Here is a 51,418-nt window from a genome sequence, read left to right as displayed (position 1 = left end):
TTGGTAGTGTTAACAGGCCCTAGGTAAACCCGATTGCGGGACAATGGCGCAAACAGACTGGGGGATATCCGCGTGGGCGCTTAGCGTAGTGCCTCTCGATCAATCCGATTTTCAGGGAGCGCAACATGGGTGCCTCAAGCAACGATAAACAGGGTCTTCAGGAAATCAGTTTTGCTGCCGCGCAAGCGCAGGGGAAAGTATCCGGTGATGATGCGCTGGCCATTTTTGATGCGCTGGAGCCGGTGGACACCGACTTCATGCTGGGTGCCTGGAAAGGGGAAGGGTTTGAGACCGGCCACCCCATGGACGGCATGCTGGAACGATGCCACTGGCACGGCAAGCGTTTTGAGACTACCGAGCATGTGCACCCGCTGGTGTTCCGTAAACGCAACGGTGATCTGGCCAGCGTAAAACCGCTGTTGGCCATGCCGGGGCTTGGTCTTCTGGACAAGCTGCCGATGCTCAAGTCGGAAGCCGCCGGCAGCGTCTTTCAGGTACTGATCCCGCTGCTGACCGGACAGAAATCCGCTGCCCGCTTGCGCATGACCACCTACCGTGGCAAGCCGAGTGCCACCATGGTGTATGACAACCTGCCGATCAATGATGTCTTCCGTAAAGTGGATGATGACACCGTGTTGGGTGTCATGGATCTCAAGGGCATGAAGACGCCATTTTTCTTTGTGTTGCGTCGGGATAAATAACGCCTGGCGCTGACTCTCCTGGTTGTTATTGTGGGAGCGTGCCCGCACGCTCCCGCTGGAGCCAGTCTGAACACATTGCTGATGCTCTCTACCGGTACGGTCTTATCAAACAAGTCGTGAAAAATCTGGCACACTTCCCTGATCTTTTTCTGGGGACGCCGGATGGAACAGTGGGCACCACAATATTCTCGCGGTGAGCGGTTAAAGCTTCTGGCTTTTCACGGCGCCTGGGCGCTGCCGTTGTTACTGCTCACCCAGTTTGTTTTCTTTCCCTGGTTCGAAACCTTCGTGGAGACTGCGCCGTGCCGCCGAGCAGGACCGTTCAGTGCCATGGAAATGCTGATTTATGGGATCTTTGTGGGCTTGCCCGGCAGTTTTGTTTTAGTGGTGCTGGCGATTGAAGGTCGGCACAGCCTGCGGGTATGGCTGCTGGCCCAGCATCCGTTGCCGGATGAGAAAGTCTTCAAGCCAACCCGTTATGTGTACGGTCGCCGCGCTCGCCTGCGACCGTTGTTGTTTCTGTTAGTCATTCTGATGGTCACCGGCCTGACGATTCAGGGTGTGTTCTGGGCGGGGGAATTTCTGGATCGATTGGGACCGGAGCAAGGCTGTTCTGCTCCCTTGCTCGGTAACGGAGCCCCGTAGGCGGCCAGCTTGCCGGGGCGAAAATAATAGATTCAAGTTTCGAAAAGCGAGTTTCGAAAAGCAAACACCCCTAATCTCGTGTCTGGCAGCCGTTTTTGGATTTTCGAAACTCGTTACTCGTCACTCGCTTCTGGAATCCATACCTCGCCAAGGCTCGGATCGCCCCGGCAAGCTGGGCTCCTGCGGGGCTTTGTAGGAAGTTGGGAGCGAATGGTGGAGATCGGCCCTTTGCTCTGTGCATGTTGCGTGACGCGTCGCTAAAAAATCACTTCCATGATGCGGCGCATCATGCCGTAGGGGAGGAGGCGGCTGTAGAAGGTGGCGAGCCAGTTGAGGGTGCCGGGGACCACTTCCCGGGTGCCTCGTCTGAGCCCTTTCAGTGCAGCGCAGACCACGTGCTCGCTCTTGCCAGTCATGAAACAGGCGATCCAGTTACGCTGGTGGCCGGCCACCTCGAAGAAGGCGGTTTCGGTGGCACCGGGGGAGACCACGGTGACACGAATACCATCCGGCGCGAGCTCGCCATTCAGGGCATAGCCGAGGGCGCGCACATAGTATTTGCACGCGCTGTAGGCGGCATAGCCGGGGATGGCCATGTGCCCGGCTACCGAGGCCACCAGCAGGATGTAGCCTTCACCACGATCTTTCATGTCGGCGGCATAGTGATGGGTCAGGTGTGACAGGGCATTCATGTCCAGTTGCATCATGCCGTGCAGGTCATCCCACTGTTGCGTCAGGTACGGTGCCTGCAGGCCGAGCCCGGCATTGTTGATCAGGATGTCCACCTTGAGGCCGGCATCGGCAATGCGCGCGATCAGGGATTCCCGTGAGGCTTCGTTTACCAGATCGCAGGCGAAGACATGGATATCCACACAGACACCTTTTGCGGCACACTCGGCGGCCAGTTCCTGCTTGAGCGCTTCAAGGCGATCCACGCGGCGGGCAGTCAGGATCAGGTTGGCACCGGCGGCGCACAGCTGGCGGGCATAGTCCATGCCCATGCCGGAGGATGCTCCGGTGATCAATGCGGTCTTGCCGGAAAAATTGCTCATACCCTTCATCTTCCCTCGTTTCATTTGGATAAGATCCACCTGCAAAAACGTCGTTGGCAACTGCGGACGATTTGCCGCAGGTCGCAACGTGCCGGCCTGCCCTTTGCTACCATCCCCCGTGACTTCACGGGGAAAGGGAAATGCCATGACACCAATGCAATGGGCGCTGACCGGCGTATTACTGATTACAGTGCCGTTTGGACTCAGCATGCTTGGCAGTGGCATTGCCGCGCTCAAGGGCACCCGGCTGGACGCTGGCGCGGCGGATCCGTGCTATGTGTTTGGCGTCGATATCAGCGGTCTGCTCTACAACCTGTTCATGTGTTACTGGCTGGTGATCTTCTCCGCTCCCATCGCCATGGGTTGTTGGATCTGGGCTGCGATTCAGGCGTGGTGGTAAGCGCCACCCTGCCCTTCGTTATCCCTTGAGACGGTCCGCCAACAACGAGGCATTACGAGCGCTGACGCCGTAAATACTCAGCTGTGGATTGGCTCCCACACTGGTGGGAAACACCGAGCCGTCCATGACATAGAGCCCGTCCAGATACTTGTAGCTACCATCACTGTTGACCACGCAACGGCTATCGTCCGCGCCCATGGCCAGGCCGCCCATCACATGAGCACAACCGATGCCGGTGGCCACGGGAACATAGTCCAGCGCTGCCAGCTTGAGTTGTGCTTCTTGCCAGTTGTTGTAGTAGTCCGCCTGGCTGTGACTGGGGCGGACTTTTTTAGCCCCGGAGGCAAAGAACATTTCCACCATGCTCAAGTGGGCACGCCGGGTGCCTTCCAGCACGTAGTCATTAATCGGGTAATCCAGTACCGGCTCGCCGTTGTCGCGCAGTTCCACCGCCCCGCCCTGGCTTTGTTCATGAAAGCCGTCGCGGATCATGGCGATGGAGCCGCCCATGTTGGGCAACTGCAGAATTTCGTCCCAGGCCTGTTGGCCAAACCCGGCCACAAAGGCGCCGACCATGCCGGGATGCAGGGCCATCATTTCCATCTTGTAGCCTGCTTGCCCGGCGATGCCGTCCCGGTGGCTGAACTCATCGCAGTAGATGCTTTGCGGCGCGCCGTAATAGGGGGCGATTTCCTTGTCGAAAATGCCGAAGGCAAAGCTGGTGGGGTGGGTGAAGGTGCGCTTGCCGACCCGTTCGTGGGGGTCCGGCACGTTGGAGCGCAACAACAGGGCCGGGCTCTGGATGGAGCCACCGGAGACAATCACTGTGGGTGCTTTCAGCGTCAGTGTGGCACCGGTAGCAATCTTGTTGTCGTCCAGGGTCTTGATGCGTACCCCGGTAATTTTTTCGCCCTCGATAATCAGGGTGTCCGCCTGGGCGCTGTGCAGCAGGGTGGCGCCGGCATCAAGGGCGGCGGGAATGGTGGTCACCAGCATGGATTGTTTGGCATTGGTGGGGCAGCCCATGCCGCAGTAACCCAGGTTCCAGCAACCGCTCACGTTGCGGGGAATGGCATCGGATTGCCAGCCCAGCGACTGGCAGGCTTCCAGCATGATCTGGTTATTGCGATTGTGGGCCACCCACTTCATGACCTTCAGGCGCTGTTCGATCTGTGCAAACCAGGGGGCCATGGTGTTTTCATCCATACCCTGTACACCAAACTCGTCACGCCAGAAGTCCAGGGTTTGCGGCGGGGTGCGGAACGAACTGGTCCAGTTCACCACCGTGGTGCCGCCGACCGCCCGCCCCTGCATGATGGACATGGTGCCGTCCTTGGTGGCGCGCATGCCGCCTTCCTGATAGAGGTCGTGATAAGCCTCGGCCTCGTTCAGGTTGAATTCATCAGAGCTCTTCAACCGGGCCGCTTCCACCAGGATCACCTTGAAGCCTTTCTGGCTGAGGATCTCGGCGCTGACACCGCCACCGGCACCGCTGCCAATAATCACCACGTCGGCTTCCAGGGTGCGGTCACTGAGTTCCTGACGGCCATCGATCACCTCCCAGCCGTTGGCCTTTGGGTCTTTCCAGGGATCCTTGGACTGGACTTTCAGGGTGCTGAGATCCTGCATGGTGTTTCCTTATCGAGCGCGTGGTTTGTACTGTCAGGCGAAGGGGAAAAGGGGTCAGGAGATGACCCGTTGTGGTGGCCCGGGGTAGCCCGTGGTCAGACCGGCCTGCGGCTGGGCAAACCAGGCGAACATCAGCGGCTGCACCAGCCCTTTCCAGGCCATGCGGGAGAGGGTGCGATCCAGCGTGAACCAGCCCTGCAGGGTGTGTGTCAGGGTCTTGCTGTCCTGTTCGTTGAAGTGTGCCCAGGTGCCGGTAATGAACCAGCGGGCGGCACCCAGCTGCATCAGATCGAACAGCTGAAACAGGGTGGCGCGGGTACCGGGCATGGCGCCGTCCAGCACCTTGTCATAGGCCTTCAGTGCGGTGTCTGCAGATGCAGCGGACTTTTTCAGCGCCTGGGCCAGCACCACGCCGGTAAGCGGTAGCAACAGATCCACATCCTTCTGGCGCAGGTGCAGGTAGCCCTCCGCCGGGCCATCGTTGCTGGAGCAGCCGCTCAGCAGTGCCAGGCTGGAGCCGGTGGCGAGTAGCGCACAGCCAAACAAACCGGTCTTGAGAAAGTCGCGTCGATGCATGTCCAGAGCCATGGCATGAATCCGTCGTTATTCATGGGAATCGTCTGGATGCAATATGGCGGAGTCGGGCATGAAGCAAAATGAGGGATTTGTCTCATTGGGTGAGATTATGACATTGACTTGCGGCTGCCTGCCTGTTCAAGAAGCGACGAGTCTTGCCAGACGGTGCGCTACATTGCCACTATGGCAAGGGTGATCAGAAAAGGATGACAGGGAGAAGTTATGCGAGCATGGATGCCGGTTTTCTTGTTGGTGTCATCGTCTGTTTTTGCGGAGTCATTGGGGCATCTTGAGGGGCAAAGCAAGGATGGCACCAGGTTTCACCTGTCCCTTGAGAGCATCAACAGCACCGTCCTGTCCCACGACAGCAACTATTCCAGGTTGCATACGTTTACCGACCAGCCCTGTGTGTTTCTCATGGGGGATAACTCGATGCTGGCGTGCACGGGCCTGCCGGGAACATTCCTGAACGGGACGTTGTACCGGCAGGCCGGTGAGCCGGATGCCAATAGCCAAGCGGTTCAGCTGGAATGCGAGCAGGGCTGTTCCGACCTGGTTCCACTGACGATGCGGTATATGCCCGATCAATGCTGAGCGCAGTGGCGCCACTCCCTGCGGAGGGCGCCGTCACTCTCATGCCATCAGCTTTTCTGCCAATCGGGTGGCATTGCGGGCGCTCATGCCATAGATGGTCAGCTGCGGGTTGACCCCGAGGCTGGTGGGGAATACTGAGCCATCAATCACATACAGCCCGCTGAGGTGCTTGTAACTGCCATCGCTATTCACGGTACAGCGGCTGTCATCCTGGCCCATGGTCAGACCGCCCATGACATGGGCGCTGCCCAGACCGGTGATGGTCGGTGCGTATTCCAGATTCTCTACACCGGCACGGGCTTCTTTCCAGTTCTTGTAGTACGGCGCATGGGCATGGCCAGGGCGGACTTCTTTTGCCCCCGCCGCAAACTGCATTTCCAGCATGGTCAGGTGGGCCCGTTTGGTCCCTTCCAGCAGATATTCGTTGACCGGGTAATCCAGCAGAGGCTCGCCGTTGTCGCGGAGCTCTACTTTGCCGCCCTGGCTGTCTTCATGGAAACCATCGCGCAGAAGCGCAATGGAGCCCGCCAGGTTCGGCAGGCGCTTGGCCTGATCAAAAGCACTGGCGCCATAGCCACCCACCAGTGCGGTGTTGAGACCGGGATGCATGGGCATCATTTCCAGCTTGAAGCCGGCCGGGCCGTCCACCCCTTCCTTGAACACAAACTCGTCGGAGTACATTGACTGGGGAGCGCCGTAGTAAGGCGCGATTTCTTTGTCGAAGATGCCATAGGCAAAGTTGGTCGGGTGCAGGAAGGTACGGGTGCCTACCAGGCCATGGGGGTCCGGGGCGTTGGAGCGCATCAGCAGGGCCGGGCTCTGCATGCTGCCGCCAGACGTGATCACGGCACGGGCCTTGAGGGTAAGGCTGGCACCGGTGGGGGTCTTGTCGTCCTTTAGCGGACGGGCATTCACTCCGGTCACCTTGTCACCTTCGATGATCAGGGTGTCGGCCTGCACACTGTGAATCAGGGTGGCGCCACTGCTGAGTGCACCTGGCAGGGTGGTCACCAGCATGGATTGCTTGGCATTGGTGGGGCAGCCCATGCCGCAATAGCCGATATTCCAGCAGCCGCTCACGTTGCGGGGAATGACCTCGGTGTGCCAGCCGAGCGCATCGCAGCCGCGCTTGAGCACATCGTTGTTGGCGTTGGGGGGCATCAGCCATTTTTCGATATTGAGGCGCTTTTCCATTGCCGCAAACCAGGGGTCCAGTTCTTTGCGGCTGAGGCCTTCCACGGCGTACTGATCACGCCAGAAATTCAGGGTCTCATGGGGCGTACGGAAAGAGCTGGTCCAGTTCACCACCGTGGTACCGCCCACTGCCCTGCCTTGCAGGATGGTCATGCCGGCGTCCTTGGTGGCCCGCATGGCGCCTTCCTGATACAGGTCGCGATAGGCTTCGCCCTCGTCCATGTTGAACTGGTCAGAGGTTTTCAGCTTGGCGGCTTCCAGCACGATCACCTTGAGGCCTCGCTGGCTGAGAATTTCTGCGCTTACTCCACCGCCAGCACCACTGCCGACGATGATGACATCCGCTTCCAGGGTGCGGTTGTCAGTAATGGTGCGGCCGTCGATCACGTCCCAGCCGTTATCCGTGGGGTTTTTCCACGGGTCTTGTACCTTGATCTGCAGCGTTGTCAGGTCCTGCATGACAATTCCTTGTTCTTGTTGGGGGCGCGTCAGCGAGTCAGGCCGTCACATGCATGGGAGGGCCGGGGTAACCGGTGCTCTTGGCGGCGGCGGGTTTGACATACCAGGCCATGAACATGGGCTGGGTCAGGCCTTTGAAGGCCATGCGGGCAATGCCATTTGTCTTGGCTGACCAGTCTGCCAGGGTCTGTTGCAGTTGTTCTTCGCTTTGTTCCGCGAAGTGGGCCCAGCTGCCAGTCAGGAACCAGCGAGCTGCACCGAGCTGCATCAGATCGAGTAGCTGGAAAAGGGTGTCGCGGGTGCCGGGCATGGCCCCTTCAAGCAGGTCGTCGTAGGCCTTCATGCCGTCGGCGGCGGTTGCGCCTGCAGCGGTCAGAGCTGGACCGAGAACTGCGCCCACTAGCGGGGTCAGCAATTCCACGTCCTGTTGACGGAAATAACGGTAGCCCTCAGCGGGGCCTTCGGTGTTGCTGGAGCAGCCGGTCAGCAGCGCCAGGCTGGAACCGGTAGCCAGTAAGGCACTGCCTGCCGCACCCAGCTTGAGAAAGCCGCGTCGGTTAATTCCCTGATCCATAGGGTGTCCTTTTCTTGTTTTGTCTGTGTAGCCAACCTGCCGCCTGCGAAAGGCAGGGCGTCCCGTCACCGGCCGCCGGGTAGCAGCGGTGACGGGTGGGTCTTACTTGATCATATGTTTTTGAATCAGTTTGTGCATGCCGCGGCCATAGGGGGGCAGGATAAAGCGGGTCGCATTGAACTTGCCCTTCTTGTAGATGCCCTTGGCTTTGGACAGGGTTTTGAAGCCCTCGGGGCCATGGTAAGCACCCATGCCGGAATCACCGATACCGCCGAACGGAATGTCATCCACACCCACATGGGAAATGGTGTCGTTGATGCACACACCACCAGAGTGGGTGTTCTTCAGGACATGGTCGCCGTTAGTGCTGTTCCAGTCGAAGTAGTAAAGGGCCAGCGGACGCGGGCGTTCATTCACGTACTCGATGGCGTCGTCCAGAGTTTTGTAGGGCACCACAATCATCAGCGGCCCGAAGATCTCGTCCTTGGCAATCTGCATGTCGTCGGTGACATTCAGCACCAGGGTATGCGGGATCTTCTGGCTGTTGCTGAAGTCCTCATTGGCCGGGTTGATCTCGATCACCTCGGCGCCCTTCTCGCGGGCATCCTTGAGATAGCCGAGCAGACGCTGCTGCTGGCGACCGTTGACGATGGCGGTGAAGTCCGGGTTGTTGAGCATGGTCGGATAGGACTGGGTCACCTGGGCACGCCAGGCCTCCACGAATTCCTGCACCCGGTTTTCCGGGCAGAGGATGTAATCCGGGGCCACACAGGTTTGGCCGGAGTTCAGACACTTGCCGAAGGCGATGCGCTCGCAGGCATCCTTCATCGGGAAGTCCTGACCAATGATGCAGGGGCTCTTGCCGCCCAGCTCCAGGGTTACCGGGGTCAGGTTATCAGCAGCGGCGCGCATGATGTGACGGCCGACGGCAGTGGAGCCGGTGAACAGGAGGTGGTCAAACGGCAGCTGGGAGAAGGCTTGGCCCACTTCCACCTCACCATTGAAGATGGCGACCTGGTCTTCCGGGAAGGTTTCGCCAATCAGTTTTTCCAGCAGCGCACCGGCTTTCGGGGTGGCTTCACTCATCTTCACCATCACCCGGTTACCGGCGGCCAGTGCGGTGATGATCGGCACTACGGCCAGCTGGATCGGGTAGTTCCAGGGCACAATAACACCCACCACGCCCAGCGGCTGGTATTCCACCCAGGTCTTGCCGGGCCAGCTCAGGGCGCTGACGCTGCGCTTGCTGGGCTTCATCCACTTGCGCAGTTTCTTGGTGGTGTATTTGAGGCCTTCCAGGGTGATCAGGATTTCCGCCAGTCGGGTTTCGTCGGCGGCGCGGTTGGTGAAGTCCTCATTGATCACCTGAACCCAGTCATCCGCATGGTTTGCCAGCAGGGGGCGAAGACGGTTGATCAGCTCGATGCGCTGCTCTGCCGTTGGGTAAGGGTGCTGGCGGAACGCGGCTTTCTGAGCGGCAAAAATACGCTGCATGCGCTCGATTTCGGTATTGCTTTGATGTAGCTCTTTCACTTCGGCGACCATGGTCCTCGCCTCCCGAGTCTGTTTGTTGTGTAAGATAGCGGCTGGCAGGCACGCGAGTGCACTGCTCATAAATTAGCCTTGATAGTGATTTTTAGAGTAATTACTCTAGGAGTCAACACGGCGTATCAAAAACACAACAGTTGTCTCAAAATGACCAGCACCAAGCAGAAGATTCTCGACACCAGCCTGGCCCTGTTCAACAAGCAGGGAGAGCGCAATGTGACCACCAATCACATTGCCGAGGCCATGGGTATCAGCCCGGGAAACCTCTATTACCATTTCCGTAATAAGGGGGTGATTGTGGCGGCCCTGTTCGAGCGCTATCAGCAGAATCTGCTGACCCTGCTGGAGGAGCCCCAAGGCCCGCTGACATGGAAGGTGAAGGTCTATTACTTTGAGGGGCTGCTGGCCTCCATGTGGCAGTACCGCTTCTTTCACCGCGACCTGTCCCACCTGCTGAATGCGGATGCGACACTGGCAGCGGCTTATCGCCTGTTTGTGGAGCGCGTGGTGGAGCGTGGCACCATCATCTACAGTGAATTGCGCAGCAGTGGCATCCTGGAAATGAGTGATGATCAGCTGGAAGGGTTACTGGTTAACACCTGGGTGTTGATGTCGTCCTGGGCGCCGCTGGTCCATGCCTTGCGCCCGGATGCGGCTGATAACGAGGTGCTGGATGAAAGCCTGATGCGCCATGGCATCTATCAGATTATCTGTCTGGAAGAACCTTTTGTGCGTGGTGAAGCCCTGGATCACCTGGAAGAAATGAAGGCCCGCTATCGCTCACCGGACAGCAGCCCTACCCTGCTGTTGGTCCAGCAGACGGCTGCCGCAGCGGTGAAGACGGGCTGACTCCCACGTTCACGTCACCGCTGGAGAAAGGCGAGCAGCACTCGCTCAGGGTGCAGACCTACCGAAACCCATACCCCTGCACAAATGCCAGCAAACGCTGTTCCAGCCAGTAGCGGTTGTCTGCGTCCCCGATGAAACCCACGTGGCCGCCATGGCGGCTGACTTCCAGTGTCACCGCCGGCCCCAATTCCTGATGGCGTGGCAGGGTGGCCGGGGTCATGAACGGATCATCCAGATTCTGCAGGATCAAGGTGGGGGTGCGAACCTGCAGTAATCGCGGCCCGGCGGAGCATTCCGCATAGTAGTGGCTGGCACCGCGAAAACCGTACAGGGGCGCGATGATCTGGTCGTCATAGCGCCAGAACGAGCGGATGCCGGTCATGTCCAGTCGATAAAGGCGTTTGGCCTCGGGAGGGTTGACCTGATCCAGGTGTCGCTTCTTGCTGGCAAAGTTTTCCAGTAGCGCCTTGATCAGATGTTGGCGATACATCCGCGACAGGCCACGATCCAGGCGGTTGGCGCAAATATCCAGCCGCAGGGGTGAACACACGGTGGCGACGCCACTCAGACGGCCACTGTCCCGGTGAGCCAACCAGTTGAGCAGGCGGCTGCCGCCCAGGGAAACGCCAATGGCGAGTCGGTGGCCGGTGGGGTCTTGATGAAAGACATGCTCAATCACCGCGTCCACGTCGTCGGTTTCCCCGGCGTGATAACACAGTGCGGTGTCGTTGGGTTGTTTGGCGCCACGGCTGTTGATGGCCACGGAACGGATGCCGGCATCGGCAAAGGTTTTCTGGAAACCACGCATGTAATGAGAGTCGCTGCAGCCGGACAGGCCATGCAACAGGATCACGGTTAACTGGCCGGGGCGCCGATCCGGTCCCGCCCAGTCCAGCTGCAGGTAATCGCCGTCCGGGAGTTCCAGACGCTCTTGCTGGCGTTGCACCTCAGGCAGTTTGCGTCCCAGCGGTCCCCACAGGGTTTGCAGGTGAGGGTTGCGCAACCAGAGGGGTGCACGAAAAGAAGAATGAAGGATTTCACCCATGGCGGTTTTCCACAGCAAGATTCTCGGAAGGCGTTAACGCCTGGCTATGGTAGCCTTTTGCTTTTGTTGCGACATCCCGGATTGATTGGAGCAAGCATGTCTCGCCGTTTTTTTGATGATCAGGAATTTCAGTCCGACCAGCTAGTGGAACTGGGTGCGGCCGCCAGCCACCATATTGGCAAGGTGCTGCGTATGGCAGAAGGCGATGCCATTGAGGTCTTTAACGGTCGCGGTGGGGAATGGCAGGCGCGTATTGACACGATCACCAAGAAGTCGGTCACTGTGGAGTTGCTGGCCTTTAACGAAGCTAACCGCACCCCGCCGCTGTCCGTCACCGTGGCCTTGCCCATGATCAAGGGCGATCGCATGGATTACGCGATCCAGAAGGCCACCGAAATGGGGGCGGCAAAGATCGTGGTGCTGGATACGGAACGCTGTGAGGTGCGCCTGAAAGGCGAGCGTGCCGACAAGAAGCTGGGCCAATGGCAGGCCATTGCCATCAGTGCCTGCGAGCAGTGCGGGCTGAACATTCCTCCCACCGTTTGCGGGGTGGAAAATCTGAAAAGCTGGTTGGGCAGTGCGTTGCCAGCAGGCAAGCTGATTGCCCATCCCGGTGAAAAGGCGTTCGATCCAGCGGTGCTGACCCGGGGCGAATCGCTGGTGTTGCTGACTGGCCCTGAAGGGGGGTTCTCGGAGGAAGAGCTGGCGATGGCACAGGAGGCCGGATTTACTCCGTTCGCGTTGGGTGAGCGTGTGCTGCGTGCAGAAACGGCACCCGTAGCATTGCTGGCGGCACTGTGGGCCTGGCTGGGATGAAGACGCAGCTCGGTTTTTCGGTTGCTGCGGTAGCCACTTTTTTTGCGGCCATGTTCTGGTTGTCTAAAGGCTACACTTTCTTTCCTTTCCTGCTCTTCGCATTTGCCCTGCTGAGTCTGGTGACCCTGATCCTGTATGGGGTGGACAAGCGCGCTGCCCGCCTGGAGAAACAACGAACCCCGGAAAAGCACCTGCATCTTCTGGCGTTGCTGGGTGGTTGGCCTGGCGCGCTGGTGGCTCGTCCGTTGTTTCGTCATAAAACCCGCAAGCAGCCATTCACTACGATTTTCTGGTGTACGGTGCTGATCGGTATCGCCATGATGATGACATTGCTGATTAGCGAGCCTGCGGCCCCTTACCGGGATTGGTTGGATGTAGAAGCGCTGCAGTGGCGAACTGGATTGCAGCAATGGTTCGATAACCGTATTTAAACAGGGAAGAAAAATAGCATGCGATTACCGGATAACGTGGAACAGGTGCTGCGCCAGGAAAGCAAGATCGCGGCGATCAAGTTGTTGCGTGAGGAACACAATCTGGGTCTTCGCGAAGCCAAGGAATGGGTGGAAAACCATCTGGCAGAAACGTCACCGCCAAAAGCGGCGCCGGCCGCATCGGGGAAAAGTGTATCGCGTCAGGATTCCACAGGAGCCAGACAGAGTCGTTCCTTGCCGCTGGGCAGAATGTTGTTGGCCGTGATTGTGGTCGCAGGGGCCTGTCTGGGCTATGCCGTTGCCACGGGTATGTTGTAACCCTTACCAAGAGGAGAGTATGTGATGCTGGTATCTACCCCGATTCTTGCTCCACTGGTGGTGTTGGTGGCCTGGTCCATGGTGATGTGGCTATGGATGTATCTGACCCGCCTGCCGGCCATGAAAGCGGCCAACATGAAACCCGACCCGCAGGCGCCCAGTGGCCAGCAGATGAATACTCTCCCCGCCCAGGTGCGCTGGAAGGCGGACAACTACAATCATCTGATGGAACAGCCCACGGTGTTCTATGCCATCGTGCTGGCACTGGCGCTGCTGGGACAGGGTGACGGTATCAATCTGACGCTTGCCTGGGCCTATGTGGGTATCCGCATTGTGCATTCATTGCTGCAGGCGCTGGTGAACAAGATCGAGGTGCGGTTCGTCTTGTTCTTTCTCTCTTCACTGGCCCTTATCGGGCTCACCATTAACGCGCTGCGTACGGTTTTCTGAGTATGGCATTCGATCACCAGCTGGCGGAACGGGTTCGAGAGTGCCTGCATCGTGTGGCAGGTGCATTGCCGGATGAAAAGCGCATGTTTGGCGGTTTGTGCTTCATGATTGCCGGCAACATGTGCTGCGGTATTCTGGGCGATGATCTTATCGCCCGTGTTGGCCCCGGCGCATATTCTGCGTTGTTGGCGGAACCGGGCGCGGCGGAAATGGATTTTACCGGCCGGCCCATGAAGGGCATGATCATGGTGGATGCGGCGGTGCTGGCCGAAGAGGATGCCCTGCAACAATGGCTATCCCGGTGTCTGGATTTCGTCATGACATTGCCACCCAAATAACAGAACAGCACGTTTCGGAGTCAGCATGCAAACCATCGGCATCGTAATTTATGACGAAGCAGAAGTGCTGGATTTCGCAGGTCCCTTTGAAGTGTTTTCCACTGCCGCTCGGCTTTGCTCTACCAAACCCTGGTCGGTGTGTTTGATCAGCGAGCGGCAAACGGTGAATGCGCGCGGTGGCTTCACAGTACAAAGCCATTTCACCTTGGACAATCATCCGCCGCTGGATGTGCTGCTGGTCAGTGGCGGTGTGCATACCTGGGCCATGAATAATCGCCGGTTGCTTCAGGCGATCCGCAATGCGGGGGAATCAGCCAGATGGGTCACGTCGGTATGCACCGGTGCCTTCCTGTTGGCTGAGGCGGGCCTGCTTAGTAACGAAAAAGTGACGACGCATTGGGAAGATTTAGCGGATCTTCATCGCCGCTACCCGAATTTGCAGGTGCATGAAACGGTGCGCTGGGTGGAAGATGGCAACCGCATTACCTCGGCGGGCATTTCCGCCGGTATCGACATGAGTCTGCATCTGGTCGAGACATTACACAGCCGTGAGCTGGCCGAGAAAACGGCGCGCCAGATGGAGTATGACTGGCAGGGCTGAACAACATGGCGTGGTTATTGGGTGTCTGTTGCTGGAAATGCCAACCCAGTCACGCTGTGTAAGACATTGACCATAGTGAAGAAGAACAAATTTTGACCATAATTTCCTGAGGGGAAAACGCTGTGACATACAGTGCAACCTGCGTTCAGGCGTGGGATGCGTGTTCATAGTCGAACAACACTTGGGGAATGCATATGATTATCTTCGGTACCAGGGGTGTGACAACCACACCCCAAAAGGGGGAGTTTCACTGTCCGACCTGTGAGACCACACGCAACTATGGTCTCAAGCGGGTGCGCCGCTTTTTCACCCTCTATTTCATTCCACTGATTCCGCTCGACAAGCTGGGCGAATATGTGGAATGCATCAGCTGCAAGGATGCCTACAAACCGTCCGTGCTGGATCATGATCCTGCTGCCAACCGTGAACGTTTTGAAGCGGAATACCAGACCACCATCAAGAAAGTCATGATGCACATGTTGCTGGCCGATGGGGTGGTTGAGGATTCCGAAATTGAAATGGCGCAGCAAGTGTTCCAGAAAGTCTCCGGCCGGGAGATTGCCCAAAGCGCGTTGCGCGAAGAGATCTACCTGATTCGTGAAAGCCAGGAGCCGCTGGCAGAAAGCCTCTCTGCAGTGCGTGGTTATCTGAATGAGGAAGGCAAGGAAATGGTCATCAAGGCGGCACTCTATGTGGCGCTGGCGGATGGCGAATTTCAGGAAGAAGAGCAGCGCATGCTGGCAGAGATTGGTGCCGGTCTGGGTATGACTCATGCCCATGTGCAGGGCGTGATCAGTAGTGCCGCTTGACCGCTTGGTGATCGTGATAGCGGTGTTGCTTAACGCAGCGCTGCTATCACTGCCGATGCTGGTCTTCCCCTTCGATGTTCGTTTTCTTCAGAAGCCTGCGACGGTCGGCTTCTATCTGATGGTCAGTGTTTTTGTGGCGGTGGAAATCATCGCCAGCACCAAGGCCCATCAATCACAGGAACAGGCGCTTTGCCATGCCTGGCTTCCCTATGTGACCGGCATGGCATTACTGGTTTTCTTCTGGATTGATTTGCTTGGCTATCGGCAGATCAATGTGGAGTGGGCCTGGTGGCATCTGATCGGAGCGCCGGTGTTGCTGGCAGGGATTGGTTTGCGGGTTTTGGCGATCCAGACACTGAACAAGCACTTTGTCAGCCACATTGCGCTGCGACATGACCATCGACTGATTCAGCACGGGTTGTATCGCTGGCTTCGCCACCCTTCTGAGCTGGGACTGATTCTGGTATGTGCGGGAATTCTGCTCTGGCAGTCAGTGCCTGAGGCACTATGTTTCATGTTGCTGGTCATTTTGCCGCTGTCTATTTTCCGCATTTATCGGGAAGACGCTGTGCTTGCGGAGCGCTTTCCGGTGCAGTTTGAGGATTACCGCCAGCGGACCGCTGCGCTATTGCCTGGTCTGTTTTAAGAGGATTGGATGGCAATAAAAAGGAGCGCGTTAAGCGCTCCTTTTTTGTCTCTCTGGCCAGAATTTATTCCGTGTAGCCAACGATACTGATGCCTTGCGGGTTGATACCGACGGAGAGTGTTTCCTCAACGGTCAGGGCTCCGTTGTTATCCGCAGAGAAGCGAGTGATGTCTCCAGAGGCCTGATTGGCAATTAACAGGTTCTTGCCGGTGGGGTCTATCGCCATTCCCTGTGGCGCTATGCCGGTGCTCAGCGATGCCGGATTCATGGCCGCCAGAGAACCGTCGTTGGCCACCGAAAACTGGCTGACATTGGACGACAGGGTGTTGGCTGCATAGAGGGCATTGCCTTTGGGAGCCAGTACCAGGCTGGCGGGATACTGGTCTGAGGCAATGTTCTGAACCGCGGGGTAAATCAGGTCGCCATTGGCGGCAACCGAGTAGCGGCGAATGCTGTTATCGCCAGAAGCAGTGATATAAACCGCCGTTCCATCAGCATTGACTGTGATAGCGCGGGGAGCGTTGCCTGCGGAGGTGCTGTCACCCTTGGTCAGACTGCCATCGGTCGGATCGATCTGGAAGGCGATGACTGTGCCGGGGTTGTTGTTATTGCTGACCCACAGATAACGTCCGGCGGGGTCGATGGCGATGGCAGAAGGATCAGGGAAACCAAACTGATCCCGATCGACCAGCAAAATATCATCCGGCATGTAAATACCGATACCGTTGTTGTCTACGATCTCGCCATTGTTTTGAAGTTTGTAGGTGGAAACGCTGTCGTTGCCACTACACACCACATAGAGGTAGTTGCCAGAGGGATGTACCACCAGGGCAGCAGGACCCAGATCCATTTCGGCATCGTCTTGAATCGCTCTAAGTTCATCTACTTCGTAGTCCAAGTTGGCGCTGGTAACACGGCGGTACTGGGATACGGTGTTGTCGCTGTAATTGGCCACGTAGAAGGATTTGCCGTTGGGGTGTGCGGCGATGGCCTGAGGGAACGCACCGGTGGCGGGGGGGGTATCGCCAAGAGGGGTCAAGGTGCCGGCATCATCCATCAGGAATTGACTGACGTTATTGCTGTTGCCATTGATGACATAGGCAGCAGTGGTATGCGCTTCAAGCGCAGGGCCGGTGCTGAATACCAGGTCGGTGGGGTACGCATCCATTGCGACACGGTCTGGTGTCATTGCAGAAAGTTCACCGTTGCTGCTGATGGAGAAAGCCAGCATGGCAGAACCGTTTTGATCAGCAAGATAAATGCGGTTACTGGCCGGGCTTGCCTTCAGGGACCGGGGAGTGTTGGTTGGGACATCAATAGACGGGTTGTCCAGCAGCGAAGCCATACCATTGCTGCCGATGCGTAATTGCCAGATAACATCGTTAGTGATGTCAGAGATATAAAGATAATTCCCGCTTCTATCCAGCGTCAGACCTTCCAGTTGCCCGCCCAGGTATGGTGAGGTGGCGAGACTTTCCAGAGAGCCATTGCTTAAAATTCTGAATTGATGAAGGGAGCCATCATTTCGTTCGATGGCGTAGAGAAGGTCACGATTTGGATGAGCGACAATTTGCCAGGCGGAATCAACAAGGATGCTTTCTTCAAATGTCAGGGTGCCGTCAAGCGCAACGCTGAAGTGTGAGATGCCGTTAACGATGTCAGCGGCATACAGATGCTTGCCACTTCTGTTCAGGGCAACGCTGGTAAACTGCGCATCCATATTATCGGAAACGACCAGTTCCTCGGGCTCCATAAGCGTGATGAGGCCATCTTCATCAAAGCCGAGCTGGTAGATGCCAGCGTTGCCATCAGCGACATAGACATAATTGCCTGAGGGGTGGACTGCCAGATCATTGAGGGCGCCGCCGTTGGTGATGGCGAAATCCATGTAATCCAGTTCACCTCGGGCTGAAAGCGAGTATTGGTAGATGACGCCTCCGTTGGTCAGCGCCATCACTTCATCGTGGCCGGGCCGGATTGCGACAGCAGTAGCATTGTTGATGCTCCCTACCTTGTCCACCAGCCGCATCAAACCACTTTGTGGTTCTACTGCATAGGTTGCCAGGGTATCCCCGTTGTAGGCTGTTGCGATGGCATAGCGTTCAACGTTTGCAGTGCCGGGAGCAGGGGCGCCATTGTTGTTGGAGCCTCCACCGCCTCCTCCGCCGCAGGCAGTCAAGACAATGGTGCTGGCCAGCACCAGGGAAGGGCCAATGGGGTGCAGAAAGCGTGACATGAGTATTCCCTCTAGGTGAATGTTTTTCCCTGGGTCGTGGCGTCGTTCGCAACGGTTCAAAATATTGAAAATTATTTTTATGGTTCTTGTCGGGGTTGACCGGTAGGCGAGAAAGTCTAGGAGGATGTGGGTGATGGCACTGTGCCATGCATCATGTTTTGCATAGCTGTGACGTAAAGAATGGGCAGGTTTGTGGTAATTTAGGTGCGCATAAAAAGTGGAATATTTCTGAAACGGATTCAGAAAAAGTGACCTCCCTGCAGGATACAGAGAGGCCAATATTTTAATCGATTTCGTCAGGTTCGACGCCGGTTACATGAGGGGTGTCCACCTTGGGCAGCCGAGTAGTGGTTTGGGTCTGAGGCTCGGCGGCGCGACGAATGATATCGCGATCCAGGCCGCCGCGGGCGGCCGGTTGTTGCTGGAAGTTGGCTTTGCCGGCACCGCCTCCACCGCCATGATGAAAGCGGTGAGCGGCAGTCGGTGCCGAACGCTGACTTTCGCCCTTGATGCCATCGATTTTCAGGTAGCCTGCGCACAGACCTTGCTGGCTGGTGGCGATGGCGAGGGTCAACGTGGCGATACGAAAACACTGTTTTATCGGGTTCATGGTAAGACTCCTTGTTTGAGGTTAAGTGTTCAGGAGTCGCAGGCCCGCCAGTAACGGTTCAATTTTTTTGGGGATAATGCGGGGGAATTAATCTACCCGGCAGGATCAATGCGGATGCATTGCGAAGTAGAGAAGGCCATGGAAAGGAAACGATCGGGAGTGCGTCAACGGTGCTGGCTGGCGTGTTGCCTGATGAGCGTCAGTGTAGATGCAAGTGCATCAGCAGAGTTGTTGATGGCACAACCCATCACCCCGGGTAGTGAGATTACGGTGTCGCTGCCGGAGTCTGCTGCAGCTGATTCGCAATGGCTGCTGGAGCTGAACAACACGGATGTCTCCCCACTGCTGGTGGAGTCCGAGCCCGGCAAGCTGAGTCTGATTCCCCCTTCCGCCCTGCCCACCGGCGATCATCAGTTACGACTGGTAGAGATGACTCCGGCAGGTGACCTGCATGAGCATGGGGTATGGACGTTTACCGTGCGGCACTCGGCGCGCTTTCGCGAAGCCGGTCTGAATGCCCGCCTGGATGTCACCGTCAGTGAGCGCCTGGACGAGGACAACCTGCCCGAGCCCTTGCCGGACAGCACTGTGGTGGACGGCGGTTTGCGGGTGGGTGCCACGGCGGCGGATGGTCAGTGGCGCAGCAGTGCGGTGGTGGAAGCCCTGGGGACCAGCCGCGACCCGCTGGAGGGCAGTGGCCGTGACGGCATGTCATTGGGCTATGTGCATGTGCAGGGTCAGCACGGCCCGTGGCAATGGACCGCCGGTGACCAGATTCCCCTGAGCTCCACGTTATTGATGCAGCCGGTGCTGCGCCGTGGTTTGTCCGCCGGTCTGAGTACCGAGCCTGTCGACGTTATCCTCTGGTCATTGCGTACTCCGCCCCCCGGTGGCGGCAGCGCCCTGTGGACCCGTGAGCCGGAGCGTCGTAGTGATGGGGCCAGCCTCACCCATCGTCCAATTGCGGATGCGCCGGAATCGCTCAGCGTCACCGTCAGCTGGTTGCAGGGCGAAGGCCCCAGTGGCAATGGCGAGTTTGGCAGCGGCGTGCTGTCTGATCCGGAAACCCGATCCGGGGAGGCCAGCAGTGTGGCCCTGGAAAGCTGGCTGTTTGATGAGCGAGTGCACTGGCAGGGGGAATACGCCTGGTCCAGTCAGGAAAGTGATGCGGACAGTCTGTCTCCGGGCCCCGCTCTTGAAGAACAACGGGACGAGGCCTGGGATACCCGGCTCACCTGGTATCCGCTGAGGAACTGGAAGCTGATGGGGCAGCCGGTAGCCATGAGTACCGGCATCGAGCGCCGGGAAGTAGGCACGGCCTTCTACAGTCCCACCAATCCACAGATGCTGGCGGACCGCAGTGTGCTGGGTGGCTATGGCTCCCTGTTCTGGGCAGGACTGTCCCTGCAGGCCTATCTGGGGACCCAGGATGACAACGTGGATGACAACCCGCTGTTGCCGGTGACGGAGCTGGAACAACAAAGCTATAGCCTGGGCTACGCCCCACTGCTCAACGGCAATGGCTGGCTGGGACAGCCGGCGTTCAATTTGAGCTGGCAGAACACCGATCAGGATGTCAGCCGCGCGGCGGCTCTGCTCAGCGAAGGGGATCTGTACCGCAACCAGCAGATGACGGCGTCGCTGGCAATCCAGTACCCGCGCTGGTCCTGGGATCTGGCCCACAGCCGTGGCCGGGATCGCAGCGAACAGACCTTTCTCTCTGATCTGGAAACCGAACTCTCGCAACTGAGCGTGCGCCTGCCGATGGGTGAGCGGCTTACCCTGGAGCCCTATGGGCAGCGAGCAGAATCCATGAACCGTTTGCTTTCAGACGACGACTCAACATTGAGCCAGGCGGGGATGACACTGGGTATGCAGTGGAGCCGCCGGGTGTGGTCCAGCCTCACCTATACCTGGGGCCGGCTGGAACAGGACGGTGCAGACAGTCAGCGGCTCGATGACGTGCAGGGCAGTGTGAACTGGCAATGGCGACAGCCCCGTGGCTGGGTGCCCGGCGTGAGCCTGAATCTGGGTGGCCAGTATTATCGCCAGCCAGTGCTGGATGCGCTGGACCGTGAAAATCAGTGGCAGGTCTTTGCCGGCGTCACCGCCAGTTGGGCCCGGACAGGAGTGCGGCCATGAAATCGATAGTCACCTTGATAATGTTGTTGGGGCTGGCCTGCAGCATGGCCCGTGCGGATGTGCTCAGTGCGTCGGTGAACCCGGCCAGCCAGGGCATCGCGCTGGGGCGGCAGGCGCTGGTGTCGCTGAACTGGCAGGCGGTGCGGGATGAAACCAACTGCCTGGGTACCGTCACGTCCGCGGCCGTGGAAATTCGTGCCGGGCAAATCAACGGACCGTTGCTACGCACCCTGCCACGACGGTTGTCACGTTCCATTGCCTGTAATCCCACCTTTGGTACGCGCACCTTTTCTTTTGCCGACACCCTGAGCATTCCGTCCAGCGTCAGTGAGCAGGCGTTGCAGTTGGGCAGTGACAGGCTGGTGCTGGTGCGTGCCTTCACCGATGGACTGTCAGGCAGCAGCGCGGCGGCGACCCTGGCGCTGCGCTCCCCCGCCGCCGCGGGTTTTTCACTGACTGCGATCCAGCTGGAGCTGGCCCGTGGTGGCGCCCAACGGGTGATCGAACAGGGTGAAGCGGTGTCTGCCCGCGCCACCTTCTACTACACCGGCAGCGGACTGCTGCGCGGCCAGTGGGAATTGGCTTCGCCACCGGGTACCGTCGGGGTGCCCTTGTATCGGCCGTTGCGCCAGGTGCAGCAATTACTCCCCGCCGGGGGCCAGGCGACCATAAAAGCGCCGCCGCTATCCAGCAATATCCCGGGGCTGTATCTGCTGCGTTTCCGGCCGCACAGCGCCAGCGCAGAAACGACTTTGCCAGTGTTGCAGTATCAGGTGATCAGCAGCGAGGCCGGCCCGACCGGGCGGGTTGCCATCTCCCTGATGGCCCCGGCCCGGGGCGCGGTAATGCACAGCGATACCCCCTTCCAGTGGCAACCGGTTGCGGTGGCTACCAGCTACCGGTTGCACTTTTATGCCACCGAGGGCTCTCACCTGCCCCGTCTCGATGGTGGGCTTGCCGAACCTTTGCAGCCACGCGGCGACGGGCCGGTGACCGCCCAGTGGTTGTCTGCAGGCCAGACCCGTGCCCAGCCCGGCCCGCTGGTGTGGGAGAAACTGTCGGCACCGGGGACCTATCTTTGGCAGGTGGAAGCCCTGGATGGCGAAGGCCGGATCGTTGGTGTGAGTGAATGGCGGGAGGTGCAACGCCCATGACCGATTCCGTAGCAGAAGAGCAGGCGTTATTGCAGGCCGTGGCCGACGGCGATCAGCGAGCCCTGCAGACACTGTACCGGCGCTGGCAGCCGCGTCTGCAGTATTACGTGCAATCCCGGCTGGGTGGCGATGCCGCCGCCGCCCAAGATGTGGTGCACGAAGTGATGCTGGATGTGTGGCGCCAGGCTGGCCGGTTCGAAGGCCGTTCCAAGCCTTTGACCTGGGCCATGTCCATGGCCCACAACAAGCTGGTGGATTACCTGCGCAAGTGGAGCCGCGAAGACAGTCATGACAACGTGCCGGAACCAGAGGATCACGACGAGGGTGATACTGCTGCGGCGATTCAGGGCAGTCAGGAAGCGGCCTATCTGCATCACTGCATTCGTCAGCTGCCGGATGGCCAGCGCGATGCCATCCAGCTGGCCTTTTTTGACGACATGGCCTATCCCGATATTGCCGAGGTGATCGATTGTCCGCTGGGCACGGTGAAGACGCGCATCTTCCATGCCCGCGCCCAACTGAAGCGCTGTCTGTCGGCCCTGATGAAAGGCCTGTGCAGTCTCGATGAACCGGATGGCTGTTCGCCACGACCTAGCTGACAGAACGGGAGAATGAAATGAAACATCCTGATGACGATCTGCCAGCCTTTGTGAATGGCACCCTGCACGCCAGCGAGCGCGAGGCAATCCAGACTCACCTTGCCGGGTGTGAACAATGCCGGGAAGAAGTGCACTGGCTGGCTACCTTGCGCGAGCAGATGCAGAACGACCCGCTGCCGGCGGTGAACGAGATGGGTATGGCACGGCTGATGAAAGCCGTGCGCCAGGAAGAGAAACCGACTGCGACGAGCGCACCGGGCTGGTGGCGCGGGGCACTGGCGGCGGCCGTGCTGGTGGTGGTGGCCCAGTTCGGGGTCATTGCGGTGCAGTGGCAGCCGGATACGGTCTACCGTCCGCTGGGGGAAACCGTGCAGAGCCCACGGATCCAGGTTCGCTTTGCCGAGACGGCCACGGAAATCCAGATCCGCGAGGTGTTGGAGCGGATTGAGGGGCAGATCGTGGAGGGCCCGAGTGCCCTGGGTCTGTATCGGGTCAGCGTGCCCGATGACGCCTCCGTGCAGGCGGCGGCAGAGACCCTGCAGGCGGCCGGGGATGTGGTGGAGCAGGCCATGGTGGAGTCGGCGCAGTGAGGGCCCGCCTCGCGGTGCTGTTGTTGCCGTTGATGCTCGGGCTGTGCTTCCCTGCCCGGGTGCTGGCGGCGGATTCCACCCGCGAGCCGACAACCGGCACGGCCCCCACGGGTAGCGCCACAGCAACGAGCGACCCGGCAACGGCGACCCCGTTTCCTTCTACATCTACTACATCCACCACATCGACTACATCCACTACCCCCACGGCTTCGCCGACACGGGGGGCACCCGCCAGCGGCGGTACCACTTCCCGCCCGGTGGCGCCGGCAACGGCTCAGCCGCTGGCGCCGGTGCGCGGGCAGCCGCTGGCCATTCCACAGCAACCGCTGCCTCCGTCACTGTCCCGCGCCAGCGAAACCGAACTGGTACTGGTGACCACCAATATGGACGCAGCGAAAACCGTGGCGGCGCGGGCCGCCGGTTATCGCTGGCGGCTGCGTCAGCGTCGCACCCTGGACAACCTGGGCTGGGTGATGAGTGTGTTTGTGGCCAGCGACAGCCGCGAACTGGATAGCCAGCTCAGTGCGCTGAAGGCACAGGTGCCGGAATTGCTGGCCGATGAAAACCATCGTTACCGGTTGCAGGGCAAGGGTGTCACCTATGGCCAGCAGCAAATCGGCTGGCAGGTGAGTCCGGGCTGCGGCCAGGGTGCGGTGCTCGGACAGCTGGATTCCGCGGTCGATGCCGCCCATCCGGCCCTGCAGGGAGCGGCCCTTGAGCAGCGGGGTTTTCTCCCGGCCGGGGTGGCGCAAGCCTCACAGGACCATGGTACTGCCAGTGCCGCCTTGCTGGTTGGTAACGGCAGCAACAATGTGACGGGCCTGTTGCCCGGGGCCACCCTGTATGCGGCCAGTGTGTTCCGTCAGGGTGCGGGTGGAGCGGAGACCGACAGTGCCCTGCTACTGGAAGCGCTCGACTGGTTGGCCGGGGTGCCGGTGCCGGTGGTGGCCATGAGCCTTGGCGGGCCACGTAACCAGGTGCTGGAAGTGGTGCTGCGCCAGCTGCATCAGCGCGGCATGCGCTTCGCCGCAGCGGTGGGCAACGACGGCAAGCGATCAACGCCGCAGTGGCCGGCGGCCCAGCCCGAAGTGGTGGCGGTGACGGCGTTGGATGCGCGCAAGCGCCTCTATCGCAAGGCCAACCGTGGCGACGCGGTGGACATCGCCGCACCGGGAGTCGAAATCTGGACGGCAAAGGCGGATGGGCAATATGGCTATATGACCGGCACTTCCTTTGCGGTGCCTTTCGTGGCGGCAGCGCTGACCCGCAACCCCGCCGAGGCGCTCATGGCTAATGCCGAGGATCTCGGCGAACCGGGCAAGGATGCCGAGTTTGGCGCAGGCCTGTTACGTGCCCGTTGTGATTAAGTCGCGTCAGCTACGGCCACGGCTGTAGCCCCAGTAGACCACCGCCAGGCTGGCCGCCAGTGTTGCCGGTACCATCAGGGCCACAAAGTGCAGCCATCGGAACAGCACCGTGCCCACTACCCCGCCACAGATAAAGCCTCCAATCAGTAACAGGAACAGCAGCAACCGGCGTGAATCCAGCGCAATACCACGCAGCCAGTTGCCCAGCATGATGCCCAGGTCAGTGAAGACCCCCGACAGGTGGGTGGTGCGTATGATGGAGCCGCTGTAAGTGGTCACCATGGCGTTCTGTAGCCCGCAGGCCATGGACGCCAGATAGACGCCAAGATCGCTGCCCTGCTGAAGGGAGAGCATGGCCAGGGTCAACAGCCCGGCTTCGATCAACAGGGAAAAACCATAGTGTCGCCCCAGCTTCAGGGCGGTGCTGGTGATCAGCATGCCGCTGAGGGCGGCACCGGCAAGGAAGCTGAGTAGGGTGAGCAGTAGATGCAGCGCCACTGACAGATCCAGATCTGCCAGCGCCAGGCCCAGCAACGAGGAAGTGCCGGTGAGGTGCGACACCGACTGATGGCTGAACCCCAGCAGGCCCACGGCGTTGACGCTGCCGGCGAGAAAGGCGAGCAGGAAAGCCCCGACTTCCACCCAGGGAGGTAAACGTGTCAGCAAGGTATCCCCCGATGTGGCCGATAATCAAAGCCGCAGTGTAGCACGGGCGCCTGGGGCAAGGAGTGGAGGCTGACCTCGCATTCGTCACCCTTAGTGGCAATAAGGGGATAAAAAGCAGAGATGCTTTGCTGGCATTTCTGCTCCGCTATCTGAATGATTAGTATCAGGCATAAATCTACTTCTTCTTGTTCTTCTTTTTGCTTTTTTTAGCGCTGCTCTTCTTGTCTTTTTTTTCTGCAGATTTGTCAGACTTTTTGTTTTTCTTTTTAGTCTTTTTATTGTTCTTTTCAGATTTGGGTTTGATTGGTTTCAGCTTCCCGCCTTTTCCCTTTCCTTTCTTTTCTGCTTTGATATCTTTCGAACTTTTACTGTCTTTGGTCGTTGCTTGCTTCACGCCCTCATCAAGCGAAGGGGAAACGGTCTTGACGGCGGGTTTGTTGCCGGCGGTAGTGGGAGTGTCGAACAGCGCCAGCGCTACGCTGCGAAAGCGTCGCAGGCAATAGCGAACCTGGCCCAGTGACAGCCCGGATTCGTCGGCTGCTTGCTGTTGCGTGCTACCCTTATCCAGTGCGAGAAGGGCTTTGGCACGGAGGCCGTTGGGGGCGGGCTGGTTGCTTTGGGTCTGACAGGCCTTGCGTTGTTGTGGGGTCAGTAAGGAAGTGCTAGCCACGGGTTTTTCCCTCGGTGAGATATTCTGGAAAGCCAAAATCTCACCTTAGGGATAAGCTGTCAGCGTGGCAAAAAATATTTTTCGTTGTCAAAAAACTGCAACGATTCAGTTCTTTCCTTGCTGTTTCTCCAGCATGTCGGCTTGCAGAATTTCGATCCAGTAACCGTCGGGGTCTTTGATAAACGCTAGCCCTTTCATCTTGCCGTCGTCGGGACGTTTAACAAATTCTACGCCCAGCGTTTCAAAGCGTTCGGCAGCCGCATAGACATCCGGCACGGTGATACCGATATGGCCAAAGCCCTGGGGCTGGGCATTGCCATCGTGGTAGGCAAAATCCGCATCGTTTTCGGTGCCCCAGTTATGGGTCAGCTCCAGCATGGCTTCGCGCCCGAAAGTGTAAGTCAGGCGCTTGGCATCATCTGCTGGCACCTCGCCCGCGTCCTCCTCGCTCAGATAGCCGAGAAAATACAGGCTGAATTGCATCTCCGGGAAATCGATCTTGCGCACCAGTCGCATACCCAGCACCCGGGTATAAAAATCCAGACTTCGCTTGGGTTCCTTGATGCGCAACATGGTCTGGTTGAACAGGTATTCGTGGGTAACGTCGTCAGGGTGTTCGAACAGGCCTTCGGCCCTTTCAAAATGGCGGGACATGGAGGCTCCAGAGTCTTTGGGGAAAGGGAGCATCAGGATATGGGGGTGTGAGGGGTGGATTGCAAGCTTTGGGGTGAGTTGAAAGTTTAAAAGCGCGGGACGGGGTGTTGGTATGGGCTTCTGTGCCCGCGAAGTGATGTTGGGAGAAGCAAGTTTCAAGTTGCAAGGTTCAACGCGGGGTGGTGTCTCTCTGGCTGAAATTCCGGCGCCGCGTACGTGGGCTGGGTGGTTGCGGCGCGGGGAAGGCGGTTTCAATTGTCGCCTGATCCCCGTCCGCGCTTTTCAACTTTGAACTTTCAACTTACTCCTCTGACTCAGCCCGGGGTTTTTTCCACGGTCTTGAGGACTTTCTGCAGGCCGGCCACAGCAGCGCCGATATCGCTCAGGCCATTGGGCAGCAGCATGGTGGTGGACTCCTTGGCCACTTTCTCGAAGGCGGCAACGTATTGCTCGGCGATGCGCAAGCTGACGGCTTCTTCGCCGCCGTCTTCGCGCACGGCACGGCCTACCATCTGCAGACCCTTGGCGGTAGCGAGGGCGACCAGCTCGATCTGCTTGGCGCGACCTTCCGCTTCGTTGATCTGCTTCATTTTTTCACCTTCGGAGATGTTGATCATCTCCTGCTTCTCACCTTCCGAACGGTTGATGGCCGCCTGGCGGTCACCCTCGGAACGGTTGATGGCGGCTTGGCGTTCACCTTCGGATTCAGCGACTACCGCGCGACGTTCCCGCTCGGCGCGCACCTGTTTCTCCATGGCGTCCTTGATGGACACGGGCAGGTTGATGTCGGCCACTTCGTAACGCAGGACCTTCACGCCCCAGGGCTGTGCGGCTTCGTCTACGGCTTCCACCACTTCCATGTTGATTTCGCCACGTTCTTCAAACGTCTTGTCCAGATCGATTTTACCGATCACGGAACGCAGGGTGGTCTGGGCCAGCTGTTGGGCAGCCATCACATAGTCGTCGACACCGTAGCTGGCCGCCTTGGGATCAATCACCTGCAGGTACATAACGCCATCGATGGACACTTCAATGTTGTCCTTGGTGATACAGCTCTGGCGCGGTACATCGCGCACGATTTCTTTCAGGGAATGCTTGTAGGCAACCCGGTCGATAAAGGGCATAAGGAAGTGCATGCCGGCATCCAGGGATGTCTGGTATTTGCCCAGTCGTTCCACCACATACACCTGCCGCTGCGGCACGATGCGGATGACCATGAACAACAAGATAACGACGCCCAGTGCGAGCAATCCGGAAATAACTAAACCTGCCATGGGTAATGCTTCCTTTTAGTAAAAAATCAGTCGGAGGTGTCAGTCCACGGCTCGACCGTGAGCCACAGACCGTCGTGTTGAGTGATGCGGACAATCTGTCCGGCTTCCAGTGTCTGGCTGCTTTGCGCCTGCCAGCGTGCACCGCGATAGGTAACGGAGCCGCTGCCATTGGTGAAAGGCGCGACTACGGTGGCGCGCTGGCCGATCAGGCCGGCACTGTCTTCCTCGCCGGTACGGGCTCTTTCCTTGCCCATCAGCTTGTCGTTGAGAAAACGGCGCACGAATACCAGCGATAACAGGCTGATGACGGCGAATAACGTGAGTTCCCAGACCGTGTCATCCAGCAAACCAAGATACTTGAGGCTACCGACCACCAGAGCCGCCACCCCGAAGAAAATGACCACCAGCCCGGAGACCATGAACTCGGCGATGACCAGTGCCAGCCCGGCAATAATCCAGTAACTGTATTCCGGCATTCCAGTGCCCTCTTCTCATGCTTTTGGATTGGTACGATAGCACGAAAAATGGGTTAAGTAGGTAGGAAAAGGCTGAAAATGGGGACGAGTTGAAAGTTAAAAGTTCAAAGTTGAAAGGCGCGGGAGGGGGTGTCTTGTCCTGAGCGGCAGTGCCCGCGAGGGGATATGGGGAGATGCAAGATTCAAGTTACAAGTTTCAACGCGGGAGAGCCGTTCGCTGGCTGAGATGCCAGAGTCGCGCACGCAGGCTTGGCGGCTGCGGCGCGGGGACGGCGGTCTCGATGACCGCCTGTTCCCCGGTCGCGCTTTTCAACTTTGAACTTTTAACTTTCAACTCAATGGTTGTGCCCGCCGACCCCGTGCGCATGTTTGTGGGCAATTTCTTCGTCGCTGGCGTCGCGGATGTCGGTGATGTCGACCACAAAGCGAAGGGCCTTGCCTGCCAGAGGGTGGTTGGCGTCCACGTCGACGGTTTTCAGGCCGACTTTCAGTACGGTCAGCATGCGCGGACCTTCTTCGGTGCTCACGGTGACCACTTTGCCTGGTGCCAGCTTGCCGGCGTGCTTGAGGTACTTGCGGGAGATACGCTGGAAAAGTGTGTTGTCGTACTCGCCGTAGGCATCTTTGGCGGCAACGGTGACATCCACTTGCTCGCCGGCGTTTTTGCCTTCCAGCGCGTTTTCCAGCCCAGCGATGATGTTGTTATAGCCATGCAGATAGGCCATGGGTTCGCCGGTTTCACTGGAGTTTTCAATTTCGCTGCCGTCTTCGGCATTGAACAGCTGGTAATGCAGGGTAACGACCTTGCCTTTCTCGATGGTCATGGATGTCTCCGGATGTGGGCCTGATGTGTTGCTCAGCAATGGCGATGCATTGTGCCGCCCGGATAGGTAGGGGGCAATGGTTTGGTGTGACAGGCCTTGCCGGGAGCGCGTTACCTTGATTGAGTTACGAGTTACGAGTTACGAAAAGCGAAAACAGATCGCATGGGATTTGCCTTTCGTAACTCGTACCTCGTCACTCGCTTCTCATCCTGCTGTGTCAGGCCTGTCATAGCATCCTGCGCAGGGTATCATCCTTGTCGATGAAGTGATGCCAGAGGGCGCCGGCCACGTGGATCACCACCAGTACCAGCAGGCTGTTCCACAGGAACTCCTTGTGAATCCAGGCTACCTGTTTAGCCAGATCGGTGTTGATGGCGATGATCTGCGGCAGTTCGAACAGCCAGAACAGTTCGGTGTCCTTGCCGGCCAGCTGGCGCATGCCCATGCCGGTCAGCGGCATGGCCAGGATGACCAGATAGAGCAGCGCATGAACGGCTTTTGATGCCAGCGCCTGCCAGCGAGAAGCTATCAGGGCCGGGCGGGGGTGGCGTGCTCGTACGTACAGCCGCACTGTTACGGTCAGCAATACGCTGAAGCCGATGGTGAAATGCATCAGCTTCCACCATTCCCGCCACGATGAGCCCTTGGCAAATTGTTCGTGCAATTCCACCGCCGCCCAGGCGGCGATGATCAGCGCCAGGGTTAGCCAGTGCAGACCCTTATGCAACGGGTGCCAACGTTCTACTGGGTTCATCACAGCATCCTTTTTAATGAGGGCCTTTTAACTGGCCTCGGCGCATCATCCCTGATGCAGATTAAAGCAGGATTAAGGACTACGGTGTTTGATGCTTGTCAGTATCGGGGTGAAGGCCAAGTTTCTTGCGGTCGGCCCCGGCGGCAATCTCGGCCAGTAATCTTTGGGATTGACGATACCAGTTACGTCGCCCTTGGGGGCTCCACTTGAAGCGTTTGTAGGTCCATTGATATTGCGCCAGGTTGCGGTCGATGCAGCGCTGCAGGCCGGCGTTCATCTCGGTGAGGATTTCAGTGCAGTCGCTGGCCTGTTCGATGGCGGGTGCGGGCTCAAAATGAACGTGGATATCTTTCACCCCGCCTTCTCCCCGATGACAGGAAACGATGAAAACATGGGGGCGATAGCGTTGCACCAGTTTGTCGATGAGTGCCGGGGTGGGCACATCGTACCCAAAGAAGGGGACACAGGGATTACTGCGATTGCCCGGATTGTGGTCGGACAGAATGCCTAGCGTGCCCCCCGCTTTCATGGCGGCCAGAGCCTGTTTGACGCCCTGACTGTTGGTGGGGATCAGTACCGAGCCGGTGCGTTCACGTGCCGCTTTCACCATGGCGTCCATCAGCGTGGCCGGATGGGGCTGATACATGATCAGGGTTTTGCCCGCCTCGGTCTTGTTGCCCAGGTACAGATTGCTGATTTCCCAGCTGCCTTGATGCAGCGACAGTAGCAGTACCGGCTTGTCGCTGGCGGTGGCTTGCAGGAAGTCTTCTTCGCCGTGCAGGTGGGTAACGCGCGCCAGGGTTTGTTCTACCGGGCGGTGCCATACATGACTGAATTCCGTGAGTGTGCGCCCCAGCTCCGCCATGCTTTTCCGGCCAATACGCTTGGCCTCCTCAAAGCTCATGTCCGGATGGGTGGCCAGCAGATTGATCAGCACTACCCGGTAAGCACTGGCATAACGCAGCGGTACAAAGGTGATCAGGGTGGCGATCAAGGCACCGAAAGCCGTTACCAGCGGGAGGGGGAGCCAGGCAAGAAGGCGAACCATCAGCCACATGCGGCGGCCTTGGGATTGTTTACTCATGATCGGTGTTATCAATCCTGCTGCAGGATCAGGGTTTCGCCGTGTTGGGGTACGCGAAACTGATCCGGGTGAATCGAATGGCTTTCCATGGCCAGCGCCAATGCCTTGGGTGGCGCATCCATGGCCTCATCCGTCAGTACAAAGGTGCCCCAATGCATGGCAACCGACTGGCGTGACTGGATGTCCTGATGGATGCGAACGGCTTCGGCCGGGTCGATATGTACCGGAGACATGAACCAGCGTGGCTCATAGGCGCCAATAGGTAGCAGCGCCAGATCCACCGGGCCAAAAATCTCACCGATTTCACCAAACAGGGGGGCATAGCCAGTATCGCCGGCAAAATACAGGGAGAAGTCGGGAAATTCCAGACGCCAGCTGCACCACAGGCTGCGATTATGGTCACCTGGGCCACGACCGCTGAAGTGCTGGGCGGGCAGACAGAACGCCTCAACCTGGCCGTGAAATTCACTTTGCCACCAACCCAGCTCAATGATGCGCTCGACCCCAAGCTTGCGCAGCCAGCTGGCTACCCCTTGCGGAACAAACCAGAGAATATCCTTGCCGAAACGGGCTTGCAGCTGTTTGACCGAGGCCTTGTCGAGATGATCGTAATGGTTATGGGAGACCAGCACGGCGTTGATGGGTGGTAACTGCTCAATATCCAGTGCTGGTGCCACTGCCCGTTTGGGGCCTGCAAAGGTGAACGGCGAGCAGCGATCGGAAAAGACCGGATCGGTGAGCAGGTTCCAGCCTTTGTACTGAAACAGAAACGTGGAGTGTCCAATCCAGGTCAGCTGTGGCTGCGAACCTGGCTGAGCTAACTGCTGGGGATCTGGCGTGTGGAGAGGGAACGTCTGATGGCGGGGAAAGCGTCCACGACTATCCCACTGCCACCGCAGAAATTCGCGCAGCCCATGGTGAGGTGTCTCATACAGGTTGCGGTAGACACTCGGGCTGTCAGGTTGCTGCGCTGCCAGTGCAGCAAGGCGTTCCCGGTCGATCATGTTGGCAGGCCGGCTACCGCGCCTTCAATGGCATCCAGATCCGGAATCACGGCCAGGTCGCCAGCAACCTGAATGTACATGGATTCTGCAGGGCCGGTATCCACCGGCTCTTCCACTGGATCATCCTTGCCGACCTTGAGCAGTCGTGGAATCCCCTGAACGATCACCGCATAAAAAGGACGTTTTCCAGCGATGGTATTGAGCACGGCAATACGGGCGTCCTGACCGATGGTGATCTGGCCGGATTCATTGAGGCGCTCGAAGGAGACCAGCGGGATGTTCTGGTCGCGCCAGCTTAACCAGCCCAGTAACCATTCCGGGCCATGACCGGGGCGATCCGGCTGGCGCAAGGGGATCACCTCGGCTACCACAATATTGGGCACCAACCAGGGGCGTCCCTGCATGGGAATCAGCAGGCTGGAAATTTCCGTTGGCAAACTGCTCATATCAAACCTCAAATGACGCTGGACGCCTGATCCCGGATGCCTGATGCAATACTGCGCAATCAGATAGCCGGGCTTTCGGCGTTCTTTAATTCTCTTCTTACCTGTTCTACCAGCTGCTGTGCAAGCTGTTCAGGGGAACCGCTGAAGGTCACGCATCCGGTTTCGCGCACCGAGTCGGGCTGGCTGCTGCAGGCACAGGTTTCGCTGCTCTGGGCCCAAATGGGTTGGCCAGCAGCGGCCAGTTTCGGCGCGGCAATGGCTCCGTCATTGCCCATACCAGAAAACAGGATAGCGCCGCTGGCCAGCTGGCCAAAGCCTTCGCTGACATTCTGGATCACCTGATCAATGGACGGTGCATAGGGGCCTTCCCAGGGTTGCCCGGTGGACTGGATGCGGCCATCGTGTCGAAAGCGAATGGCGTACTCCACCGGAGCAATGGCAAGCTCTCCGTGATGCAGGGTTTCGCCGTCCACGGCGACCTTGCAGCGGATGTGGTTATCGCGGCTAAGCACACCGCACAGGGTGTCCAGAAAGCTGCCATCAATGTGCTGGGCCAGAACGAAGGCCACCGGCAACTTGGCAGGCAGGCAATCAAGGAACTCTTTTACTGCCGCCGGCCCGCCAAGGCTGGCCCCCAGTACCCATACTCGCTGGGGGCGATGAGCCGGCATGATGGCCTGAAACTCCTTGGGCTCTGGAATTCGCAGGGAAGGGGCCCGTTTCGGGATAACGTCGAGCCGTTCCTGCACCTGCGGCTTGCCGATGAAATCCACCAGTTTGGTGACCAGGCGACGTTCCCAGCGAGGGTAAAGGGCATCGGTTCGGGCGGGGGCCTGGCCATCACAGAACAGGATCGGGGCGCTGGCGTTTTCCAGCAGATGGTCGAGAAAATCCTGCCAGCGATCTTCACTGGAAAGATCGACTACCCACAGGTCCAGAGCATCATCCTCGAACCAGTGTGGTTCCAGATTGCCGGGCTCGGTGTTGACCACCACCTGATAACCCTGCCCCTTGACCGCGCTGGATAACAGGTGCCCCTGCAATGTGCTGTCGGCAATGACACCGACGCGGCCTGGTGCGGTCATCCCTCAGAGGTTTCCTGCAGCTCGCCCAGCAATTCGCGGATGGTCGATAGCAGTTCGTTCTCCTGGAAGGGTTTGCCCATGTAGCAGTTCACGCCGATATCGAACGCCCGGTCGCGGTGCTTTTCGCCGGTCCGCGAGGTGATCATGATGATAGGCACATCCTTCAGACGGCTGTCGTGACGCACGTGGGTGGCGACTTCGAAACCATCCATGCGCGGCATTTCGATATCCAGCAGCATCACATCCGGGCGCACATCCTCGAGCTTGGCGATGGCATCGATACCATCCTTGGCGGTGACCACTTCGAAGCCGTTCCGCTCCAGCAGACGCGTGGTCACCTTCCGTACGGTTACCGAGTCGTCCGTTACCATGACCAGTGGGGTGTCGCGTTTCGGAGCAGCTGGCGTTTCTGGTAGTGCCGGGGTGTCGTCGACGGCCTGTTCTGCTGGCAGTGTCGGGACTTGAACGTGGGCTGCGCGGATCAGCGAGTGGATATCAAGAATGATCACCACCGAACCATCCCCGAGGATGGTGGCACCGCTGATACCCGCCACGCTGGCCAGCTGTGGCCCAACGGATTTCACCACCACTTCGCGGGAGCCAACCAGGTCATCCACCACGATGGCCACGGTATGCTCGGTACTGCGAATCAGCAGTACCGGCATGGGCGTATTCTGGTGTTCCAGATGAGGTGCGCGGATACCGTGGACGAAATTGCCCAGGTACTCGAGTTCATAATCCTGGCCCACATAGGTGTAAACCGGGTTTTCTTCGCTGAAGTAATGCTGCAGTTCGAAGGGGCTGATACGCACAATACCTTCGATCTGGTTCAGCGGGATGGCATAGCTGTCTTCGCCGGCTTTCACCATCAGGGCGCGGTTCATGGCCAGGGTGAACGGCAGACGGATAATGAAGCGGGTACCTTGCCCCTTGTGCGAATCGATGGTCACCGACCCGCCCATCTGTTTGATCTCGCTGGCCACCACGTCCATGCCCACACCCCGACCGGAAATCTGGGTCACGGCGGCGGCGGTGGAGAAACCCGCGTGGAAGATGAACTGCTGGATGTCCTGCTCGGAAAGCTGGGCGTCTTCGGTAATCAGGCCGCGTTCGATGGCTTTCTTGCGCACCGCGTCGGTGTCGATACCTTTACCGTCATCGGAGAGGATGATGACAACCTCGCCCCCTTCCCGGCCCAGTTCCAGATTGATGCGGCCGGTGCCGTCCTTGCCCGCGCTTTGGCGACCTTCGGCGGTTTCGATACCGTGGTCCACAGCGTTACGCAGCATGTGCTCCAGTGGTGCCACCACGCGTTCCATCAGCGAACGGTCCAGTTCGCCTTCCGGGTTGAGCACGTCGAAGTCCACCCGCTTGCCCACTTCGCCAGAGATCTGACGGACAATACGGCGCAGACGCGGCACCAGCCGGCTGAACGGCACCATGCGGGTGCGCATGAGTTTTTCCTGCAGCTCGGTGTTGATCCGTGATTGCTGCAGCAACAGGGTTTCCGTGTCTTTGGTGCGGTCCAGCAGGGTGTTCTTCAAATCCAGCAAGTCAGACGCCGATTCCGAAAGCTGTTTGGTGATCTGGTGCAGCTCGGAGTACTGGTCCATCTCCAGCGGATCGAAATCCTCGTCGAATTCCCCGCGGTCCACCCCTTGCTGGTAGTTGGACATGATCTGGGCTTCGGTTTCGGAATCGAGGCGACGCAGCTGTTCGTAGAGACGCTGAATGGTATTACCCATTTCCTCTACGTTGAAAGTGAACTCGGTCAGACCCTGTTCCACCCGGCCCCGGTTAATGGAGGTTTCCCCGGCCAGGTTAACCAGTGCTTCCAGCACGTCTGCACCCACCCGCACCATTTCCTGGGGCTGGGCCTGATTCTGACGTTGGCGGCGGTCATCTTTCTTCGGTTGCTGCGCTTCCGGTTTCGGTTCAGCGGGCATCAATTCGCCGCTGACCGCTTCTGGTTCTGCGGCAGGTGCCGGTTTGGCGGCCAAAGTGGCGCGTGCACTCTTGGCCACGGTTTCCATGCCTTTGCTGATCTGGTCGTGCCAGTCCAGCATGGGTTGGAAGTCGTCCTGGCTGGGAGCGCCGGTGCGCTTTTCCAGATCCAGCAGGTAGGTTTCAAAATCGTGGCTGATATCGCCCAGCTGTTTCAGGCCGGCCAGACGGGCACCACCCTTGAGGGTGTGCAGGGCACGCTTGATGTCATCGACAAAGTCACGGCTTTCCGGATTGGCTTTCCAGGAGCTCAGGTTGCCATCAATGATTTCAGATAGCTCTTCCGACTCTTCCAGGAAGATTTCCAGAATTTCCGGGTCGGTATCGGGCTGCCAGTTCTCGTCAGCAGGATCCGCGGTGCCCAGCGTCGGGGGCTCTGCCTCGCTGGTAGCTTCTGGCACAGGCTCCGGTTGAGGTGCAGGTGTGGAGGCCTCGGGGGCTTCAACGGGAGCGGTAGCTGAGATGGCCGGCAGAACAAAGCCTGCCGGGTCGGCCACATAGCCATGGATGGCCTGAATCAGTTGCTCGCCATTGGGCAGTGGGCGGTTGGCGCGCAGTGCTTCGACCATTTCGGCAAGGCGGTCGTGGCAGCGGTGCAGCAGATCGAACAGCGTGGGGGCGACGGTCAGCTGGCTTTGGGCGAGCCCTTCATACAGGGTTTCCAGCTCATGGCCCAAATCGCCGAGTTCAGCTACCTCGGCCATCCGCGCGCCACCTTTGAGGGTGTGCAGATCACGCTGCAGGGATTGCAGTTCGATCAGGTTGTCCTGCTGGCCAATCCACAGCTCCAGGCTGTTGCCAGCGGATTCGAGGATCTCGTCGGCTTCTTCCAGGAAGATTTCGACTAGCTCCGGGTCCCGCTCTGGTTGAGGGGGAGCCTCAACGGCAGGCGCGTCCTCAACCACAACGGGCGCAGGGCTAACCGGTTCGGGTTCCGGGGCGGCTTCCAGGGTGATCGGTGCGGCGGGTTCAACGGTGCTGGCGGCAGGTTCGCCCTTGATGTAGGCCTGAATGGCGCTGACCAGTGCCGGTGCAGCCTGCGGTGCGGCGTTGGCTCGCAGGGCGTCGATCATGTCGGCAAGACTGTCGTGGCAGCGGTGCAGGAGGCCGAACAGGTCGTTATTGGCTTCCAGCTGGCCCGCGTTATAGCCCTCGTAAAGGTTTTCCAGCTCATGGGCCAAGTCACCCACTGGTGCCACGCCGGCCATCCGCGCACCGCCCTTGAGGGTGTGCAGGTCGCGCTGCAGGCTGTCTACATTGCTGCTGTCGCCCTGCTCCCACTGGTCCAGTGCGTTGCTGGCGGTTTCCAGAATTTCTTCCGCTTCTTCCAGAAACAGGGAGACCAGTTCCGGATCCAGGTGTGCCTGATAGTCACCCTGATCCACCGCGCTTGGCTGGCTGTCGATCAGATCGGCGTCGCTGGCCAGGTTGGCCTCCGGGGCAGGCAGTCCGCCGTCGGGGCCGTTATCGTCAGGGCCGTTGTCAGTGAGTTCGCGCAGCGAGTCCACCAGCCCCAGTTCCGGACGTACCGTTTGGCCGGCAGCCAGACAGTCCATCATGTTCATCAGGGCATCCTGCCCTTCACTAACCAGCCCAAACAGAGTGTCGCTGTAGGCTAGTTTGCCGGATTCCACGGCACTGTAGGTGTTCGCCAAAGCGTCTGCCAGCTGATGGATCTCGGTCAGACCGGCGGTGGAGGCGCTGCTGCCAAGCAGATTGAGTTCGTCGCGCAAACGCACCAGCTCTTCGGTCTGCTGTGGGTGCTGTGCCCACTGGGCCAGCAGTTGCTCAGCATCAACGATCAGGTCCATGCCTTCGGACAGGAATACCGACAGGATATGCGGGTCCGTATTCGGTGCCGGGGCGTCGCTGCCGGTAAGGCCGTCACGCTGTTGTTGCAGTGCCAGTACCAGGGGCTCGGCACCTGGCAAGTGTTCCTGATCCAGATTGTCCAGAATGTTGTCGATGAGCTGACAGGCCTGACGTACCAGATCTGCCTGCTCGGTGGTGGCGCGACGGTTGTTGCTGATCAGGTCGCGGATCAGCTTTTCAGCGGGTTCGGCGACTTCGGCCACCGCTTCAATTTCGGCCATGCGCGCACTGCCCTTGAGGGTATGCAGGGCGCGATGCACTTCGTCATCCACGTCATGCTCAGACAGATCGCTGTCCAGGCTGTCCAACCAGTTGTTGACCAGTAACAGGTTACGTCCGGCCTCGCTGGAGAAAATCTCCAGCAGTACCGGATCCGGAGCGCCGTTGTCATCGCTGCCGGATAGATCAGGAATATCGGCCAGACTGTCGCTGGTGGACGCATCGTTCTCGTCCAGGCTGAGACCGGTAATTTCCAGAGTGCTGTCGTCGTCGAAGGCAGTCGGATCCTCTGGCAGTTCCAGACTGATTTCATCGATGCTGCTGTCTTCCGACTCGACACTGTTTTCCAGGGTGATGTCGTCTTCGCCATCGTCCCAGTTGATGTCGATGCCAGCGTGATCAGTGCCGCTGTCCGGGAGGGTATTCAGCTCCAGAGTGTCGTCTTCACCCTGTGCCTCGTCGTCTGCCTCGCTGGCGAACGGTTCTGGCATGTCCACATCGGCGGACAGCTCAATGCTTTCCGGCTCAGCATCTGCTTCTGGCGCGACGCTTTCGCTGGCTTCTGCGCTGTCATCGTTATCGGCAACGACGCTGGGGATACTGTCAATCTGGCCGCCGGCGGCCAGGGTATCGGCGGCATCTGCCAGCGGTTGCGGATCGAACGGGTCCGGCTGTCGGGTGCAGAAGGCATCGACCAATGGCTGGATGTGATTGCGAACGGTCTGCACTAGCTCGATCAGGATCGGCGTCGGGGTGATGGTCTTGTCGATCACCCGGTTCATCATGTTTTCTACTGACCAGGCCAGCTCGCCCACGGTCAGGGCTCCCACCATGCGGCCAGAGCCTTTCAGGGTGTGGAAGGCGCGGCGGAATTCCACCAGGGATTCTTCATCACTGGTGTTGGCTGCCCAGCGCGGGAAGTATTCGTCCAGTGCTTCCAGCACTTCGCCGGCTTCTTCCTGAAAGATTTCGATGATTTCATCGTCGATCAGATCGTCATCGTCGTCTTCCGCTGCGGCAGTGGTTTCAGCGACCGGTTCTGGAGTCGGTGTGGCGGTGGGCTCTTCCGCAGGGGCGGGTTCGCTGACGCTCAGCTCGTCGCTGGCGTCCTCGGTGTTTTCTTCATTGCCTGGTGCTTCGGCACTTTCAATTCCCTCAACAGCGTCAACAGCAAGGTCGTCAATGTCGATCTCGGTTGAGGCGTGTTGCGGTTCTTCCGGCTCCAGAGACAGCTCGGTGACCGCATCTTCGTTTGCGGCGGGTGTGGCCACCGGGGTGCTGTCTTCGATGGCCACATCGGTATCCATTTCGATGCGTTCCACTTCGACACCGCTTTCGAAGTCGCTGTCGGAATCCAGCGGATAGCCAAGAGCATCGACGCTGGCGCGTGCCAGCTGGAGGATGTCGTCGCTGGTTTCAGGGTCGTCGCTGAGGCGTTCCAGGTAATACTCTACGGACGTAATGGCATCTGCCAGGGTGTCCATGCTGCGCCAGTCCGGCTTGGGCTGATTGGCTTCCAGCAACTGCTCTTCGATATAGCGCACACACTGGCGCAGAATGACGGCGGGGCGATGCAGCTGGATGACTTCCAGACCGCCACGCACGGCGTTGAGCCTTTCCGGCACCGGTGCCAGGTGATCTGTGCCCCATTGGGACGCGATAAATTCGACAATCCCGTCCTTGGCTTCTTCCAGGCCTGCGCGACACTCGCGCAGCACCGCATCCATGGCCTGGCCCACATGGCCGGGCATGGTGGTGGGTTCACTGCCACGACTGCCGCCGTGACGATCATTGCCTGTCAGGCCGGCCAGTGTGGCTTCCACGTATAGCAGCGCCCCGGCGATATCCATCAGCAGGTCGCGATCGGCGGGGCGTTTGCCGCCGACAATGTCTTCCATCACGCCCAGCTGCTCTTCCACCAGCTTGCGGGGCTGGCCGAGACCCAGCACGGCCACCGTATCGGCAACCTGCTTGAGGGTGACAGTCTGCGGTTGCAGCTGGCTGGCATCCTGTTCGCCATTGTGGACGAAGGTTTCCAGAGCATCCTTGACGGTAGTGATCTCTTCGGAGAGGGCAACCACCACCGAGTTGATGGCATCCGCATCGGGGCCGGTCATGCGCTCCCGTTCCGCGCTGACCAGATCGTCAGACGGCAGCGCATCTTCCAGACGGAAGCGTGCCTTTACGTCGCGGATACGGGGGCTGTCCACATCGGCCTTGGCCACGTAATAGAGCAGATTCTTGAGCAAATCCGTGGGCGCTGGTTCATTGAGGCTGGCGGCGCCTTTGGCGGTGAGCTCGCGCAATGAGCGGTCCACCTGGCCGAGCATCATTTTGACGGAGGTGCCGAGGACGATGGCATCTTCGGCCAGGCCTTCCACCAGTGCGTTGCTGATACTCCACAGCGGTGCTCGCGGGGCATCCCCGGTGACTTGTTCCAGTTTGGTGAATACCTTGGCCATGTAGCCCAGGTTTTCGCCCATGCGATCATTGCGCAGCACGCCCAGCAGGGCGATCTGGAACATCTGGCGAATTTTCTTGGCCAGAGAACCGAAGCGAGGATCGTTAAGCAGGGCCTGGGGGATCTGGCCGCTACCGGTAGCGTCGGTCAGATCGGGTTTGAACAGGGATGTTTCGGACAGCAGAGACTCGCCACGGGCCGCTCGCAGGTCGTTGAGCAGCGGCAGTAATACTACCGGCAGATCACGACGGTTACTGGCAACACGGTCCAGGTAGGGCGGGAGTTGCAGCAGTGCCCGCATCAGGGTTTCCTGACCGTCGGTCACATTGCCAACACGGCCTTCCAGCAACGCCTGGGCCAGCTTTTCCATTTCTTCGGCGAGCAGCGCTGCGCCATAGAATTCGACCATCTGCAGGGTGCCGTACACCTGATGCAGGTGTGCCTGGCAAAAACGCATGCGGGTGGCGTCGTCCGGGTTTTCCACGAACGCTTCCAGTGCCTGCTGCGCCTGGTTCAGGGTCTCCTGGATTTCCCCGCGAACCCAGTCCAGAGCCAGATAGTCGTGACGGTCACTCATGACGTCTCCTGTCATACATCCACCTGCCTTCTCGTTGGGCAGGCTTTCATAATTACGCAACACGTAACATGTAGCAGGCTGCGGGCTGTTCAGGGCTGGCAGGTGCTACCGGGCATTCTTGTTCTTGCGTGCCGCGTGTTGCGTGCAGCATGTTGCGTTCTTTTATCGACAGCGGCGGAAGGCCAGCGTATCGGCAAAATGCACCCGTTCCAGATCCGGGTGCTGCCAGTCGGTCACCTCGCCGGGTCCCAGTACCATCAGGCCCCCCGGAGCCAGTCGTTCCGCCAGCCGATTCACAATCTGGCGTTTCCGCCAGCGGCGGAAGTAGATCAACATGTTCTGGCAAAAGATCAGATCCATGTTGTTCATGGGCGCATTGCCCAGGTCGAGCACATTCAGGCGGGCGAAGCAGATGTGTTGCTTCAGCTCCGGTGAGACCATCACTGTCTGCCCGCTCTCTCCCGGCTGAAAATATTTCTCCCGCAGCAGCGGGTCCACCTGCAAGGCGCGACGGGCGGCGTACTCCCCTTTGCGGGCCTTGGCCAGGGTGGGCAGGCTGATGTCCGTGGCAGTGATGCCGTAGAACAGCTTGCGGGTATTGTCAGTCAGTTGCTCGTTGATCAGCATGGCAAGGGAATAGGCTTCCTCGCCGGTGGAGCACCCCACGCTCCACACATCCAGGTTGGCGCCGTCGGGCTGTTCCGCCACGAAGCGCTGGACGTATTCCTCCACCAGGGCATAAGAGCTCTGGTGGCGGAAGAAGCTGGTTTCCTGAACCGTCAGGCGGTCCACCAGAATGGACCATTCCATGGCACGGGATTCGGTGGTCCCCACCATCAGGTGTTCGTAATAGGCTTCGTAGTCCTCGAAGCCCAGCTCGCGCATGCGAATGCTCAAGCTGGTTTCCAGGAAGCTCTTGCGTGCGTCGGACAGGGTCATGCCGGTGCGATCTTCCAGCAACGCCTGCCACAGCTGGAATTGCTCCGCATCCATGGCGGGCGTGCTTCTGATGGACCATCGGTCAGTCACGGCAGCACCCATATCCTCATGTCCCTAGCCGGCGCAGGCCGGATCAGGAATGCTCCGGCAGGCGGAAGCCGGCAACGGAGTTACGCATTTCCTGAGCCATCTCGGCGAGGTTACCAATGGACCGCGCAGTGGCGGTGGTACCGGCAGAGGTCTGGGACGTAATTTCCTGGATCACGTTCATGGTGTTGGAAATGTGACCCGCAGACGCCGCCTGCTGACGCGCCGCGTTGGAAATGTTCTGGATCAGATCCGCCAGGGTTTTGGATACGTTCTCAATTTCTTCCAGTGCCACACCAGCGTCCTGCGCCAGGCGGGCCCCTTTTACTACTTCAGCGGTGGTCGCCTCCATGGAGATTACCGCTTCGTTAGTATCGGTCTGAATCGTCTTAACCAGGGTTTCAATCTGCTTGGTTGCCGCGGCGGAACGTTCCGCGAGGCGCTGTACCTCATCCGCAACCACCGCGAAGCCCCGGCCGGCTTCACCGGCCATGGACGCCTGAATGGCGGCGTTCAAAGCAAGAATGTTGGTTTGGTCAGCAATGTCGTTAATCAGGGATACGATGTCACCAATTTCCTGGGAGGATTCACCCAGACGCTTGATCCGCTTGGAGGTTTCCTGAATCTGTTCGCGGATGGTGTCCATGCCGTGGATGGTCGCCTGTACCACTTCGGCGCCCTTGTTGGCGATGGCTACCGCTCGTTCCGCTACCGCCGCCGATTCGGAGGCGTTGGCAGATACCTGGTCAATGGAGACCGCCATTTCGTTCACCGCCGCAGACGCTCCGGCAATTTCCTGGGCCTGATGCTCGGAGGCCTCGGCCAGATGCATCGCCGTGGACTGGGTTTCCTGGGCGGCCGATGCCACCTGTACCGCCGAGTTGTTGATGGTTTGTACCAGGCTGCGCAGCTGGTCAATGGAGTAGTTGATGGAGTCAGCGATGGCACCGGTGAAGTCCTCGGTTACCGTTGCCTGTACGGTCAGGTCACCGTCAGCCAGGTCGCCCAGTTCGTCGAGCAGACGCAGAATCGCGGCCTGGTTACGCTGGTTCTCACTTTCCAGTTCGTCTTTCTTCTTGGCTTCCTGGCGGTTCCGCTGGGCCATGATCAGGGCGAACAGCAAAATGGCGATAAGGCCACAGACCACACCGAACCATACCGAGGGGAACAGGCTGGTGGTGTTGCCTTCAAACTGGTTGTTCAGGTTGGTGGATTCCTGCAGCAGATCCTGGGAGCGACGGAAGATGGTGTCGGCCGCGTTACGTACCTGGAACAGTTCCGGGGCGGTTTCCAGAATTTCATCGACAGATTGGTTAACGAATTCATCGAACAGGTCAGCAATCTCGGCCAGATAGTCCAGGGCGTCCGGGTCGTTCACCTGGTCGATACCCATGGCGCTGTCGCCTTCGATCATGCCGTTCATCACACGACCAAACTGGCTGGCGTCACGGCCGAAGGAGTCCGCCGCGATCACCGCGCCGTCGCCCCCTTCCAGTACCTTGGAGATGGATCGCACGATACGCTCGGCCAGCCAGGATTGGCGCTGCGCAAAGGCAATCTGTTCCGGGTCGGCCCCGGTGGTCACAAGAATTTCGACAACGCCTTCGTATTCAGCTTGCAGGGCAGGAATGGTCTGGGCCAGGGTGTCTGCCACTTCGTGCAGATCCAGAACCGTATCTTCCCCTTTCAGAATGGTGGCGGTGTTTTGGTCAACCTCGTTCCACAGGGTTTGCAGACGCTGGGTCACCATGGGGTCGGAAATCTTTTCGCCCTTTACGGCATCCCAGGCTTCCTGGAAGCTCTTGCGGGACTTGTCCAGCAATTCGAAGGCGTCGGCGTTACCCGCCGCGGCTTCCAGGGAGTTTTTGGCAATCTGCTGGGAGATAACGCGCATCTCAGAGGCCCGGGTAATGTTTTCCTGGGCCTTGTTCGCGGTAGTGGCAGAAAGCAGGAAGTTGACCAGTGCCAGTACAATAAAGATGGCAAGGCCCACGTACAGTGCAATATTCAGCGAATTGCCGCCGCTGCCTGCACCCCCCCGCAGTTTTTCAAAAAATGCTCCCGGATTGAACTTCATAGTCTGGCTCCTGGCCTGGCGTTCACTCTTCTTATGTACCCCAAAGTACGCGTAATGTGGTTAGCCGGTGCGGGCTACCTGCATGAAACGCGGGTCCTCTGCCAGCCGGGACAGGCTGAACACGGACCAGTACTCCCCGTCGCGCCGATAGGCCCCGCGGACATAACCTGTCACGGTGGGATCACTAACCGGCAGTGATTCGACAAATTCATCAATGGGGAAATGCTGCATCCCCAATACCTCATCCACGGTCATGCCGGTGTAGAGGTCGTCCTGATCCAGTACCAGCAGCCGACGGCGCTTTTCCTGAATCGGTGAACTTTTTTCCAGAAAGCCGCTGAGATCCATCACGGTCATCAGGCGGCCCCGTACGTTGGCAATACCCTTCATCCAGCTTTGTGCGCCGGGAATGCGGGTATAGGCCGGCACCGAGAGGATTTCGGAAACCTCATCCAGCGGCGCCACGTATTTCTTGCCATCCAGCACAAAGCCCACGCCACTCCAGTAGCTGACCGCATCCTGTTGCATGGGCAGGTCTTTGGCCTGCTCCCGGCAACGCTGGTGGTATTCGGCAAGCTTGATATAGGCGGCGGAGGCGCTAGCGCTCATTCATGGCTCCTTGCGATTCAGCTGTCGGCCAGCAGGCGGTCGACGGTTTGCAGGAGCACATCTTCGTCCACCGGCTTGGTCAGGTAATCCTTGGCGCCCTGGCGTTTGCCCCAGACACGGTCGGTTTCCTGGTCCTTGGTGGTGACGATCACAATGGGAATATGTGCGGTGTCGGCGCCCTTGGTGAGCTGGCGGGTGGCCTGGAAGCCATTCAGGCCTGGCATCACAACGTCCATCAGTACCAATTCGGGCAGTTCGGAGCGGGCCATGGCCACGCCATCCGCACCGTTGGCGGCCTCAAGTACCTCGTGGCCGTGCTTTTCCAGAATCTCCCGTAACTTGTAGGTTTCGGTGGGAGAGTCATCAACAATCAGAATTCGAGCCATCTTTTCCTCTATCCGGTCAGCAGACGTGCTGCCTAACCTGTCATGTGCTGTCGAATAGCGCCGAGCAGTTCGTCCTTGGAGAACGGTTTGGTCAGGTATTCATCAGAACCCACGATGCGCCCCTTGGCCTTGTCGAACAGGCCATCCTTGGATGACAGCATGATCACAGGGGTGGATTTGAAGGCGCTGTTGTTCTTGATGAGCGCGCAGGTCTGATACCCATCCAGTCGCGGCATCATGATGTCCACGAAGATGATGTTGGGCTTGGTGTCGGCGATTTTGGCCAAGGCGTCGAAGCCATCGGTGGCGGTGATCACTTCACAACCTGCTTTTTTCAACAAGGTTTCAGCGGTTCGACGAATCGTTTTGGAGTCGTCGATAACCATCACCTTGAGGTCTTGGAAATTGTCAGTCATGGAAACTGCCTTTAACCGTGAACCGTAATTGGCCGCAACTTGTTGTAATTTTTGGCCTTTCTAATAATACGATGGGCGGGGCCTGTGGCGGTGTCAGCCCAAGGAAAGTTTTTAACACAGATTCTACAATCAATCTATAAGACCCTATGAAACTTGGAAAAACTCCCCCGCGCAAGCCAGGGGCTTCACGCATAGCGATCCCCTGCCGGCACTGCTAAGATTGCCCGGCTCGCCCCCTAGTCTGTGGAGACCCCATGAGTCTGCGTATCGGCGTGGTGATGGACCCCATCGCCAAGATCAAACCCTGGAAAGACAGTACCTTCGCCATGATGCTGGAAGCCCAGCGTCGCGGCTGGTCGCTCTATTACATGGAGCCTGGCGATCTCTACGTGCGCGATGGTCGCAGCTTTGCGGCCACCAGGGCAGTCACGGTGACCGATAATAACGACGATTGGTACCGTCTGGCCGACGCCGTGAATCAGGACCTGGCGGATTTTGACATTATCCTCATGCGTCAGGATCCGCCGTTTAACACCGAGTACATCTACGCCACCTATCTGCTGGAGAAGGCAGAACGCGAGGGTGTGCTGGTGGTCAACCGTCCGGGCAGTGTCCGCGACAGCAACGAGAAGCTGTTCGCCACCGACTTCCCGCAGTGCTGTGCGCCTACCCTGGTGTCCAGTCAGGCTGGCCTGCTGCGCGATTTTGTACGGGAATTCGATGACACTGTCATGAAGCCGCTGGACGGCATGGGCGGTAGCAATATTTTCCGGGTACGCAAGGATAGCCCGAATATCTCGGTGGTGATCGAAGTACTGACCCAGCACGGCAAGACGCCGATCATGGCGCAGCGCTTTGTGCCGGAGATCAAGGATGGCGACAAACGCATCCTGATGATCAACGGCGAGCCGGTGCCTTATGCGCTGGCACGTATCCCCAAGGAAGGCGAGCTGCGCGGTAACCTGGCCGCCGGCGGTACCGGGCAGGGCCGGGAGCTGACTGACCGTGACCGCTGGATCTGCGAACAGGTCGGTCCCACCCTGAAGCGCAAGGGGCTATATTTCGTGGGGCTGGATGTGATTGGTGATTATCTCACCGAAATCAACGTCACCAGCCCGACCTGTATCCGTGAGCTGGATGCGATTTTTGATATCAACATCGCCGGGCAGCTGTTCGATGCCCTGCTGGCGGTGCGGGACGAATCCTGACCGCCTTTATCGTAGAGCTTGTCTGCAGGCGCAAGGCACAAGGAAGCGGGTAACGAGTTTCGGGTAGCGAAAACCTTCAGGCCTTGCCGCATCGGGGGTTGGCCTTTCGAACTCGCTTCTCGTTACTCGGTACTTTCTTTTCGCTTGCAGGCAACCTGGCAAGAGCCCAAAGAGCTCAAAACACAACAAGCAGTAAACAAAAGAAGAATTCATGGCAGCAAATTCATCCGTCAGCGCTTCTGATCGCCTTACCTTTACCGTTTTTCTGGCGCTGGCTTTCCACGGCATTCTTATCTTTGGTGTCAATTTCGCACCCGAAAAACAGCGTGCCGCCCCGCATACCCTGGAAGTCACCCTGTCCCAGTTCAGCAGTGACAGTGAGCCGGACGAGGCGGATTTCATTGCCCAGAGCAACCAGGAAGGCTCCGGCGACCTGGCCGAAAAGCAGGAGCTGACCACCACTGAGCAGGCCGATTTCGCCGACAGCAAGTTGGAAAACGTCCAGCTCAAGGAAAAAACCACTCGCCAGCAGCAGGATCGCCAATCCCAGCTGCTGGTGATCACCACTGCCCGCGAGAGTGAGCAGAAGGTGCAGGCAGAACAGAAAGAAAAGAGCGAGCAGAAACCGCTCAAGGTGGCCGAACAGGAAAACCTGCTGGACATGAGTCAGCAAATTGCCAGCCTGCAGGCGCGCCTGGCCGAGCAAAAGCAGGCCTACGCCAAGCGCCCGCGCATTCGCCGCCTTACCTCGGTGTCCGCCAAGGCACACTACGAAGCCCAGTACATCGACAGCTTCCGGCGCGAAGTGGAAGCCATGGGTACCCGGAACTTCCCGGCCCAGGCGCTCAACAGCAATACCTTCGGGGCGGTGCGGTTGATGGTGGCGATCCAGAAGGACGGCAGTCTGAAGGAAGTGCGTGTGCTGAAGTCTTCAGGCCATAAATTCCTCGATCAGGCCGCCATCCAGAGTGTGCGGCTGGCCGCGCCCTTCGATGCCTTCAATGCCGAAATGCGCAAAAACATGGATGTGCTGGAAATCATCCGCACCTGGAAATTCGATAGCTCGCGCAAGGTGTCGTCGAAATAACGCGCCACGCACCACGCCAGAATCGAAGCCGCTGCAGGAGGCTCAACGTGTTGAGCGAAAATCAGGGTTCGAGTTGCGAGAAGGGAGTTTCGAAAGGCTAAACCTCGGTGCGGCAAGGCCTGAAGGTTTTCGCTACTCGAAACTCGTCACTCGCTTCCTGCTTGCAGCTCCACCCCCGGCACCGGATACTGTCCCCATGGACAACACAAGCCTCAAACACCAGTTGCTGGTGGCCATGCCACAGATGGCCGATCCCAACTTCGAACATTCCGTCACCTATATCGTTGAGCACAGCAGCGAGGGTGCCATGGGTCTGACGCTGAATCGCCCGGTACAGATCAGTCTGGGCGATATCCTGATGGACATGGATATCGAAATCGAAGTCCCCCCCTCTGAGCGCCACCGGGTGGTAGCAGGTGGCCCGGTACAGCAAGAAGCCGGCTTTATCATCCATGCCGCTTCCACCCATTGGGATTCCAGCATTCAGCTCAGTGATGGCCTGATGCTCACCACCAGCCGGGACATCCTTGAGGCAATCGCCGTTGGTGAGGGGCCGGAACAATCGCTGGTGTGCCTCGGCTATGCCGGCTGGGAAGCCGGACAGCTGGAGCAGGAGTTGGTGGAAAACGCCTGGCTCAGCACCCCTGCCAGCCGCGAACTCATCCTCGACACCCCCTTCGAGCAATCCTGGCATGCTGCCGCGGCGAGAATTGGCGTGGATATAAACCTGATTGCGGGTCAGGCGGGGCACAGCTAGAAACAGTTAATAGTGAATAGTTAACAGTGAACAGTGACGCGGGATTGGTTTTTTCTTTTTCAGAGGTGGCGGGCCGCGGCCTTGGCGTGTGCGCGACTGATAGGCTTGCAAAAACACGAACCGGTTGTCGCGCCGCTGTTCACTATTCACTGTTAACTGTTCACTGCCCCTCATGATTTTGGCCTTCGACTACGGCACACAAAAAATCGGCGTGGCCAGCGGTAACGCACTGCTGGGCACTGCTTCCCCCCTGAAAGCTCTCCCCTGCAAAAACACCCAGCCCAATTGGGATGACATTGCGGCGCTTTTGAAAGAATGGGAACCAGAGGTGTTGGTGGTCGGCTTGCCCTTGAATATGGATGGCAGCGAAAGCGAATCCACGGCGCGAGCCAAGAAATTTGCTGGCCGTCTGAAAGGCCGCTTTGGCATGCCGGTGTGGCTGGTGGATGAGCGTCTCAGTACCCGTGAAGCGCGCGAGCGAATTGGTATCCAGAAGGCAGACCCGCGAGTGGATTCTATGGCTGCGGTGATTATTGCTGAGGGGTATCTGGCAGGTGACGCTCAAGCTTTTTAACCGATTTAGAGCAAGGAATGTTTTCTTGAAAGATGTGCTGGTAATGAAAAGAATCTTCAGCGTGATGATGGTGTCCGCACTTGTTGCTGCCTGTGGAGGCGGCGGTGGCAGTGGGAGTAATGAGCGCGGGCCCTTTGCGCCTGTCCCAGACTCTGTCGTGTACAGCGAGGGTGGCGCGGTGATTGGGATGCAGGTCTTCGATTACAGCGCAGATAACGAGGTTCGTTCCCGTTTTGTCGTTGGTGCCGGAAGTGATGGCCAGTGGGGCACTGGGGACGATGTGCGCAAGGGCGGACTGACCTGTCAGTACCAACCGGCCGATCGCCCCCTTTCTCCCGCACGGTTGTCGGTGGTGCAGAACATGGGCACGAATGCGGATGGCAATTTCGCGCTTCAACAGCTCGGACTCGAAAGTGATGGGCGGCTTTCAGTGTGTCCCGGCTGGAAAGGAAAGCGATTGGTAAGGGAGGAGGTGCGTTGCAAGGGGGATTTTTGTCCAGCCAGATACCAGGCTGGTTACCGGATGACAATCGGCCAGCAGCACCTTGAGGGTGGAGCCTGGAAGCAGACACAGCATGTGGTTTTTTATGGCGATAACGATCAAATCGCCACAGCACCTCCTTTTCTCTCACACATCCAAACCACAGAGCTGTCTGGCGATGAAGAAACCGGATTTGAATTCTTGGTGACGGTAGAGCCCTCTCCAGAGTATCCGGAAAACGTTAGCCTGGAACAGGCCGCGCTCTATGCGGGCAATGGCTATCAGAAGAAAGTTGCGCAGTGGCTACCTGATGAACTGGAAAGCAGGGTCATTATTGATCGTTATGGTGATAATGACAGCTATGTTGATACCCGCTACAGGACATTGACCTGGATTCCTGAAAAGGGCGAGTTGATGGATAGCGAAGCTAACCAAAACCCGCCTTCCACTAATCAATCCATGCGAGTCTATGGGTTTGATCTGAGTGGGTTGCCTGTAAAAGATATTTTCATGGAAGCAGGTGAGGATGGTATTTGGTGGACGGCAGACGATGCTGTTCACGGGTTCCCGGAATTCATTTACAGCGAGGATGATTTGCTCCAGGAAATGAAAGCTCCACAGAACGGTACAGGTCGCACCTTTAGTTATGACGGGAAAAATTTGGTCGCTATCTCCGCATATGGAAAACAGCGCCGAATATATCGCTATGAAAGCGCCAAGCTGAAAAAGATAACGTCGCTGTCATACGATTCATGGAAAGGGACGATTGAGCAGAAGGTGACCTTTCGTGATGATGTTCAAGGGGTAAAGAGTTTTTTGCCAGATCAACGCGTTGCAAAGGATGAAAAGGGAGCATTTATTGATCCTCTAATCCCGAAAGAGAGACAGATGCTCCTGTTTTTGGCCAGACCTTTTTGATGGAAAAATTGGACAATTGAGTTTTGCCAGTACGGCGGAGGCCTATTGGAAAAGCAAAGGGGGTTGGCGTTGCCAACCCCCTTTTTCCATTCAACGATTTACTTCTTGATCCCTTCCACCGAAATAATAATCTCAACGGTTTCAGAGGCCGGGCCGAGATCCTTGGTGATGCCAAAGTCTGCCAGTTTCAGGCTGGTGCTGGCTTCCAGGCCCATACGGTAGCCGCCCCATGGATCATCGCCGTAGCCGATCATTTTCGCATCCAGAGTTACTGGCTTGGTCACGCCGTGCAGGGTGAAGTCGCCGGTGATTTTGGCGGTGTCATCGCCGGTCTGTTCGATGCTGGTGCTCTTGAAGGTGGCGGTGGGGTACTTGTCCACGTCCAGGAAGTCATCGCTGCGCAGGTGCTTGTCACGCTCGGCGTGGTTGGAGTCCACGCTGGCGGTCTGGATGGTGGCTTCCACTTTGCTGTTTTCCGGGTTGTTGGCATCTACGGTGAAGGTGCCATTGAAATCGTTGAAGCGGCCATACAGCCAGCTGTAACCCAGGTGGGAGATCTTGAACATTACAAACTGGTGCGCACCTTTCTTGTCGAACTGGTAGGTGCCTGCGGGCTCGGCAAAGGCCATGCTGCTAATCATTAGCGCGGCGGCGGCCAGGCCGGTTTTTTTCATCAGGTTCATCATGGTGTCTTCCTCAAGGGTTTGCTGTTGATGTTCAGGGTGTCTGGCGGGGAGACAGGCCGAGCATGCGGCGCAGGGTGTCATCCCGATCGAAAATGTGATGTTTGAGAGCAGCGAGTGCGTGGAGGCTGGCCAGCACAATAATGCTCCACACGGCAATTTCGTGAATGTCGCCGGCGATATCTTCCAGGCCGGAGCGGTGTCCGGTGACGGAGGGGATGGAGAACCAGCCAAATACGGATACCGAGGAGCCATCCGCGCTGCTGATCAGGTAGCCACTGACCATGGCCACAAATAGCAGGCCATAGAGTCCCCAATGGGCAAGGTGGGCAAGCAGCACTTCCCAGCGTTGATGGGTGGGTAAGGCATCCGGTAGCGGTGCGAAGACGCGCCAGAGCAAGCGAAGCAGCATGACAGCAAACAGCAGCAGGCCAACACTGCGGTGGATGTCTGGGCCTTTTCGGTACCAGGCATCGTAGTAGCCCAGGTCCACCATCCACAGGCCAAGGGCAAACAAACCGATGACGGTGAAGGCCACCAGCCAGTGCAGGCTGATGCTGATCCATCCATAGCGTTGACTGTCGTTGCGCAATGGCATCCCTGAACCCTTTTTTGTGCCGATGACGGTTAGAGGGGCTGTCACCGGGCAAGTTTCATTACTGTACAAAACTTACAGGGAAGCTGTTGATGACTCCCATCCCAAAAAACTGAAGGGTTTGATCGGATTGTTTGTGGGTGTCGAGATTTCGGGAC

General features: G+C 58.5%; 51 protein-coding genes. 23 read left to right on the top strand and 28 right to left on the bottom strand.

The window, feature by feature from the left end:
- The first annotated feature begins 125 nt into the window (after nucleotides 1-125).
- Together Y5S_RS15260 and Y5S_RS15255 are read left to right on the top strand one after the other, a co-directional pair.
- Complete coding sequence (locus tag Y5S_RS15260; protein WP_035234179.1) at nucleotides 126-701, top strand: DUF4334 domain-containing protein; 576 nt, start codon at nucleotides 126-128, stop codon at nucleotides 699-701.
- 162 nt (nucleotides 702-863) lie between these two features.
- Nucleotides 864-1,346 (top strand): hypothetical protein, encoded by a 483-nt coding sequence (locus Y5S_RS15255; protein WP_052041646.1) that lies wholly within the window; start codon nucleotides 864-866, stop codon nucleotides 1,344-1,346.
- Between the two features lie 257 nt (nucleotides 1,347-1,603).
- On the opposite strand, the gene Y5S_RS15250 is transcribed toward Y5S_RS15255, so the two are convergent.
- Nucleotides 1,604-2,398: an SDR family NAD(P)-dependent oxidoreductase gene (locus tag Y5S_RS15250; protein WP_035234209.1), complete on the bottom strand. Its 795-nt coding sequence runs from the start codon at nucleotides 2,396-2,398 to the stop codon at nucleotides 1,604-1,606.
- Between the two features lie 145 nt (nucleotides 2,399-2,543).
- Here Y5S_RS15250 and Y5S_RS19745 point away from each other — a divergent pair, with 145 nt between their 5' ends.
- Nucleotides 2,544-2,798, top strand: a complete 255-nt coding sequence (locus Y5S_RS19745) for a hypothetical protein (protein WP_197055161.1) — start codon at nucleotides 2,544-2,546, stop codon at nucleotides 2,796-2,798.
- An 18-nt stretch (nucleotides 2,799-2,816) separates the two neighbouring features.
- Here Y5S_RS19745 and Y5S_RS15240 read toward each other — a convergent pair whose 3' ends face one another.
- On the bottom strand, nucleotides 2,817-4,427 hold the full coding sequence (locus Y5S_RS15240) for a GMC family oxidoreductase N-terminal domain-containing protein (protein ID WP_052041643.1): 1,611 nt from the start codon (nucleotides 4,425-4,427) through the stop codon (nucleotides 2,817-2,819).
- Nucleotides 4,428-4,481: 54 nt separating this feature from the next.
- Nucleotides 4,482-5,015, bottom strand: a complete 534-nt coding sequence (locus Y5S_RS15235) for a hypothetical protein (RefSeq protein ID WP_035234178.1) — start codon at nucleotides 5,013-5,015, stop codon at nucleotides 4,482-4,484.
- 210 nt (nucleotides 5,016-5,225) lie between these two features.
- Between Y5S_RS15235 and Y5S_RS15230 the strand changes: the two genes are divergently transcribed.
- Nucleotides 5,226-5,597: a hypothetical protein gene (locus Y5S_RS15230; protein WP_035234176.1), complete on the top strand. Its 372-nt coding sequence runs from the start codon at nucleotides 5,226-5,228 to the stop codon at nucleotides 5,595-5,597.
- A gap of 39 nt (nucleotides 5,598-5,636) precedes the next feature.
- Here the strand turns inward: Y5S_RS15230 and Y5S_RS15225 are convergent, their stop codons facing one another.
- The 3 genes from Y5S_RS15225 to Y5S_RS15215 all read right to left on the bottom strand — a co-directional run bounded on the left by Y5S_RS15225 (nucleotide 5,637) and on the right by Y5S_RS15215 (nucleotide 9,369).
- A complete protein-coding gene (locus Y5S_RS15225) occupies nucleotides 5,637-7,250 on the bottom strand; it encodes a GMC family oxidoreductase (RefSeq protein ID WP_035234174.1) in 1,614 nt (537 codons plus the stop codon).
- A 37-nt stretch (nucleotides 7,251-7,287) separates the two neighbouring features.
- Nucleotides 7,288-7,824: a twin-arginine translocation signal domain-containing protein gene (locus tag Y5S_RS15220; protein WP_035234172.1), complete on the bottom strand. Its 537-nt coding sequence runs from the start codon at nucleotides 7,822-7,824 to the stop codon at nucleotides 7,288-7,290.
- Nucleotides 7,825-7,926: 102 nt separating this feature from the next.
- Nucleotides 7,927-9,369 (bottom strand): coniferyl aldehyde dehydrogenase, encoded by a 1,443-nt coding sequence (locus Y5S_RS15215; RefSeq protein ID WP_035234171.1) that lies wholly within the window; start codon nucleotides 9,367-9,369, stop codon nucleotides 7,927-7,929.
- Nucleotides 9,370-9,519: 150 nt separating this feature from the next.
- Here Y5S_RS15215 and Y5S_RS15210 point away from each other — a divergent pair, with 150 nt between their 5' ends.
- The gene (locus Y5S_RS15210) at nucleotides 9,520-10,221 is read left to right on the top strand and encodes a TetR/AcrR family transcriptional regulator (RefSeq protein ID WP_035234169.1); all 702 of its coding nucleotides are present in this window, start codon (nucleotides 9,520-9,522) and stop codon (nucleotides 10,219-10,221) included.
- Between the two features lie 58 nt (nucleotides 10,222-10,279).
- On the opposite strand, the gene Y5S_RS15205 is transcribed toward Y5S_RS15210, so the two are convergent.
- The gene (locus Y5S_RS15205) at nucleotides 10,280-11,266 is read right to left on the bottom strand and encodes a YheT family hydrolase (protein ID WP_035234167.1); all 987 of its coding nucleotides are present in this window, start codon (nucleotides 11,264-11,266) and stop codon (nucleotides 10,280-10,282) included.
- Between the two features lie 96 nt (nucleotides 11,267-11,362).
- Between Y5S_RS15205 and Y5S_RS15200 the strand changes: the two genes are divergently transcribed.
- The 8 genes from Y5S_RS15200 (at nucleotide 11,363) to Y5S_RS15165 (ending at nucleotide 15,675) form a co-directional block, all read left to right on the top strand.
- Nucleotides 11,363-12,082 carry a 16S rRNA (uracil(1498)-N(3))-methyltransferase gene (locus Y5S_RS15200; protein WP_035234165.1) on the top strand — a complete coding sequence of 240 codons (720 nt, stop codon included), beginning with the start codon at nucleotides 11,363-11,365 and terminating at the stop codon, nucleotides 12,080-12,082.
- A complete protein-coding gene (locus Y5S_RS19320; protein ID WP_231552712.1) occupies nucleotides 12,079-12,513 on the top strand; it encodes a DUF1294 domain-containing protein in 435 nt (144 codons plus the stop codon). Before Y5S_RS15200 ends, Y5S_RS19320 begins: the two co-directional genes overlap by 4 nt.
- 18 nt (nucleotides 12,514-12,531) lie before the next feature.
- Nucleotides 12,532-12,831 (top strand): ribosomal protein L7/L12, encoded by a 300-nt coding sequence (locus Y5S_RS15190; protein WP_035234163.1) that lies wholly within the window; start codon nucleotides 12,532-12,534, stop codon nucleotides 12,829-12,831.
- Between the two features lie 24 nt (nucleotides 12,832-12,855).
- Nucleotides 12,856-13,281, top strand: coding sequence for an MAPEG family protein (locus Y5S_RS15185; protein ID WP_035234161.1), 426 nt, complete (start codon nucleotides 12,856-12,858; stop codon nucleotides 13,279-13,281).
- A gap of 2 nt (nucleotides 13,282-13,283) precedes the next feature.
- Entirely contained in the window at nucleotides 13,284-13,619 is a 336-nt protein-coding gene (locus Y5S_RS15180) for a TfoX/Sxy family protein (RefSeq protein ID WP_035234159.1), read from the top strand.
- Nucleotides 13,620-13,644: 25 nt separating this feature from the next.
- The gene (locus tag Y5S_RS15175) at nucleotides 13,645-14,220 is read left to right on the top strand and encodes a DJ-1/PfpI family protein (protein ID WP_035234157.1); all 576 of its coding nucleotides are present in this window, start codon (nucleotides 13,645-13,647) and stop codon (nucleotides 14,218-14,220) included.
- A 218-nt stretch (nucleotides 14,221-14,438) separates the two neighbouring features.
- The gene (locus Y5S_RS15170) at nucleotides 14,439-15,029 is read left to right on the top strand and encodes a TerB family tellurite resistance protein (RefSeq protein WP_197055160.1); all 591 of its coding nucleotides are present in this window, start codon (nucleotides 14,439-14,441) and stop codon (nucleotides 15,027-15,029) included.
- Nucleotides 15,019-15,675: a methyltransferase family protein gene (locus Y5S_RS15165; protein WP_035234154.1), complete on the top strand. Its 657-nt coding sequence runs from the start codon at nucleotides 15,019-15,021 to the stop codon at nucleotides 15,673-15,675. The genes Y5S_RS15170 and Y5S_RS15165 overlap by 11 nt, the downstream gene beginning before the upstream one ends.
- Before the next feature lie 64 nt (nucleotides 15,676-15,739).
- On the opposite strand, the gene Y5S_RS15160 is transcribed toward Y5S_RS15165, so the two are convergent.
- Together Y5S_RS15160 and Y5S_RS15155 are read right to left on the bottom strand one after the other, a co-directional pair.
- Nucleotides 15,740-17,911 carry a lactonase family protein gene (locus tag Y5S_RS15160; RefSeq protein ID WP_035234152.1) on the bottom strand — a complete coding sequence of 724 codons (2,172 nt, stop codon included), beginning with the start codon at nucleotides 17,909-17,911 and terminating at the stop codon, nucleotides 15,740-15,742.
- Between the two features lie 283 nt (nucleotides 17,912-18,194).
- Nucleotides 18,195-18,521, bottom strand: a complete 327-nt coding sequence (locus Y5S_RS15155; RefSeq protein ID WP_035234151.1) for a hypothetical protein — start codon at nucleotides 18,519-18,521, stop codon at nucleotides 18,195-18,197.
- A gap of 234 nt (nucleotides 18,522-18,755) precedes the next feature.
- Between Y5S_RS15155 and Y5S_RS15150 the strand changes: the two genes are divergently transcribed.
- From Y5S_RS15150 to Y5S_RS19230, 5 genes are read left to right on the top strand one after another with little or no spacing between them, the layout of a single operon-like run.
- The gene (locus Y5S_RS15150) at nucleotides 18,756-20,663 is read left to right on the top strand and encodes a hypothetical protein (protein WP_156107801.1); all 1,908 of its coding nucleotides are present in this window, start codon (nucleotides 18,756-18,758) and stop codon (nucleotides 20,661-20,663) included.
- A complete protein-coding gene (locus Y5S_RS15145) occupies nucleotides 20,660-21,817 on the top strand; it encodes a hypothetical protein (RefSeq protein WP_156107799.1) in 1,158 nt (385 codons plus the stop codon). The genes Y5S_RS15150 and Y5S_RS15145 overlap by 4 nt, the downstream gene beginning before the upstream one ends.
- On the top strand, nucleotides 21,814-22,416 hold the full coding sequence (locus Y5S_RS15140) for an RNA polymerase sigma factor (RefSeq protein ID WP_052041642.1): 603 nt from the start codon (nucleotides 21,814-21,816) through the stop codon (nucleotides 22,414-22,416). The genes Y5S_RS15145 and Y5S_RS15140 overlap by 4 nt, the downstream gene beginning before the upstream one ends.
- 17 nt (nucleotides 22,417-22,433) lie before the next feature.
- Nucleotides 22,434-23,006 carry an anti-sigma factor family protein gene (locus Y5S_RS19235; protein ID WP_052041641.1) on the top strand — a complete coding sequence of 191 codons (573 nt, stop codon included), beginning with the start codon at nucleotides 22,434-22,436 and terminating at the stop codon, nucleotides 23,004-23,006.
- On the top strand, nucleotides 23,003-24,373 hold the full coding sequence (locus Y5S_RS19230) for a S8 family serine peptidase (RefSeq protein ID WP_081939793.1): 1,371 nt from the start codon (nucleotides 23,003-23,005) through the stop codon (nucleotides 24,371-24,373). Before Y5S_RS19235 ends, Y5S_RS19230 begins: the two co-directional genes overlap by 4 nt.
- A gap of 6 nt (nucleotides 24,374-24,379) precedes the next feature.
- Here the strand turns inward: Y5S_RS19230 and Y5S_RS15125 are convergent, their stop codons facing one another.
- The 17 genes from Y5S_RS15125 to pilG all read right to left on the bottom strand — a co-directional run bounded on the left by Y5S_RS15125 (nucleotide 24,380) and on the right by pilG (nucleotide 44,957).
- Nucleotides 24,380-25,039: a YoaK family protein gene (locus Y5S_RS15125; RefSeq protein WP_035234146.1), complete on the bottom strand. Its 660-nt coding sequence runs from the start codon at nucleotides 25,037-25,039 to the stop codon at nucleotides 24,380-24,382.
- A 175-nt stretch (nucleotides 25,040-25,214) separates the two neighbouring features.
- Nucleotides 25,215-25,709, bottom strand: a complete 495-nt coding sequence (locus tag Y5S_RS15120; RefSeq protein ID WP_035234145.1) for a helix-turn-helix domain-containing protein — start codon at nucleotides 25,707-25,709, stop codon at nucleotides 25,215-25,217.
- Between the two features lie 105 nt (nucleotides 25,710-25,814).
- On the bottom strand, nucleotides 25,815-26,363 hold the full coding sequence (gene gloA / locus Y5S_RS15115) for a lactoylglutathione lyase (protein WP_035234144.1): 549 nt from the start codon (nucleotides 26,361-26,363) through the stop codon (nucleotides 25,815-25,817).
- A 314-nt stretch (nucleotides 26,364-26,677) separates the two neighbouring features.
- Nucleotides 26,678-27,637: an SPFH domain-containing protein gene (locus tag Y5S_RS15110; protein ID WP_035234142.1), complete on the bottom strand. Its 960-nt coding sequence runs from the start codon at nucleotides 27,635-27,637 to the stop codon at nucleotides 26,678-26,680.
- A gap of 26 nt (nucleotides 27,638-27,663) precedes the next feature.
- Nucleotides 27,664-28,113: an NfeD family protein gene (locus Y5S_RS15105; protein WP_035234140.1), complete on the bottom strand. Its 450-nt coding sequence runs from the start codon at nucleotides 28,111-28,113 to the stop codon at nucleotides 27,664-27,666.
- Nucleotides 28,114-28,448: 335 nt separating this feature from the next.
- Nucleotides 28,449-28,937, bottom strand: a complete 489-nt coding sequence (locus tag Y5S_RS15100) for an FKBP-type peptidyl-prolyl cis-trans isomerase (protein WP_035234137.1) — start codon at nucleotides 28,935-28,937, stop codon at nucleotides 28,449-28,451.
- A 226-nt stretch (nucleotides 28,938-29,163) separates the two neighbouring features.
- Nucleotides 29,164-29,691 carry a cytochrome b gene (locus Y5S_RS15095; protein ID WP_035234136.1) on the bottom strand — a complete coding sequence of 176 codons (528 nt, stop codon included), beginning with the start codon at nucleotides 29,689-29,691 and terminating at the stop codon, nucleotides 29,164-29,166.
- A gap of 79 nt (nucleotides 29,692-29,770) precedes the next feature.
- Nucleotides 29,771-30,775 carry a lysophospholipid acyltransferase family protein gene (locus tag Y5S_RS15090; RefSeq protein ID WP_035234135.1) on the bottom strand — a complete coding sequence of 335 codons (1,005 nt, stop codon included), beginning with the start codon at nucleotides 30,773-30,775 and terminating at the stop codon, nucleotides 29,771-29,773.
- Between the two features lie 11 nt (nucleotides 30,776-30,786).
- Nucleotides 30,787-31,779, bottom strand: a complete 993-nt coding sequence (locus tag Y5S_RS15085; protein WP_035234133.1) for an MBL fold metallo-hydrolase — start codon at nucleotides 31,777-31,779, stop codon at nucleotides 30,787-30,789.
- Nucleotides 31,776-32,225 (bottom strand): chemotaxis protein CheW, encoded by a 450-nt coding sequence (locus Y5S_RS15080; protein ID WP_035234130.1) that lies wholly within the window; start codon nucleotides 32,223-32,225, stop codon nucleotides 31,776-31,778. The genes Y5S_RS15085 and Y5S_RS15080 overlap by 4 nt, the downstream gene beginning before the upstream one ends.
- Nucleotides 32,226-32,284: 59 nt before the next feature.
- Complete coding sequence (locus Y5S_RS15075; RefSeq protein WP_035234129.1) at nucleotides 32,285-33,310, bottom strand: chemotaxis protein CheB; 1,026 nt, start codon at nucleotides 33,308-33,310, stop codon at nucleotides 32,285-32,287.
- The gene (locus Y5S_RS15070; protein ID WP_035234127.1) at nucleotides 33,307-40,443 is read right to left on the bottom strand and encodes an Hpt domain-containing protein; all 7,137 of its coding nucleotides are present in this window, start codon (nucleotides 40,441-40,443) and stop codon (nucleotides 33,307-33,309) included. Before Y5S_RS15070 ends, Y5S_RS15075 begins: the two co-directional genes overlap by 4 nt.
- Before the next feature lie 162 nt (nucleotides 40,444-40,605).
- Complete coding sequence (locus Y5S_RS15065) at nucleotides 40,606-41,484, bottom strand: CheR family methyltransferase (protein ID WP_035234125.1); 879 nt, start codon at nucleotides 41,482-41,484, stop codon at nucleotides 40,606-40,608.
- Between the two features lie 31 nt (nucleotides 41,485-41,515).
- Nucleotides 41,516-43,546 carry a methyl-accepting chemotaxis protein gene (locus Y5S_RS15060; protein ID WP_035234124.1) on the bottom strand — a complete coding sequence of 677 codons (2,031 nt, stop codon included), beginning with the start codon at nucleotides 43,544-43,546 and terminating at the stop codon, nucleotides 41,516-41,518.
- 60 nt (nucleotides 43,547-43,606) lie between these two features.
- Entirely contained in the window at nucleotides 43,607-44,155 is a 549-nt protein-coding gene (locus tag Y5S_RS15055; RefSeq protein WP_035234123.1) for a chemotaxis protein CheW, read from the bottom strand.
- Between the two features lie 17 nt (nucleotides 44,156-44,172).
- On the bottom strand, nucleotides 44,173-44,541 hold the full coding sequence (gene pilH, locus Y5S_RS15050; RefSeq protein WP_035234122.1) for a twitching motility response regulator PilH: 369 nt from the start codon (nucleotides 44,539-44,541) through the stop codon (nucleotides 44,173-44,175).
- Nucleotides 44,542-44,573: 32 nt separating this feature from the next.
- Nucleotides 44,574-44,957, bottom strand: coding sequence for a twitching motility response regulator PilG (gene pilG / locus Y5S_RS15045; RefSeq protein WP_035234119.1), 384 nt, complete (start codon nucleotides 44,955-44,957; stop codon nucleotides 44,574-44,576).
- Between the two features lie 254 nt (nucleotides 44,958-45,211).
- Between pilG and gshB the strand changes: the two genes are divergently transcribed.
- The 5 genes from gshB to Y5S_RS15020 all read left to right on the top strand — a co-directional run bounded on the left by gshB (nucleotide 45,212) and on the right by Y5S_RS15020 (nucleotide 49,982).
- The gene (gshB, locus tag Y5S_RS15040) at nucleotides 45,212-46,165 is read left to right on the top strand and encodes a glutathione synthase (RefSeq protein WP_035234117.1); all 954 of its coding nucleotides are present in this window, start codon (nucleotides 45,212-45,214) and stop codon (nucleotides 46,163-46,165) included.
- Nucleotides 46,166-46,376: 211 nt separating this feature from the next.
- Entirely contained in the window at nucleotides 46,377-47,252 is an 876-nt protein-coding gene (locus tag Y5S_RS15035) for an energy transducer TonB (RefSeq protein ID WP_035234115.1), read from the top strand.
- Between the two features lie 196 nt (nucleotides 47,253-47,448).
- Nucleotides 47,449-48,009, top strand: coding sequence for a YqgE/AlgH family protein (locus tag Y5S_RS15030; RefSeq protein ID WP_035234113.1), 561 nt, complete (start codon nucleotides 47,449-47,451; stop codon nucleotides 48,007-48,009).
- A gap of 172 nt (nucleotides 48,010-48,181) precedes the next feature.
- Entirely contained in the window at nucleotides 48,182-48,583 is a 402-nt protein-coding gene (gene ruvX / locus Y5S_RS15025; protein WP_035234111.1) for a Holliday junction resolvase RuvX, read from the top strand.
- 25 nt (nucleotides 48,584-48,608) lie between these two features.
- Nucleotides 48,609-49,982, top strand: a complete 1,374-nt coding sequence (locus Y5S_RS15020) for a hypothetical protein (RefSeq protein ID WP_035234109.1) — start codon at nucleotides 48,609-48,611, stop codon at nucleotides 49,980-49,982.
- A gap of 98 nt (nucleotides 49,983-50,080) precedes the next feature.
- On the opposite strand, the gene Y5S_RS15015 is transcribed toward Y5S_RS15020, so the two are convergent.
- Entirely contained in the window at nucleotides 50,081-50,668 is a 588-nt protein-coding gene (locus Y5S_RS15015) for a YceI family protein (protein WP_231552711.1), read from the bottom strand.
- Nucleotides 50,669-50,699: 31 nt separating this feature from the next.
- Nucleotides 50,700-51,263, bottom strand: a complete 564-nt coding sequence (locus Y5S_RS15010; protein ID WP_035234108.1) for a cytochrome b — start codon at nucleotides 51,261-51,263, stop codon at nucleotides 50,700-50,702.
- Between the last annotated feature and the right edge of the window lie 155 nt (nucleotides 51,264-51,418).

Source organism: Alcanivorax nanhaiticus (assembly GCF_000756665.1).
In the GTDB taxonomy this organism is placed as follows: Bacteria; Pseudomonadota; Gammaproteobacteria; order Pseudomonadales; family Alcanivoracaceae; genus Alcanivorax; species Alcanivorax nanhaiticus.
This window is presented reverse-complemented; position numbering and strand designations above follow the sequence as displayed.

Bases quoted from the DNA above. Each gene is read 5' to 3' on its own strand.
- Y5S_RS15260 (WP_035234179.1), top strand. From the start codon at position 126: ATGGGTGCCTCAAGCAACGATAAACAGGGTCTTCAGGAAATCAGTTTT.
- Y5S_RS15255 (WP_052041646.1), top strand. From the start codon at position 864: ATGGAACAGTGGGCACCACAATATTCTCGCGGTGAGCGGTTAAAGCTT.
- Y5S_RS15250 (WP_035234209.1), bottom strand. From the start codon at position 2,398: ATGAGCAATTTTTCCGGCAAGACCGCATTGATCACCGGAGCATCCTCC.
- Y5S_RS19745 (WP_197055161.1), top strand. From the start codon at position 2,544: ATGACACCAATGCAATGGGCGCTGACCGGCGTATTACTGATTACAGTG.
- Y5S_RS15240 (WP_052041643.1), bottom strand. From the start codon at position 4,427: ATGCAGGATCTCAGCACCCTGAAAGTCCAGTCCAAGGATCCCTGGAAA.
- Y5S_RS15235 (WP_035234178.1), bottom strand. From the start codon at position 5,015: ATGGCTCTGGACATGCATCGACGCGACTTTCTCAAGACCGGTTTGTTT.
- Y5S_RS15230 (WP_035234176.1), top strand. From the start codon at position 5,226: ATGCGAGCATGGATGCCGGTTTTCTTGTTGGTGTCATCGTCTGTTTTT.
- Y5S_RS15225 (WP_035234174.1), bottom strand. From the start codon at position 7,250: ATGCAGGACCTGACAACGCTGCAGATCAAGGTACAAGACCCGTGGAAA.
- Y5S_RS15220 (WP_035234172.1), bottom strand. From the start codon at position 7,824: ATGGATCAGGGAATTAACCGACGCGGCTTTCTCAAGCTGGGTGCGGCA.
- Y5S_RS15215 (WP_035234171.1), bottom strand. From the start codon at position 9,369: ATGGTCGCCGAAGTGAAAGAGCTACATCAAAGCAATACCGAAATCGAG.
- Y5S_RS15210 (WP_035234169.1), top strand. From the start codon at position 9,520: ATGACCAGCACCAAGCAGAAGATTCTCGACACCAGCCTGGCCCTGTTC.
- Y5S_RS15205 (WP_035234167.1), bottom strand. From the start codon at position 11,266: ATGGGTGAAATCCTTCATTCTTCTTTTCGTGCACCCCTCTGGTTGCGC.
- Y5S_RS15200 (WP_035234165.1), top strand. From the start codon at position 11,363: ATGTCTCGCCGTTTTTTTGATGATCAGGAATTTCAGTCCGACCAGCTA.
- Y5S_RS19320 (WP_231552712.1), top strand. From the start codon at position 12,079: ATGAAGACGCAGCTCGGTTTTTCGGTTGCTGCGGTAGCCACTTTTTTT.
- Y5S_RS15190 (WP_035234163.1), top strand. From the start codon at position 12,532: ATGCGATTACCGGATAACGTGGAACAGGTGCTGCGCCAGGAAAGCAAG.
- Y5S_RS15185 (WP_035234161.1), top strand. From the start codon at position 12,856: ATGCTGGTATCTACCCCGATTCTTGCTCCACTGGTGGTGTTGGTGGCC.
- Y5S_RS15180 (WP_035234159.1), top strand. From the start codon at position 13,284: ATGGCATTCGATCACCAGCTGGCGGAACGGGTTCGAGAGTGCCTGCAT.
- Y5S_RS15175 (WP_035234157.1), top strand. From the start codon at position 13,645: ATGCAAACCATCGGCATCGTAATTTATGACGAAGCAGAAGTGCTGGAT.
- Y5S_RS15160 (WP_035234152.1), bottom strand. From the start codon at position 17,911: ATGTCACGCTTTCTGCACCCCATTGGCCCTTCCCTGGTGCTGGCCAGC.
- Y5S_RS15155 (WP_035234151.1), bottom strand. From the start codon at position 18,521: ATGAACCCGATAAAACAGTGTTTTCGTATCGCCACGTTGACCCTCGCC.
- Y5S_RS15150 (WP_156107801.1), top strand. From the start codon at position 18,756: ATGGCACAACCCATCACCCCGGGTAGTGAGATTACGGTGTCGCTGCCG.
- Y5S_RS15145 (WP_156107799.1), top strand. From the start codon at position 20,660: ATGAAATCGATAGTCACCTTGATAATGTTGTTGGGGCTGGCCTGCAGC.
- Y5S_RS15140 (WP_052041642.1), top strand. From the start codon at position 21,814: ATGACCGATTCCGTAGCAGAAGAGCAGGCGTTATTGCAGGCCGTGGCC.
- Y5S_RS19235 (WP_052041641.1), top strand. From the start codon at position 22,434: ATGAAACATCCTGATGACGATCTGCCAGCCTTTGTGAATGGCACCCTG.
- gloA (WP_035234144.1), bottom strand. From the start codon at position 26,363: ATGTCCCGCCATTTTGAAAGGGCCGAAGGCCTGTTCGAACACCCTGAC.
- Y5S_RS15110 (WP_035234142.1), bottom strand. From the start codon at position 27,637: ATGGCAGGTTTAGTTATTTCCGGATTGCTCGCACTGGGCGTCGTTATC.
- Y5S_RS15105 (WP_035234140.1), bottom strand. From the start codon at position 28,113: ATGCCGGAATACAGTTACTGGATTATTGCCGGGCTGGCACTGGTCATC.
- Y5S_RS15100 (WP_035234137.1), bottom strand. From the start codon at position 28,937: ATGACCATCGAGAAAGGCAAGGTCGTTACCCTGCATTACCAGCTGTTC.
- Y5S_RS15095 (WP_035234136.1), bottom strand. From the start codon at position 29,691: ATGAACCCAGTAGAACGTTGGCACCCGTTGCATAAGGGTCTGCACTGG.
- Y5S_RS15090 (WP_035234135.1), bottom strand. From the start codon at position 30,775: ATGAGTAAACAATCCCAAGGCCGCCGCATGTGGCTGATGGTTCGCCTT.
- Y5S_RS15085 (WP_035234133.1), bottom strand. From the start codon at position 31,779: ATGATCGACCGGGAACGCCTTGCTGCACTGGCAGCGCAGCAACCTGAC.
- Y5S_RS15080 (WP_035234130.1), bottom strand. From the start codon at position 32,225: ATGAGCAGTTTGCCAACGGAAATTTCCAGCCTGCTGATTCCCATGCAG.
- Y5S_RS15075 (WP_035234129.1), bottom strand. From the start codon at position 33,310: ATGACCGCACCAGGCCGCGTCGGTGTCATTGCCGACAGCACATTGCAG.
- Y5S_RS15070 (WP_035234127.1), bottom strand. From the start codon at position 40,443: ATGAGTGACCGTCACGACTATCTGGCTCTGGACTGGGTTCGCGGGGAA.
- Y5S_RS15065 (WP_035234125.1), bottom strand. From the start codon at position 41,484: ATGGGTGCTGCCGTGACTGACCGATGGTCCATCAGAAGCACGCCCGCC.
- Y5S_RS15060 (WP_035234124.1), bottom strand. From the start codon at position 43,546: ATGAAGTTCAATCCGGGAGCATTTTTTGAAAAACTGCGGGGGGGTGCA.
- Y5S_RS15055 (WP_035234123.1), bottom strand. From the start codon at position 44,155: ATGAGCGCTAGCGCCTCCGCCGCCTATATCAAGCTTGCCGAATACCAC.
- pilH (WP_035234122.1), bottom strand. From the start codon at position 44,541: ATGGCTCGAATTCTGATTGTTGATGACTCTCCCACCGAAACCTACAAG.
- pilG (WP_035234119.1), bottom strand. From the start codon at position 44,957: ATGACTGACAATTTCCAAGACCTCAAGGTGATGGTTATCGACGACTCC.
- gshB (WP_035234117.1), top strand. From the start codon at position 45,212: ATGAGTCTGCGTATCGGCGTGGTGATGGACCCCATCGCCAAGATCAAA.
- Y5S_RS15035 (WP_035234115.1), top strand. From the start codon at position 46,377: ATGGCAGCAAATTCATCCGTCAGCGCTTCTGATCGCCTTACCTTTACC.
- Y5S_RS15030 (WP_035234113.1), top strand. From the start codon at position 47,449: ATGGACAACACAAGCCTCAAACACCAGTTGCTGGTGGCCATGCCACAG.
- ruvX (WP_035234111.1), top strand. From the start codon at position 48,182: ATGATTTTGGCCTTCGACTACGGCACACAAAAAATCGGCGTGGCCAGC.
- Y5S_RS15015 (WP_231552711.1), bottom strand. From the start codon at position 50,668: ATGATGAACCTGATGAAAAAAACCGGCCTGGCCGCCGCCGCGCTAATG.
- Y5S_RS15010 (WP_035234108.1), bottom strand. From the start codon at position 51,263: ATGCCATTGCGCAACGACAGTCAACGCTATGGATGGATCAGCATCAGC.